The 56,604-nt window shown below is 74.4% G+C and carries 50 protein-coding genes and 1 pseudogene (2 of these 51 running past the window's edge); 15 read left to right on the top strand and 36 right to left on the bottom strand.

What is annotated here, in order from left to right; genetic code table 11:
* The 15 genes and pseudogenes from cobT to argC form a co-directional block, all read right to left on the bottom strand.
* Window positions 1-2,498, bottom strand: the 5' portion of a protein-coding gene (gene cobT, locus BLU95_RS30455; protein ID WP_093862804.1) for a nicotinate-nucleotide--dimethylbenzimidazole phosphoribosyltransferase. Its footprint begins 1,345 nt before the window's first position; the window shows 2,498 of its 3,843 coding nt (coding positions 1-2,498); its start codon is at window positions 2,496-2,498; its stop codon lies beyond the left edge, outside the window.
* Window positions 2,499-3,159: 661 nt separating this feature from the next.
* Complete coding sequence (cbiE, locus tag BLU95_RS30450; RefSeq protein WP_093862803.1) at window positions 3,160-4,479, bottom strand: precorrin-6y C5,15-methyltransferase (decarboxylating) subunit CbiE; 1,320 nt, start codon at window positions 4,477-4,479, stop codon at window positions 3,160-3,162.
* A gap of 508 nt (window positions 4,480-4,987) precedes the next feature.
* A pseudogene (locus tag BLU95_RS44450) lies at window positions 4,988-5,500 on the bottom strand (GNAT family N-acetyltransferase); the annotation flags it as partial.
* 236 nt (window positions 5,501-5,736) lie between these two features.
* On the bottom strand, window positions 5,737-6,564 hold the full coding sequence (locus BLU95_RS30440; protein ID WP_093862801.1) for a MetQ/NlpA family ABC transporter substrate-binding protein: 828 nt from the start codon (window positions 6,562-6,564) through the stop codon (window positions 5,737-5,739).
* Window positions 6,565-6,677: 113 nt separating this feature from the next.
* Window positions 6,678-7,397: a methionine ABC transporter permease gene (locus BLU95_RS30435; protein ID WP_093862800.1), complete on the bottom strand. Its 720-nt coding sequence runs from the start codon at window positions 7,395-7,397 to the stop codon at window positions 6,678-6,680.
* Complete coding sequence (locus BLU95_RS30430) at window positions 7,394-8,419, bottom strand: methionine ABC transporter ATP-binding protein (protein WP_093862799.1); 1,026 nt, start codon at window positions 8,417-8,419, stop codon at window positions 7,394-7,396. The genes BLU95_RS30435 and BLU95_RS30430 overlap by 4 nt, the downstream gene beginning before the upstream one ends.
* Window positions 8,420-8,974: 555 nt before the next feature.
* Entirely contained in the window at window positions 8,975-9,475 is a 501-nt protein-coding gene (locus tag BLU95_RS30425) for a GNAT family N-acetyltransferase (RefSeq protein ID WP_093862798.1), read from the bottom strand.
* A 367-nt stretch (window positions 9,476-9,842) separates the two neighbouring features.
* Window positions 9,843-10,100: a hypothetical protein gene (locus tag BLU95_RS30420; RefSeq protein ID WP_053646730.1), complete on the bottom strand. Its 258-nt coding sequence runs from the start codon at window positions 10,098-10,100 to the stop codon at window positions 9,843-9,845.
* 114 nt (window positions 10,101-10,214) lie between these two features.
* Window positions 10,215-11,648, bottom strand: a complete 1,434-nt coding sequence (argH, locus tag BLU95_RS30415) for an argininosuccinate lyase (RefSeq protein ID WP_093862797.1) — start codon at window positions 11,646-11,648, stop codon at window positions 10,215-10,217.
* Between the two features lie 91 nt (window positions 11,649-11,739).
* Window positions 11,740-12,933 (bottom strand): argininosuccinate synthase, encoded by a 1,194-nt coding sequence (locus BLU95_RS30410; RefSeq protein WP_053646726.1) that lies wholly within the window; start codon window positions 12,931-12,933, stop codon window positions 11,740-11,742.
* A gap of 161 nt (window positions 12,934-13,094) precedes the next feature.
* Window positions 13,095-13,643, bottom strand: a complete 549-nt coding sequence (locus BLU95_RS30405) for an arginine repressor (protein WP_093862796.1) — start codon at window positions 13,641-13,643, stop codon at window positions 13,095-13,097.
* A 17-nt stretch (window positions 13,644-13,660) separates the two neighbouring features.
* Window positions 13,661-14,869 (bottom strand): acetylornithine transaminase, encoded by a 1,209-nt coding sequence (locus tag BLU95_RS30400; protein WP_093862795.1) that lies wholly within the window; start codon window positions 14,867-14,869, stop codon window positions 13,661-13,663.
* Window positions 14,866-15,741, bottom strand: a complete 876-nt coding sequence (argB, locus tag BLU95_RS30395; RefSeq protein ID WP_093865240.1) for an acetylglutamate kinase — start codon at window positions 15,739-15,741, stop codon at window positions 14,866-14,868. Before argB ends, BLU95_RS30400 begins: the two co-directional genes overlap by 4 nt.
* A gap of 119 nt (window positions 15,742-15,860) precedes the next feature.
* Window positions 15,861-17,015 (bottom strand): bifunctional glutamate N-acetyltransferase/amino-acid acetyltransferase ArgJ, encoded by a 1,155-nt coding sequence (gene argJ / locus BLU95_RS30390; RefSeq protein ID WP_093865239.1) that lies wholly within the window; start codon window positions 17,013-17,015, stop codon window positions 15,861-15,863.
* A 14-nt stretch (window positions 17,016-17,029) separates the two neighbouring features.
* Entirely contained in the window at window positions 17,030-18,058 is a 1,029-nt protein-coding gene (gene argC, locus BLU95_RS30385) for an N-acetyl-gamma-glutamyl-phosphate reductase (RefSeq protein ID WP_093862794.1), read from the bottom strand.
* Window positions 18,059-18,080: 22 nt separating this feature from the next.
* On the opposite strand from argC, the gene BLU95_RS30380 reads away from it, so the two are divergent.
* Window positions 18,081-18,845 (top strand): DUF2071 domain-containing protein, encoded by a 765-nt coding sequence (locus tag BLU95_RS30380; protein ID WP_093862793.1) that lies wholly within the window; start codon window positions 18,081-18,083, stop codon window positions 18,843-18,845.
* Here the strand turns inward: BLU95_RS30380 and BLU95_RS30375 are convergent.
* Window positions 18,835-20,085, bottom strand: a complete 1,251-nt coding sequence (locus BLU95_RS30375) for a methyltransferase (RefSeq protein ID WP_093862792.1) — start codon at window positions 20,083-20,085, stop codon at window positions 18,835-18,837. The genes BLU95_RS30380 and BLU95_RS30375 overlap by 11 nt on opposite strands.
* Before the next feature lie 105 nt (window positions 20,086-20,190).
* Between BLU95_RS30375 and BLU95_RS30370 the strand changes: the two genes are divergently transcribed.
* Both BLU95_RS30370 and BLU95_RS30365 read left to right on the top strand, forming a co-directional pair.
* On the top strand, window positions 20,191-20,595 hold the full coding sequence (locus tag BLU95_RS30370; RefSeq protein WP_093862791.1) for a VOC family protein: 405 nt from the start codon (window positions 20,191-20,193) through the stop codon (window positions 20,593-20,595).
* 83 nt (window positions 20,596-20,678) lie between these two features.
* Complete coding sequence (locus tag BLU95_RS30365) at window positions 20,679-21,053, top strand: RNA-binding S4 domain-containing protein (RefSeq protein ID WP_093862790.1); 375 nt, start codon at window positions 20,679-20,681, stop codon at window positions 21,051-21,053.
* On the opposite strand, the gene BLU95_RS30360 is transcribed toward BLU95_RS30365, so the two are convergent.
* Both BLU95_RS30360 and BLU95_RS30355 read right to left on the bottom strand, forming a co-directional pair.
* Window positions 21,050-21,604 carry an HD domain-containing protein gene (locus BLU95_RS30360; protein ID WP_173862165.1) on the bottom strand — a complete coding sequence of 185 codons (555 nt, stop codon included), beginning with the start codon at window positions 21,602-21,604 and terminating at the stop codon, window positions 21,050-21,052. The two genes, BLU95_RS30365 and BLU95_RS30360, sit on opposite strands and share 4 nt — an antisense overlap.
* A 32-nt stretch (window positions 21,605-21,636) precedes the next feature.
* The gene (locus BLU95_RS30355; RefSeq protein ID WP_093862789.1) at window positions 21,637-22,518 is read right to left on the bottom strand and encodes an SAM-dependent methyltransferase; all 882 of its coding nucleotides are present in this window, start codon (window positions 22,516-22,518) and stop codon (window positions 21,637-21,639) included.
* 284 nt (window positions 22,519-22,802) lie between these two features.
* Between BLU95_RS30355 and BLU95_RS30350 the strand changes: the two genes are divergently transcribed.
* Both BLU95_RS30350 and BLU95_RS30345 read left to right on the top strand, forming a co-directional pair.
* Window positions 22,803-23,714 (top strand): polysaccharide deacetylase family protein, encoded by a 912-nt coding sequence (locus BLU95_RS30350; RefSeq protein ID WP_093862788.1) that lies wholly within the window; start codon window positions 22,803-22,805, stop codon window positions 23,712-23,714.
* A gap of 88 nt (window positions 23,715-23,802) precedes the next feature.
* Window positions 23,803-24,828, top strand: coding sequence for a ketopantoate reductase family protein (locus BLU95_RS30345; protein WP_093862787.1), 1,026 nt, complete (start codon window positions 23,803-23,805; stop codon window positions 24,826-24,828).
* A 113-nt stretch (window positions 24,829-24,941) separates the two neighbouring features.
* Here BLU95_RS30345 and BLU95_RS30340 read toward each other — a convergent pair whose 3' ends face one another.
* Entirely contained in the window at window positions 24,942-25,760 is an 819-nt protein-coding gene (locus BLU95_RS30340) for an SDR family NAD(P)-dependent oxidoreductase (protein ID WP_093862786.1), read from the bottom strand.
* Between the two features lie 430 nt (window positions 25,761-26,190).
* Between BLU95_RS30340 and BLU95_RS30335 the strand changes: the two genes are divergently transcribed.
* The gene (locus BLU95_RS30335) at window positions 26,191-27,060 is read left to right on the top strand and encodes a 3-hydroxybutyryl-CoA dehydrogenase (protein ID WP_093862785.1); all 870 of its coding nucleotides are present in this window, start codon (window positions 26,191-26,193) and stop codon (window positions 27,058-27,060) included.
* Between the two features lie 479 nt (window positions 27,061-27,539).
* On the opposite strand, the gene BLU95_RS30330 is transcribed toward BLU95_RS30335, so the two are convergent.
* The 9 genes from BLU95_RS30330 to infC form a co-directional block, all read right to left on the bottom strand.
* Window positions 27,540-28,271, bottom strand: a complete 732-nt coding sequence (locus BLU95_RS30330) for a DUF7873 family protein (protein ID WP_093862784.1) — start codon at window positions 28,269-28,271, stop codon at window positions 27,540-27,542.
* Window positions 28,272-28,446: 175 nt separating this feature from the next.
* A complete protein-coding gene (locus BLU95_RS30325) occupies window positions 28,447-29,286 on the bottom strand; it encodes a chitosanase (RefSeq protein ID WP_093862783.1) in 840 nt (279 codons plus the stop codon).
* 200 nt (window positions 29,287-29,486) lie between these two features.
* Entirely contained in the window at window positions 29,487-31,988 is a 2,502-nt protein-coding gene (gene pheT / locus BLU95_RS30320; RefSeq protein ID WP_093862782.1) for a phenylalanine--tRNA ligase subunit beta, read from the bottom strand.
* Window positions 31,988-33,109: a phenylalanine--tRNA ligase subunit alpha gene (gene pheS / locus BLU95_RS30315; RefSeq protein WP_093862781.1), complete on the bottom strand. Its 1,122-nt coding sequence runs from the start codon at window positions 33,107-33,109 to the stop codon at window positions 31,988-31,990. Before pheS ends, pheT begins: the two co-directional genes overlap by 1 nt.
* 279 nt (window positions 33,110-33,388) lie before the next feature.
* Window positions 33,389-34,492: a sensor histidine kinase gene (locus tag BLU95_RS30310; protein ID WP_093862780.1), complete on the bottom strand. Its 1,104-nt coding sequence runs from the start codon at window positions 34,490-34,492 to the stop codon at window positions 33,389-33,391.
* A gap of 255 nt (window positions 34,493-34,747) precedes the next feature.
* Window positions 34,748-35,617 carry a TrmH family RNA methyltransferase gene (locus BLU95_RS30305; protein ID WP_093862779.1) on the bottom strand — a complete coding sequence of 290 codons (870 nt, stop codon included), beginning with the start codon at window positions 35,615-35,617 and terminating at the stop codon, window positions 34,748-34,750.
* A 98-nt stretch (window positions 35,618-35,715) separates the two neighbouring features.
* The gene (gene rplT / locus BLU95_RS30300) at window positions 35,716-36,111 is read right to left on the bottom strand and encodes a 50S ribosomal protein L20 (RefSeq protein WP_030395970.1); all 396 of its coding nucleotides are present in this window, start codon (window positions 36,109-36,111) and stop codon (window positions 35,716-35,718) included.
* A 109-nt stretch (window positions 36,112-36,220) separates the two neighbouring features.
* Window positions 36,221-36,415: a 50S ribosomal protein L35 gene (gene rpmI / locus BLU95_RS30295; protein ID WP_030055648.1), complete on the bottom strand. Its 195-nt coding sequence runs from the start codon at window positions 36,413-36,415 to the stop codon at window positions 36,221-36,223.
* Window positions 36,416-36,552: 137 nt separating this feature from the next.
* A complete protein-coding gene (gene infC, locus BLU95_RS30290) occupies window positions 36,553-37,308 on the bottom strand; it encodes a translation initiation factor IF-3 (protein ID WP_093862778.1) in 756 nt (251 codons plus the stop codon).
* A gap of 463 nt (window positions 37,309-37,771) precedes the next feature.
* On the opposite strand from infC, the gene BLU95_RS30285 reads away from it, so the two are divergent.
* The gene (locus tag BLU95_RS30285; RefSeq protein ID WP_093862777.1) at window positions 37,772-38,149 is read left to right on the top strand and encodes a DUF1844 domain-containing protein; all 378 of its coding nucleotides are present in this window, start codon (window positions 37,772-37,774) and stop codon (window positions 38,147-38,149) included.
* A gap of 64 nt (window positions 38,150-38,213) precedes the next feature.
* Here BLU95_RS30285 and BLU95_RS30280 read toward each other — a convergent pair whose 3' ends face one another.
* Window positions 38,214-38,987: an SseB family protein gene (locus BLU95_RS30280; RefSeq protein ID WP_093862776.1), complete on the bottom strand. Its 774-nt coding sequence runs from the start codon at window positions 38,985-38,987 to the stop codon at window positions 38,214-38,216.
* Window positions 38,988-39,146: 159 nt separating this feature from the next.
* On the opposite strand from BLU95_RS30280, the gene BLU95_RS30275 reads away from it, so the two are divergent.
* From BLU95_RS30275 to BLU95_RS30265, 3 genes are all read left to right on the top strand, one after another.
* Complete coding sequence (locus tag BLU95_RS30275) at window positions 39,147-40,403, top strand: amino acid deaminase/aldolase (protein WP_093862775.1); 1,257 nt, start codon at window positions 39,147-39,149, stop codon at window positions 40,401-40,403.
* A gap of 78 nt (window positions 40,404-40,481) precedes the next feature.
* Complete coding sequence (locus tag BLU95_RS30270; protein ID WP_093862774.1) at window positions 40,482-40,910, top strand: hypothetical protein; 429 nt, start codon at window positions 40,482-40,484, stop codon at window positions 40,908-40,910.
* Window positions 40,911-41,203: 293 nt separating this feature from the next.
* Window positions 41,204-42,127 (top strand): lytic polysaccharide monooxygenase auxiliary activity family 9 protein, encoded by a 924-nt coding sequence (locus BLU95_RS30265; protein ID WP_093862773.1) that lies wholly within the window; start codon window positions 41,204-41,206, stop codon window positions 42,125-42,127.
* 181 nt (window positions 42,128-42,308) lie between these two features.
* Here the strand turns inward: BLU95_RS30265 and BLU95_RS30260 are convergent, their stop codons facing one another.
* From BLU95_RS30260 to BLU95_RS30245, 4 genes are all read right to left on the bottom strand, one after another.
* On the bottom strand, window positions 42,309-43,490 hold the full coding sequence (locus BLU95_RS30260; protein ID WP_093862772.1) for a DUF2510 domain-containing protein: 1,182 nt from the start codon (window positions 43,488-43,490) through the stop codon (window positions 42,309-42,311).
* A gap of 173 nt (window positions 43,491-43,663) precedes the next feature.
* Window positions 43,664-44,506 (bottom strand): SDR family oxidoreductase, encoded by an 843-nt coding sequence (locus tag BLU95_RS30255; protein WP_093862771.1) that lies wholly within the window; start codon window positions 44,504-44,506, stop codon window positions 43,664-43,666.
* A 9-nt stretch (window positions 44,507-44,515) separates the two neighbouring features.
* Window positions 44,516-45,916 (bottom strand): aldehyde dehydrogenase family protein, encoded by a 1,401-nt coding sequence (locus BLU95_RS30250; RefSeq protein ID WP_502689751.1) that lies wholly within the window; start codon window positions 45,914-45,916, stop codon window positions 44,516-44,518.
* The gene (locus BLU95_RS30245; protein WP_093862770.1) at window positions 45,913-47,319 is read right to left on the bottom strand and encodes a glutamine synthetase family protein; all 1,407 of its coding nucleotides are present in this window, start codon (window positions 47,317-47,319) and stop codon (window positions 45,913-45,915) included. Before BLU95_RS30245 ends, BLU95_RS30250 begins: the two co-directional genes overlap by 4 nt.
* 162 nt (window positions 47,320-47,481) lie before the next feature.
* On the opposite strand from BLU95_RS30245, the gene BLU95_RS30240 reads away from it, so the two are divergent.
* The gene (locus tag BLU95_RS30240) at window positions 47,482-48,219 is read left to right on the top strand and encodes a gamma-glutamyl-gamma-aminobutyrate hydrolase family protein (RefSeq protein WP_093862769.1); all 738 of its coding nucleotides are present in this window, start codon (window positions 47,482-47,484) and stop codon (window positions 48,217-48,219) included.
* Here BLU95_RS30240 and BLU95_RS30235 read toward each other — a convergent pair.
* Window positions 48,101-49,267, bottom strand: coding sequence for a GDSL-type esterase/lipase family protein (locus tag BLU95_RS30235; RefSeq protein WP_093862768.1), 1,167 nt, complete (start codon window positions 49,265-49,267; stop codon window positions 48,101-48,103). The two genes, BLU95_RS30240 and BLU95_RS30235, sit on opposite strands and share 119 nt — an antisense overlap.
* 234 nt (window positions 49,268-49,501) lie before the next feature.
* Window positions 49,502-50,728: a chromate efflux transporter gene (gene chrA, locus BLU95_RS30230; protein WP_093862767.1), complete on the bottom strand. Its 1,227-nt coding sequence runs from the start codon at window positions 50,726-50,728 to the stop codon at window positions 49,502-49,504.
* A 183-nt stretch (window positions 50,729-50,911) separates the two neighbouring features.
* Between chrA and BLU95_RS30225 the strand changes: the two genes are divergently transcribed.
* From BLU95_RS30225 to BLU95_RS30210, 4 genes are all read left to right on the top strand, one after another.
* Window positions 50,912-51,952 (top strand): cation diffusion facilitator family transporter, encoded by a 1,041-nt coding sequence (locus BLU95_RS30225; protein ID WP_093862766.1) that lies wholly within the window; start codon window positions 50,912-50,914, stop codon window positions 51,950-51,952.
* 44 nt (window positions 51,953-51,996) lie between these two features.
* Complete coding sequence (locus BLU95_RS30220) at window positions 51,997-52,929, top strand: 5'-3' exonuclease (protein WP_093862765.1); 933 nt, start codon at window positions 51,997-51,999, stop codon at window positions 52,927-52,929.
* 137 nt (window positions 52,930-53,066) lie between these two features.
* Window positions 53,067-53,840, top strand: coding sequence for a hypothetical protein (locus BLU95_RS30215; protein ID WP_093862764.1), 774 nt, complete (start codon window positions 53,067-53,069; stop codon window positions 53,838-53,840).
* Complete coding sequence (locus BLU95_RS30210) at window positions 53,837-54,181, top strand: winged helix-turn-helix domain-containing protein (protein ID WP_093862763.1); 345 nt, start codon at window positions 53,837-53,839, stop codon at window positions 54,179-54,181. Before BLU95_RS30215 ends, BLU95_RS30210 begins: the two co-directional genes overlap by 4 nt.
* 857 nt (window positions 54,182-55,038) lie before the next feature.
* Here the strand turns inward: BLU95_RS30210 and BLU95_RS30205 are convergent.
* A protein-coding gene (locus tag BLU95_RS30205) for a DEAD/DEAH box helicase (protein ID WP_093862762.1) crosses the window boundary here: on the bottom strand, window positions 55,039-56,604 show its 3' portion. Its footprint extends 1,290 nt past the window's final position; the window shows 1,566 of its 2,856 coding nt (coding positions 1,291-2,856); its start codon lies beyond the right edge, outside the window — the gene reads right to left on this strand; its stop codon occupies window positions 55,039-55,041.

Raw genomic sequence — 56,604 nt, 5'->3', positions numbered from 1 at the left:
GCCGAGTAGGGGGCCATCTGCGGCTGGGTGTGCCGGCCCAGGGTGTGCCGGCCGCCACGGGTGCGGTCGGCGGTGACGACGATGTTGACGGGCGTCTCGAGGATCGCCTCGATCTTGATTTCCTTGAACTGCTTCGCGCGGCCCTTGGGGAGCGTGTCGGCGAAGGTCTCGCGCTGGCGCTCGGCCAGTTCGTGCATCCTGCGGCGGGTCTTGGCGGACCGGATGACCACGAAGTCCCAGGGCTGCGAGTAACCGACGCTGGGGGCGGTGTGGGCGGCCTCCAGGACGCGGATCAGCACCTCGTGCGGGATCGGGTCGGGGCGGAAGCCGTTGCGGATGTCGCGGCGCTCGCGGATGACCTGGTGGACGGCCTCGCGGCCGACCTCGTCGTAGCCGGGCGCGGCGGGGCCGCGCGGCTCCTCGGGCTCGGCGGGCTCCTCGGGCTCCGCGGGCTCCCCGGTGCCGGTGGACTCCTCGGTGCCGGCGGGCTGCGTGGCCGCGGCGGTCGGCTCGGCGTCGACGGGTGCCTCGGCGACGGGTGCGCCGGCGGTGGGGACCTCGACCGCTTCGGCGGGGTCGGCCGGGGCCTCGGCGGGGTCGGCCGGGGCCTCGGCGGCCTCGGCCGTGTCGGCGGGCCCGGTGCCCTCGGCCGGAGTGGCGGGCTCGGCGACGGCGGTCGGCCCGGCCGGGGTGCCGTCCTCGGCGTGCGGGGCCGGGGCGGCCCCGGCTGCCTCGGCTGCGTCGGTGGCGGGCAGTTCGGCGGTCACGGCGTCCGTCGGAACGACGTGCTGCTCGACCTCGGGCTGCTCCCCGGCGGGGGCCTCGGCCGACTCGGCGGAGGCGGCGGAGGCGGCGGACACCGGCTCGGCCGGAACCTCCGCCGGGGCGGCGACGGGCTGGCCGGAGGGCATCTCACCGGTACCCGCGGCGGTCTCGGCGGACACCTCCGGGGCCTGGACCCCGGCGTCGGCGGCGGCCTCGGCGGCGGTCGGGTCGGGCGCGGCCACCGGCTCGACGGGCGCCCCGCCCTCGGGCCCGGCGGCCTCCGCCGCAGGCTCGGGCTGCTCGGCCGGGGCCGGCTCGACGGCGACGGGCGCGGCAGGCTCTACGGCCTCGGGCCCGGTCTGCGCGGTGGGCTCGGCCGACTCGGCCGGGTCGGCGACGGGCGCTATGGGGGCGGACTGCTGAGCCTCCGTCCCGACGGCGGCCGGGGCGGAGTGCTCCACCAGCGGTTCGGCGACGGGCTCGGCGACCGGCTCGACCTGCGGGAGGCCGTGCGGGGTCGGCGCGGCGAGGAAGGCGGAGATGCGGCGCGGCTGACCGCCTCCGGTCTGCGCATCGGCGGCGGCCTCGGCCTCGGCGGCGGGAACCTCCGCCACGGGAACCTCGGCGGCGGGACCCTCGACCGGGGCCCCGGCAGCGACGGCGACCGGTTCGACGGCCGGTTCGACGGTGGCCGGCTCGGCGTTCCCGGGTGCCTCGGCGATGTCGGCGGCGGCCTCGACGGGCGCCTCGACGACCGCCTCGGCCACGACCGGCGCCTCGACGGGAACGACGGCGGGCGGCACGACGGAAGGCTGCGGGACGGCGGCCTCGACCGGCTGCGGCACGGGCTCGGGCTGGACGGCGACGGGCACGGCCGCCGGCTCGGGCTGGACCGCGGCCGGCACCACCGGGATGCCGTGCGCGGGCGTGCTGCCGGTCGACGGGCCCCGGTCGGCCAGCGAGCGGACCGGGACCTGGCCGGTCATCAGGGACGGGTCCGGGATCGGCGGCCCGGCGTGCAGCGGCCGGCGCGGCGACTGAACGGCCGTCACCGGCTCGGGTCCCTGCTGCTGGGCCGGCACGGACTGGGCACCGGGCACGGTCTGGACGCCGGGGGCGGCCTGCGGCGCGAAGCCGTGGGGGGCGCCGGCCGGGTCGGCGGCGAGCACGGGCGGCTCCAGCGGCGGCCAGGACGGCTCGACGGGGGTGCCGGGCGGGGTCTGCTGGTCGGCGGCCGGGTCGGCGACGGGCGCCGTCGGCTCGCCCCAGGAGCCCTGCGGACCGGGCATCAGCAGGACGTCGTCCTCGTCGTCGAGGCCGTCCGGCTGGTCGACGAAGTGGAAGGTGGGTCGCGGGGCGGCGGCCCAGGCGTCACCCGCGGCGCCGGGCGCGCCGGCTGCGGGCACGGCGAATCCGGGCGCGCCGAGCGGGGCACCGGGAGTACCCGGAGCCGGGACGCCCTGCGCGGGCACGGGCTGCACGGGCACGGCCTGCGCCGGCACACCGTGGGCCGGCACGCCGTGCGCGGGTACGCCCTGCGGCGGGAGGACGGCGGCGCCGGGCGGGACCGCACCGGGAACGCCGGCCCCGGGCACCCCGGGGAGGGTGCCGTCCAGCGCGACGCCGTGCGCGGGTGCGACAGCCGCGACGCCCTCCGGGCCGCCGAACCGGTCGGGCCCGGCGAGCAGGTGCTCCGGCAGTCCCTCGTTCGGGACGTGGCCGCCATCGGTCATGTCAAAGCTCCTTCCAGGCCGCTGCCGCGCCCTCGGCGACACGATCACCGACCGCAGCGCCCATCCGCACGGGCCGGGCCTGCACCGGCCCGCCCCTCAATCACACACGGCCGCCGCGCCGAGGCGCTGCGGCCGAAATCCTTCCGGCGCGCTGCGGCACCCCGGCCCGCGCGCCACCCGGGTGGGGCGGCGCGTCATCTGAGACAACGACAAGCCGGGGCAACCGGCACGACCGCACCGGACCCTACGGCATTCTCCAGGTCCGGCGGGCGGCCCGTCGAATTGCCCACACTCCGAACCCCGTCGGTCTGCGCCATGTCAGAAGGCATCGGACCCGACCGGATCGGGCGGGCTGTCGGACACCGCAGCCGTCCCGGACGCCACACTACCGGCCCGGGGACGCCGCCTCCCGAATCGGTGTCCGGATGCGACCTGGATCACCGTCCGGCCGGGCCGCGCACCGGGTCCGGGCGGAGCGGGCGGGCCCGGGGGCGGGCCGGGAGGGCGTGGCCGGGGACCGTGCGGGGAGGATGCGGCGGGCGGACGCGGCGGGGACGCGGCGGGGACGCGGCGGGGACGCGGCCGGGACGCGGCGAGCGGTCCGGGGGCGCGGATCGGCACCGGCTCCCACCGGGACCACCACCCGGCGCCACCGGGGCCTTCACGGTTTCTGCGCACCCCAGAGCAGGAAGGTGCCCGGGTCGCCCATGCCGAGGCGCAGACCGGGTCCGTCGGCGGCGGCCCCGGTCGGCGGGAGCAGCGGCGCGGACTGGAGCAGTGCGCCGTCGGCGCGGTAGCCCGCGGCGGCGATGACGCGGCGGACCTCCTCGGCCTCGGCGAGGGTGCGGGCGACGGCGACGATCCGTTCGGGGCGGCGGGAGAGCACGGCGCGCACGGCTTCCGGGCCGCCGGTCTCGACGACGGCGGCGTCGGGTTCGGGGAGTTCGCCGAGGACGTCGGGGCCCCGGCCGTGGACGATCTCGACCTCGACGCCGTAGCGGCGGGCGTTGACGGCGAGCCGGGCGCAGGCGGAGCGGTCGGCCTCGACGGCGACGACGGCCGCTCCGAAGCGGGCGGCGTCGACGGCGAGCGCGCCGCTCCCGGCGCCGACGGTCCAGACGAGGTCGCCGGGGCGGGCACCCAGGCGGGCGAGCACGAGCGCGCGGACGTGCGCCGGGAGCGTGTCGGTCGCGCCGGGTGCGCCGGGGTCCGCGGGGGCGCCGGGCGGGGTGGGGGTGCGGCCGGTGCCGGTGTAGGTGTCGGTGGGCAGGGCCCAGCCGCGGTCCGGTCCGGGGTAACCGACGGGGCGTCCGGCGAGCCAGCCCGCGGCCTCGCCGGCGGCGCCGTTCGCGGGTCCGCCGCCGGGGCCGCCGGCGCTGCTGCCGCCGATGACGAGGACGACGCTGGGGTCGCGCCAGATGTGGTCGGCGACGCGGTCGGAGGTGAGGACGGTGACGTCCTCGTCGGGGGTGCCGAGGGCTTCGCAGACGACGAAGGTGCGGTGGACGCCGCGGAGCATGAGGGCGAGTTCGGCGGGGCCGGCGCCGGGTGCGGTGAGGACGGCGACCTTGGGGTGGGCGCGGCAGAGGTTGGCGGCGCGGCGCAGGCGGCCGCCGTGCGCGCTCGCGACCTGGGCGTCCTCCCAGGGCATGCCGGCGCGGGCGAAGGCGGCGGCGACGGAGGAGACGGCGGGGAGGACTTCGAGTTCGAGGCCGTACTCGGGGCGGCGCAGGGTGCGGACGACGCCGAAGAAGCCGGGGTCGCCCTCGGCGATGACGACGGCGGCGCCGCGGTGTTCGGCGATCCGGCGGGCGGCGAGCTGGATGCTGCCGAGGGCGATGCGTTCGGCGGCGGGCGGCACCGGGAGGGCCTTGAGCTGGTAGGGGGCGCCGGCCACCAGGGTGGCTGCGGCGAGGGCCGCGGCGGCGGCCTCGGTGAGCGGTGTGCCGTCCCACCCGATGACCGTGATCCGGTCAGCCATCTGTGGCTGTTCTCCTCGCCGTCCGTGCGCCGACAGGCGGCGCCGGTGTGCGGCGCCGGTGGAGAGGTTACCGGGTGTGATCCCCTCGGCGCGGACATCTCGTACACATGTCCGTGCCGAGCGGCCCGGAAGGGCAGCCCCTCGGTCGCGCGGGCCGGTCGCGCGTCAGTCGCGCGGGCCGGTGGCGCGGGGCCGGTGGCGCGGGTCAGTCGCGCAGCACGTAGCGGTCGCCGCCGGCCCAGGCGGGGGCGGCGGTCTCGGGGGTCTCCATGTCCTCGGGGAGCAGGCTCCACAGGATGAGGTCGCTGCGGCTCTCACCGACGGCCGGACGGTCCGGGTCCCGGCGGTCGTACCCGGCAGGGTCGTGGCCCGAGGGGTCGCGCTCCGAGGGGTCGTAGCCCGAGGGGTCGCGGTCCGGGCGGCCGTGGGCCCGGCGGTCCCCCGCCCCGCCGGGGGCGCGGTCACCGGACGCGCCGGGCGCGGCGGACCCGCCGAACGCGGCGGACTCTCCCGACTCGCCGCGCACTATCCAGGCGCTGCGCAGAACACCCTCGCTGATGCCGCCGATCTTCTGGGCGACCTGCTGGGCTGCGGTGTTCCCGGCGGCGGTGCGCAGTTCGAGGCGGAGGAAGCCCCGGTCCTCGAACAGCCACTGGGCGACGCCGAGGACGGCCTCGGGGGCGTAGCCCTCGCCGCGGGCCCAGGCGGCGGTGACGAAGGAGATCTCGGTGGAGCGCAGCCGCCAGTCGGTGTGCCGGAGCTCGACCAGGCCGACCAGGCGCTGGGTGAGGTGTTCGGTGACGGCGAGCACGATGCCCCGGCCGGTGGCGCGGTGGGCGGGCGCGAGGGTGCGGGCCAGGTCGAGGGCGTGGGCCTCGGTGAAGGGGTGCGGGTGGTCGGTCCAGGCCAGGACGAGTTCGTCGGCCATCATGGCGGCCAGGCCGGGGGCGTCGTCCTCCGCAAGCGGGCGCAGCAGCAGCCGTTCGGTGCTGATGGCGGTCTCGGGGAAGCTCGCTGCCATGCCGTCTCTCCTCGCCGGGTCGTGGACACACCGTACGCCTCGCCGCTGCCGGGTGGTCACGCGGTGCGGGGACCGGACGACGGTACGTCAGAAATGGGCCTGTCGGACCGTCACTGGTGCATACTGCCCGACCGGGCCCCCGCGCGGTTGCGGCGGGGGCCCGGTCGGTGGTCCGGCGGGACGGGTCAGGAGGGGCGGGTCGGGCGGGTCGGCTCCGGGGACCGGAACGCCGGGGATCAGAACGCCGGGACGACGGAGCCCTGGAAGGTGTCGTCGATGAACTTCTTGACCTCGGCGGAGTGCAGCAGCTCGGCGAGCTTCTTCACCCGCGGGTCGTTCTCCTTGCCCTTCTTGACGGCGAGGATGTTGGCGTAGGGGTTGCCCTCGGCCTTCTCCAGCACGATCGCGTCGGTGGCGGGCTTGAGGCCGGAGTCGAGCGCGTAGTTGCCGTTGATGACGGCGGCGTCGACGTCGGCGATGGAGCGGGGCAGCTGGGCGGCCTCCAGCTCCTTCCACTTGAAGTTCTTCGGGTTGCCGGTGACGTCGGCGGGGGTGGCGGCGGTGCCGGCCCCGTCCTTGAGGGTGATGAGCTTGTTGTCGGCGAGCAGCTTGAGCGCGCGGCCCTCGTTGGTGGCGTCGTTGGGCAGGCCGATGGTGGCGCCGTCCGGCAGGTCGGCGATCGCCTTGACCTTCTTGGAGTAGACGCCCAGCGGCTCCAGGTGCACGGCCTCGACGGAGACGATGTCGGTGCCGCGCTTCTTGTTGAAGTCCTCCAGGTACGGCACGTGCTGGAAGTAGTTGGCGTCGGCCGAGCCGTCCTGCACCGCCGTGTTGGGGGTCACGTAGTCGGTGACCTCCTTGACGTTGAGCTTGAGGCCGGCCTTGTCCGCGAGGTTGTCCTTGACGTACTTGAGGATCTGGCCGTGCGGGGTCGGGCTGGCGACGACGGTGAGCGGCGCGTTCGGGTCCGAGGAGGCCGAGTCGCCGTTGCTGCCGCAGGCGGCCAGGGAGAGGGCGATGCCGGCGGTGGCGAGGACGCTGGTGAACTTCAGGGAGTTGCGCACGAAAAGTGCCTTTCTGCGTATTGCGGGGAGCCGCGTCCGAGGATCGGACGAGGAAGTCGGGGAGGCGTGACCGCCTGCGGGGCCTGCGGGAGGAGGCGCCGGGGCGCCGGGGTCTAGGAGGCGACGAAGTCGGTGTCGGCGCGGGGGCGCAGCAGCCTGGTCCGGCCGCCGCCGCGGCCGCGGTTGGCGAGCCGTCGCACGGCGTAGTCGCCGGCCAGCTGGATCACGGTGACGATGATCGCGATCTCGGCGACGATGACCCACATGAAGGCGGTCTCGAAGCGGAGGTAGCCGTAGCGGTAGGCGAGGTCGCCGAGGCCGCCGCCGCCGACGGTGCCGGCCATCGCGGAGTAGCCGATGAGGGCGATGACGGTGGTGGTGACGGAGGCGACGATGCCGGGGAGGGCTTCGGGGACGAGCGTCTTGCGGACCAGGGTCCAGGTGCTGCCGCCCATCGCCTGGACGGCTTCGACGAGGCCGCGGTCGACCTCGCGGACGTTGGTCTCCACGAGCCGGGCGAAGAAGGGGATGGCGCCGACGGTCAGCGGGACGGTGGCGGCCTGCCAGCCGAGGGAGTTGCCGACGAGCCAGCGGGTGAACGAGAACAGCGCGATCATCAGGATGATGAACGGCAGTGAGCGGGCGAGGTTCACGACCGCGCCGAGCACCTTGTTCACGGGCTGGTTCTGGAGGGCGCCGCCCTTGGCGGTGAGGACGAGCAGCACGCCGAGCGGGAGTCCGAGGACGACGGTGCAGACGGTCGACACTCCGACCATCTGGAGGGTCTCCCAGGTGGCGGGCCACATCAGTTCCTGCATCTGGTCCCAGGTCATGCCGCCGCTCCGTTCACCGTTTCGATCACGTCCACCTGGAGGCCCTGTTCGCGCAGGAAGCCGATGGGCACGACGTTGTCGTGCCGGGAGCCGGGCAGTTCGACGCGCATCCGGCCGACCATGCGACCGGCGATGGTCTCGACGGCGGCACCGAGGATGTTGATGTCGATCTGGTAGGTGCGGGCGAGCTGGGAGACGAAGGGCTGGGCCGGGGCGTCGCCCTGGAAGGTGATCTCCAGCACGGTGGCGCCGGGGTGTCCGGTACCGAACTCGCTGAGCGGGAAGAGTTCGCGGGCGAGTTCGGAGCCGGGCCGGGCGAGCAGGTCGGTGAGCGCGCCGGACTCGACCACCCGGCCGCCGCGCATCAGGGCGGCGGAGTCGCAGACGGACTTGATGACGTCCATCTCGTGGGTGATGAGCAGGACGGTGAGGCCGAGCTGTTCGTTGAGGTCGCGCAGCAGCTTCAGGATGGAGCGCGTGGTCTCGGGGTCGAGCGCGGAGGTGGCCTCGTCGGAGAGCAGTACCTTGGGGTCGCCGGCGAGGGCGCGGGCGATGCCGACGCGCTGCTTCTGGCCGCCGGAGAGCTGGCCGGGGTAGCTGCGGGCCTTGTCGGTGAGGCCGACGAGGTCGAGCAGTTCGGCGGCCTTGCGGCGGCGCTGGGCGCGGTCCAGCCCGATGATCTCCAGCGGGAGTTCGACGTTCTGCTGGACGGTGCGGGAGGACAGCAGGTTGAAGTGCTGGAAGACCATGCCGATGCGACGGCGGGCTTCGCGGAGGTCCTTGCCGGCGCGGTTCTCGCCACCGGCGAGGGCGGTGAGTTCGACGCCGTCCACGGTGACGGTGCCGGAGCTGGGGCGCTCCAGCATGTTGACGCAGCGGATGAGGGTGGACTTGCCGGCGCCGCTGGTGCCGACGACTCCGTAGACCTCGCCGGGGCGGACGTGGAGGTCGACGCCGGCGAGGGCGGTCACCTCGCGGCCGCGGGATCGGTAGACCTTGGTGAGGTCCGTGGTGGTGATCACAGCTGCTTCCGTGGGTCGGGGGCGGGCGTGCGGAGGTCGCACCGCCGTGCGGTCGGCGACGGGAACGGCGTCGCGCCGGGGGGATCCGGACCTGCCACCCCTTGATCGTCGCCGCTGGGCGGCCGGGCCGCGCGACGGCGTGGCCCTTACGAGTCAGCGGGCCGCCGGCGGGTGTGCGGGCAGGCCGAAGAAGGGGGATGCGGCAGGAAGGGCGCGTCCGCACGGACGGGAACGACGCCGGGGTTCTCGCTTCGGGGCGCGAGGGGAGGCACTCTCAGCGGGTGCCGGGGGCGGTGGCCCTCAGCGGTGACACATTCGACGGCACATGGCGCTCTCACCTGCCGGCGGGGTGCCGGTGGGGGTCCATTTCGTCGTCGCAGTCATGTGAGCCAGTAAATCAGATGGTTCGAGGAGGTCCCAATTATTTCGCAGCGGCGTCCGCAATGCGGACATTCACGGCGGTGAGCTGCGCAAACGCCGGCCGGCGCCGCCGTCGGGAGTCCGAATGACGGCGGCGCCGGTTCGACGGGGCCCGCGCGGGGCGGGCCGGGGGCTTCAGGCGGTGGCGGCGAGCGGGGCCGCGGCGGACTTCTCCAGGTGCACCAAAGTGATCCGGCCGTCGATCTGCTCGACGGTGGTCTGGCGGTAGCCCTGACGGGCGTAGAGGCGCAGGTTGCCGAGGCTGCGGTGGCCGGTGAAGAGGCGGTAGGAGCTCACCGCGCCGTCCGCGGCCAGGCGGCGCTCCAGGGCCTCCAGCAGCCGGCCGCCCAGGCCGTGGCGCTGCATCCGGGGGTGGACGACCAGACGCCCTATCCGGCCGACACCGTCGGGGCCGAGGTGGCCGCGGACGGTGCCGACGATCTCGTCGCCGAGGCGGGCGACGAGCACGTGCTGTTCGGTCAGCTCTTCGCGCAGGCTCTCCAGGGTCTGGGTCAGCGGCTCGAGGGCCCAGTCCCCGTAGAGCTCGGCCTCGCTCTGGTAGCCGAGGTACTGGAGCTTGAGGATCTGCTCCGCGTCGTCCGTCCCGGCGGTCGAAATGATCACGCTCATGCCCATGTGCGGGGGCCTCCCCATCGTTGTGCCCGGCGCGCGAGAGGTGAGGGTGTCGCACCGGTTGGCTGCCGGAGGGTGTCCCGGCCGGGGATCCGCCCAGACCGGGGGTGGCGCACGAACGCACCGGCCCGCACGGCCCTGGTGGGGCCGCGTCGGCGGCGGCGCGCTCACGGTCAGTATCCGAGCGGGCGCGCCACCGTCAAGAGCCGCGTTCGCCAGCGCCTTACCCGGGTGTCAGCTGATCTCAACCTCGTGGCCGCCGGACGTGGCGAGGGTCACGCCCGGCGGGACGGGGCCGGGGCGCACCGCCGCGGCCGCTCGGGCATGGCGTTCGGGCGTGGTGTCCAGGCGTAGCGCTCGGGCGTGGCGCTCAGGCGTAGCGCTCGGCGTGCAGCAGCACGCGCAGGCAGGCCAGGCAGCGGGCGCGGGTCGGTCCGATGGAGCCGCGCGGCATGCCGAGGCGGTGGGAGAGCTCGCGGTAGGTCGGCGGCGGGTCCTCGGCGAGGGCGGCGACCAGTTGCGGGCAGCGGCCGGGCAGGGCGGCGACGGCCTCCCGGACGCGGCGGCGGCGCAGCTCGGCGAGGACCTCGTCCTCGGCGGAGGGGACGGAGGGGAGGGCGGTGCACATACCGTTCTTGACCGGACGGGGGCCGTCCCGGTTACGGGTGACCGGTCGCATACGGACGGGAGGGGCGCGGCGGGTGGCCCGTCGCGCCCCTCCCGGTGGTGGCCGGTGGGGCCGTCAGCCCGTCACCCACTCCTGCTGGGCGGCGAGGTCGGCCTTGATCTCGCCGAGCTGGACGGCGACGGCGCTGGGCGCGGTGCCGCCGCGGCCGTTGCGGGAGGCGATGGCGCCGTGGACGTTGAGGACCGACCGCACCTCGGGGGTGAGGTGCCCGGAGATGGCGGCGAACTGCTCGTCGGTGAGGTCGGCTAGTTCGATGCCGTGCGCCTCGCACTCCTTGACGCAGGCTCCGGCGACCTCGTGCGCGACCCGGAACGGCACGCCCTGCTTGACCAGCCATTCGGCGATGTCGGTGGCGAGGGAGAAGCCGGCCGGGGCGAGTTCCTCGAGCCGCTCGCGGTGGACGGTGAGGGTGGCCATCATGCCGGTGAAGGCGGGCAGCAGGACCTCGAGGGTGTCGCAGGAGTCGAAGACCGGCTCCTTGTCCTCCTGGAGGTCGCGGTTGTAGGCGAGCGGGAGGGCCTTGAGGGTGGCGAGCAGACCGGTGAGGTTGCCGATGAGCCGGCCGGACTTGCCGCGGGCGAGTTCGGCGATGTCGGGGTTCTTCTTCTGCGGCATGATCGACGAGCCGGTGGAGAAGGCGTCGTGCAGCGTGATGAAGCCGAACTCCTTGGTGTTCCAGATGATCACCTCCTCCGCGATCCGGGACAGGTTGATCCCGATCATCGCGGTGACGAAGGCGAATTCGGCGACGAAGTCGCGCGAGGCGGTGCCGTCGACGGAGTTGCCGACCGAGCCGCCCTCGAAGCCGAGGTCGGCGGCGACGGCCTCCGGGTCGAGGCCGAGCGAGGAGCCGGCCAGCGCCCCGGAGCCGTACGGGGAGACGGCGGTGCGGGCGTCCCACTGGCGCAGCCGCTCGGCGTCCCGGCCGAGGGCCTGCACGTGCGCGAGGACGTGGTGGGCGAAGAGCACGGGCTGGGCGTGCTGGAGGTGGGTGCGGCCCGGCATCGCGGTGTCCGGGTGGGCCTCGGCAAGGCCGACCAGGGCGTGCTGGAGGTCGAGCAGCAGTCCGCCGATGGTCTTCGCGTGGTCCCGCAGGTACATCCGGAAGAGGGTGGCGATCTGGTCGTTGCGGGAGCGTCCGGCCCGCAGCTTGCCGCCGAGGTCGGGGCCGAGGCGCTCCAGCAGGCCGCGTTCCAGGGCGGTGTGGACGTCCTCGTCGGCGACGGTGCCGGTGAAGGTGCCGGCCTCGACGTCGGCGAGCAGCCGGTCGAGTCCGTCGTGCATGGCGGCGAGTTCGTCGGCGGTGAGCAGGCCGGCCTTGTGCAGGACGCGCGCGTGGGCCTTGGAGCCGGCGATGTCGTAGGGGGCGAGGCGCCAGTCGAAGTGCACCGAGGCGGAGAGCCGGGCCAGGGCCTCGGAGGGGCCGTCGGCGAAGCGGGCGCCCCAGAGGCGGACGTCGCCACCGGTGGCGGTCTGGTCGGCGGACATCACTGGCTCCTTGCGAACGTGCGGGAAGGGGGGGTCGGGGGTGGTCCCGGCCGGCCCCGCGGGAGCGGGGCGCGGCCGGGTCCGGGGCGGCTCAGCCCAGGTCGCGCCGGGCGGCGATCTTCGAGGAGAGGCCGAAGATCTCGATGAAGCCCTTGGACATCGACTGGTCGAAGGTGTCGCCGGTGTCGTAGGTGGCGAGGTTGAAGTCGTACAGCGACTGGTCGGACTTGCGGCCGTTGACGACGGCCCGGCCGCCGTGCAGGACGATCCGGATGTCGCCGGAGACGTGCTGGTTGGCCTCGTTCACGAACCCGTCGAGGGCGCGCTTGAGCGGGGAGAACCACAGGCCGTCGTAGACCAGTTCGGCCCAGCGCTGCTCGACCTGCCGCTTGTAGCGGGCGAGTTCGCGCTCGACGGTGACGTTCTCCAGCGCCTGGTGGGCGGTGATCAGGGCGATCGCGCCGGGGGCCTCGTAGATCTCCCGGGACTTGATGCCGACGAGGCGGTCCTCGACCATGTCGAGCCGGCCGACGCCCTGGGCGCCGGCGCGCTTGTTGAGCTCCTCGATCGCCTGGAGGACGGTGACCTTGCGGCCGTCGATCGCGACCGGGACGCCGGCGTCGAAGGTGATGACCACCTCGTCGGCCTCGCGGGCGGTGGCGGGGTTCTGGGTGTACTCGTAGACGTCCTCGATCGGGGCGTTCCAGATGTCCTCGAGGAAGCCGGTCTCGACGGCCCGGCCGAAGACGTTCTGGTCGATCGAGTACGGGGACTTCTTGGTGGTGGCGATCGGCAGGCCCTTGGCCTCGGCGAAGGCGATCGCCTTGTCCCGGGTCATCGCGTAGTCGCGGACCGGGGCGATGCACTTGAGGCCCGGGGCCAGCGAGTTGATGCCGACCTCGAAGCGGACCTGGTCGTTGCCCTTGCCGGTGCAGCCGTGGGCGACGGTGGTGGCGCCGTGCTTCTGGGCGGCGGCCACCAGGTGCTTGACGATGACCGGCCGGGAGAGGGCGGACACCAGCGGGTACTGGCCCTGGTAGAGGGCGTTGGCCTTGACGGCCGGGAGGCAGTACTCGTCGGCGAACTCGTCGCGGGCGTCGGCGACCTCGGCCTCGACGGCGCCGCAGTCCAGGGCCCGCTGGCGGATGACGTCCAGGTCCTCGCCGCCCTGGCCGACGTCGACGGCGACGGCGATGACCTCGGCGCCGGTCTCCTCGGCGATCCAGCCGATGCAGACGGACGTGTCCAGACCGCCCGAGTAGGCGAGTACGACGCGCTCGGTCACGGCTTTCTCCTTCACAACTGTGCGAACAGGCTTACGGCGATAGGCATAAGTATGCACTACTCCGTATGAAACTCAAAACCCGGGGCGGGGCCGGTTCCGGATACGCCTGCGGGCCCGGTCGAAACCGGGCCCGCGGGTGGTGCGGTGACTGCGCGGCGGGGCTACTGCACCTTGGCCTGGGCGAGCTGCATGAGGTGGTCGGCGAGGGCCTGGCCGCCGGCCGGGTCGCGGCTGATCAGCAGCACCGTGTCGTCGCCGGCGATGGTGCCGATGATCTCGAACACCTCGGCCTGGTCGATCGCCGAGGCCAGGAACTGCGCCGCGCCGGGCGGGGTGCGCAGCACCACCAGGTTGCCGGAGGCGGTCGCGGAGACCATCAGCTCGCCGGCCAGCCGGGCCATCCGGCCCTCGGTGGCGGACTCCCCCATCGGCGCGCGCGGGGTGCGGTCGCCGCCCTCGGCCGGGACGGCGTAGATGAGCGCGCCGTCCCGGTTGCGGATCTTCACCGCGCCCAGCTCGTCCAGGTCCCGGGAGAGGGTGGCCTGGGTGACCACCAGTCCGTCGTCGGCGAGCAGCTTGGCGAGCTGGCTCTGGGAGCGCACGGGCTGGCGGGTGAGCAGGTCCACGATCCGCCGGTGGCGCGCGGTGCGGGTCTGCGGGACCTGCGGCGTCGGGCCGGCGGCGGGCTGGCCGGAGTGGGGAACGGTCATGTGATGATTCTCCCGGACTACGCTCGGTCCGCACTGTCCGGGGCGTCCGCCCGCGCCGCCCGCAGGACGTCCGGCAGCGCGGCGAGGAAGGCGTCCGCCTCCTGCTCGGTGAGCACCAGCGGCGGAGCCAGCCGCACCGCGTCCGGCACCGCGGCGTTCACCAGGAAGCCGGCCTCCTGGAGCCCCGCCTGCACCTTCGCGGAGACGGGGGCGGTGAGCACGATGCCGAGCAGCAGTCCGGCGCCGCGCACGTGCGAGACCAGCGGGTCGTCGATCGCCTCCACGCCGTGCCGCAGCCGCTCGCCGATCTTGCGGGCGTGCTCCAGCAGTCCGTCGGCCTCGATGGTGTCCAGCACCGCGAGCGCGGCCGCCGCGACCACCGGGTTGCCGCCGAAGGTGGTGCCGTGCTGGCCCGGGGTGAGCAGGTCGGCGGCCTCGCCGAAGGCGAGCACGGCCCCGATCGGCAGTCCGCCGCCGAGCGCCTTGGCGAGCGTGACGACGTCCGGCTCGACCCCGTCGAAGGCCTGGTGGGCGAACCAGTGGCCGGTGCGGCCGACGCCGGTCTGGATCTCGTCGAGGACGAGCAGGGTGCCGGTGGCACGGGTGATCTCGCGGGCGGCCCGCAGATAGCCGTCGGGCAGCGGGACGGCGCCGTTCTCGCCCTGGACCGGCTCCAGGAAGACGGCGGCGGTGTCGGTGGTGACGGCGGCGCGCAGCGCCTCCACGTCGCCGAACGGGACGTGGGTGACGTCACCGGGCAGCGGGCGGAACGGCTCCTGCTTGGCGGGCTGGCCGGTGAGCGCGAGGGCGCCCATGGTGCGGCCGTGGAAGGCGCCCTCCAGGGCGACCAGGTGGGTGCGGCCGGTCCGGCGGGAGATCTTGAAGGCGGCCTCGTTGGCCTCGGCGCCGGAGTTGCAGAAGAACACCCGCCCGGGGCGCCCGTCGAGCTCCAGCAGCCGTTCGGCGAGGGCGACGGTGGGCTCGGCCAGGAACAGGTTGGAGATGTGGCCGAGGGTGGCGATCTGCCGGCTCACGGCCTCGACCACGGCCGGGTGGGCGGTGCCGAGGGCGTTGACCGCGATGCCGCCGAGCAGGTCGGTGTAGGCCTTGCCGTCGGCGTCCCAGAGGGTGCTGCCCTCGCCGCGGACCAGCGGGATCCGCGGGGTGCCGTAGTTGTCGGTGAGGGCGTGCTGCCACCGCTCGGTCAGCTGGGCGTTGGAAGTCATGCGAGTCCCCCGGTCACGGTCGGTTCGTCGTCGGGCACGACCATGGTGCCGATGCCCTCGTCGGTGAAGATCTCCAGCAGCAGGCTGTGCGGCACCCGGCCGTCCAGCACGCGGGCGGTGCCGACGCCCGAGCGGACGGCGTTCAGGCAGCCCTCCATCTTGGGCACCATGCCGGAGGCGAGGCCCGGCAGCAGCTCCTCGAGCTCGCCGGCGTCCAGCTGGCTGATCACGTCGTCCGAGTTCGGCCAGTCCTTGTAGAGGCCCTCGACGTCGGTGAGCACGACGAGCATCTCGGCGCCCAGGGCGACCGCGAGCGCGGCCGCGGCGGTGTCGGCGTTGATGTTGTAGACGTGCCCGTCGGTGCCGCGGGCGATCGAGGACACCACCGGGATCCGGCCGTCGGCGATCAGCGCCTTCACCGCGCCCGCCTCGACGTTGACGATGTCGCCGACCAGGCCGATGTCGACCGGCTCGCCGTCGACGACCGCGTAGCGCTTGACCGCGGTCATGGTGTGGGCGTCCTCGCCGGTCATGCCGACCGCGAACGGGCCGTGCTCGTTGAGCAGGCCGACCAGCTCGCGCTGCACCTGGCCGGAGAGCACCATCCGGACCACGTCCATGGTCTCCGGGGTGGTGACCCGCAGGCCGTTGGTGAACGAGGACTCCAGGCCGAGCCGGTCGAGCTGGGCGCTGATCTGCGGACCGCCGCCGTGCACCACGACGGGGTGGAGCCCGGCGAAGCGCAGGAAGACGACGTCCGCGGCGAAGGCGGCCTTGAGCTCGTCGTCGACCATGGCGTTGCCGCCGAACTTGATCACGACGGTCTTGCCGTGGAAGCGCTCCAGCCACGGCAGCGCCTCGACGAGCGTCATGGCCTTGGGCAACGCGGTGTTGTTCCGGGCCTGTTCGCCCTTGGGTGCGATCTTCACGGTTCTGGTCCCCCGGCTCGGGTGGCGGCGGTCGGACGGTCGGCCGGCGGGCCGGCCCGCCGTCAGGTGGAGTAGGCGCTGTTCTCGTGCACGTAGTCGGCGGTGAGGTCGTTGGTCCACAGGGTGGCGGCGGCCCCGCCGGCGTTGAGGTTCGCGGTGATCACGACCTCGCGCCCGGTCATGTCGACCAGGTCCCGGTCCTCCCCCACGCTGCCGTCGCGGCACACCCAGACGCCGTTGATCGCGACGTCCAGCCGGTCCGGGTCGAAGGCGGCGTCGGTGGTGCCGATCGCGGCCAGCACCCGGCCCCAGTTGGGGTCCTCACCGTGGATGGCGCACTTGAGCAGGTTGTTGCGGCCGATCACCCGGGCGACGCCGACGGCCTCGTCCTCGGTGGCGGCGCCGGTGACGTCGATCCGGATGTCCTTGCTCGCGCCCTCGGCGTCGCCGATCAGCTGCCGGGCGAGGTCGGCGCAGACCGCGCGCACCGCCTCGTCGAACTCGGCCGGCTCCGGGGCGGTGCCGCTGGCGCCGGAGGCGAGCAGCAGCACGGTGTCGTTGGTCGACATGCAGCCGTCGGAGTCGATCCGGTCGAAGGTGGTGCGGGTGGCGGCGCGCAGCGCGGTGTCCAGGGTGCCCGCGTCGGCGTCGGCGTCGGTGGTGAGCACGACCAGCATGGTGGCGAGGCCCGGGGCGAGCATGCCGGCGCCCTTGGCCATGCCGCCGACCGTCCAGCCCGCCGGGCTGGTGACCTGCGCGGTCTTGTGGACGGTGTCGGTGGTCTTGATGGCGATCGCGGCGGCCTCGCCGCCGGCCGTGTCGAGCGCCGCGGCGGCGGTGGCGACACCGGGCAGCAGGATGTCCATCGGCAGCCGGACGCCGATCAGGCCGGTGGAGGCGACGGCGACCTCGCCGGCGCTCAGCCCCAGCTCCTCGGCGACCTTCTCGGCGGTGGCGTGGGTGTCCTGGAAGCCCAGCGGACCGGTGCAGGCGTTGGCGCCGCCGGAGTTGAGGACGACGGCGGAGACGGTGCCGCCCTTGAGGACCTGCTCGGACCAGAGCACGGGGGCGGCCTTGACCCGGTTGGAGGTGAAGACGCCGGCCGCGGCGAGCGAGGGGCCGTCGTTGACGACCAGGGCGAGGTCCGGGGTGCCGGAGGCCTTGATCCCGGCGGTGACACCGGCGGCCCGGAAGCCCCGGGCGGCGGTCACGCCGATGTTCTGGTGGTCGGTCACGGTGCGACTCCGTTCACGGGAAGGCCGAGCTCCTCGGGCAGACCGAGGGCGATGTTCATGCTCTGCACCGCGCCGCCGGCGGTGCCCTTGACCAGGTTGTCGATCGCGCTGATCGCCACGATCCGCCCGGCCGCCGCGTCCAGGGCGACCTGCACCAGCGCGGTGTTGGCGCCGTAGACGCTGCTGGTCTGCGGCCACTGCCCGGCGGGGAGCAGGTGGACGAACGGCTCGTCCGCGTACGCCTCGGCGTAGGCGGCGCGCAGTTCCTCGGCGCCCACCCCCGGCCGGGCCTTCGCGGAGCAGGTGGCGAGGATGCCGCGCGGCATCGGGACCAGGGTGGGGGTGAAGGAGACGCTGACCGGCTCGCCCGCGAGCGGGGTGAGGTTCTGGGCCATCTCCGGGGTGTGCCGGTGGACGCCGCCGACGCCGTAGGCGCTGACGCTGCCCATCACCTCGCTGCCGAGCAAGTGGGTCTTGGCGGCCTTGCCGGCGCCGGAGGTGCCGGAGGCGGCGACCACCACCGCCTCGGGCTCGGCGAGGCCGGCCGCGTAGGCGGGGAAGAGCGCCAGCGAGACTGCCGTCGGGTAGCAGCCGGGGACGGCGATCCGGTTGCTGCCCTTGAGCGCGTCGCGGTGACCGGGCAGCTCGGGCAGGCCGTAGGGCCAGGTGCCGGCGTGCACGGAGCCGTAGAACTGCTCCCAGTCGGAGGCGGCCCGGAGCCGGAAGTCGGCGCCGCAGTCGACGACCAGGACGTTCTCGCCGAGCGACTCGGCCACGGCGGCGGACTGCCCGTGCGGCAGGGCCAGGAAGACCACGTCGTGGTCGGCCAGCACCTCGGGGGTGGTGGGCTCGAGGATCCGGCCGGCCAGGGCCGGCAGGTGCGGCTGGAGCAGTCCCAGCGCGGTGCCCGCGTTGGAGCCGCCGGTCAGCGCCCCGATCTCGACCTCCGGGTGGCCGAGCAGCAGGCGCAGCACCTCACCGCCCGCGTACCCGCTCGCGCCGGCGACGGCGACTCGCAATGCCATGGCGTTCCTCCTTCGTCGAGGCATGAATATACGCAGTACCGAACATTCATGCAAGGAGCACCGGGGGCCGGAACAGGACCCGGGAACAGGCCCGGTCCGACCCGGCCCGGCCTGGTCCCCCGAGGCGGCCGCCCGGCTGCTCCCCGCCCCGCTGCGTCCGCAGCTGGTGCGCGGCCACGCCGTCGCCGGCCTCTGCCCGCTGCGGCTCGGCCGGGTCCGCCCGGCCTGGGCTCCCGCGCCGTTCGGGCTGCGCAGCGAGAACGCCGCCCACCGGATCGCCGTCGAGTGGGACGGGCCGGACGGCGTCGAGAACGGCGTCTACATCCCGCGCCGCGACACCGGCTCCCGGCTCAACGCCTGGGCCGGCGGCCGGATCTTCCCCGGCGAGCACGGCCGCGCCGACTTCACGGTGGACGAGAGCGCCGACCGGCTGCGGGTCGCCTTCGCGACCCGGGACGGCGGCCTCCGGGCCGAGGTCGCCGTCGAGCTCGCCGCGGAACTGCCCGCGAGCCGGCTGTTCGACGGTCTGGCCGAGGCCTCCGCCTTCTTCCGGTGCGGCTCCCGGGGTTTCTCCCCGACCCGGGACGGCGGCGTGCGGCTGGACGGCATGGAACTGCACACCGACGCCTGGCGGCTGGAGGCCTGCCGGGTGGAGTCCGCCGTCTCGTCCTTCTTCGACGACCCGGAGCGCTTCCCACCGGGGAGCGCCGAGCTGGACTGCGCGCTGGTCATGCGGGACGTGCCGGTGGCCTGGGCCCCGCTGACGGCGGCGGCCGTCAGCGCTTGACGGCCTTCAGCACCACGAACTTCGGATTGCCCGCGACCGTCCGGCAGTTGCCGAACAGCCGGCGGAGCTTGACGTGGTAGTCGAGGTGGCGGTTGCCGACCACCCAGAGCTCGCCGCCGGGGCGCAGCGCCCGCTTGGCGCCGGTGAACATCCGCCAGGCGGTGGCGTCGGTGGTGGCCTGGTGGGAGTGGAACGGCGGGTTGTTGAGGACGAGGTCCACCGAGCCGGCCGGCACGTCCGCGTCGGCGAGCGCGTCGGCGGTGCGGAACTCCGCCCGGGCGTCCGGGCCGAGGTTGGCGCGGAAGGTCTCCTCGGCGGAGGCCACCGCCTGGTGCGACTCGTCGACGAAGAGCAGTTCGGCCCCGGGGGCGGCCAGCGCGGCGGCGGTGCCCACCACGCCGTTGCCGCAGCCGAGGTCGACCACCCGGGCGCCCGGGGCGGCGGTCGGCAGGTGGGCGAGCAGGAAGCGGGTGCCGATGTCCAGGCGGTCGGCGCAGAAGGTGCCGGCGTGGTTGGTGACGGTGCGGCCCGAGACGGCCCCGATGTCGCCGGGCAGGGCGTAGCGGTGCGGCCAGGGGTTGGGGCCGGGGTCGAGCGCCCGGTCCGGGGTGCAGAGGATCAGCCGGGCCTTGCGGACCGCGAGCGAGGTGCGGGTCGGGCCGACGATCCGTTCGAAGAGCCGCAGGGTGGAGGTGTGGATCTCGGTGACCATGCCGGTGCCGAGCACGACCGTGTCCGGGTGGAGCGCCGGGGCGAGCCGGTGCAGCTGGTCCTCGAGCAGGGCGAGGCTCTTGGGGACCCGCACCAGCAGGACGTCGATCCGCTCCGGCGGGGTGTCGCGCGTGGTCAGCAGCCGGGTCGCGGCGGGGTCGGCGCCGGCCCGGGCGAGGTTGGCGAGGGTGGCGCGCTGGGCGAGGTGCGAGTCGCTGACCTGGGTGACGGCGGCGGGCGGGCCGTCGGCGGCAACCTCGGCGGCCGGCACCGTGGCGAGCGCGGTGGTGAGGGCGGTGGTGAGCGCCCCCCAGCGGTCGCCGAGCACGGTGACGGCGCGGCCGGCCAGTGCGGTGGCCCGGCCGTCGGCCGAGTCGGCCTCGCCGGCCAGGTGCCGCAGCAGGTACTCGTCGGCGGCGTCCCAGGCGCGCAGCCGCTCGCGCGGATCCTCCGGGAAGCGGGTGAGGACGAGCTCGCCCCAGGGAGTCGGGAAAGGGGTCGGGGCGGCCGGTTCGGCGAGGCGGTTCATCGTGGCCCAGGCTAGCCGACCGCCCGACCGCCCGTGCCGGGCGCGGGCCGGGGCCGCGGCCGATACTGGAAGGGCCCGAGGGATCCCGAGGGAAGGCACGAGGCCATGGACTGGAAGCTGGAAGTGGTGGTGGTCCCGGTCGCGGACGTCGACCGGGCCAAGACCTTCTACGAGGAGCAGGCCGGTTTCACCGTCGACCACGACACCCGGATCCGGGACGGCCTGCGGGTGGTGCAGCTGACGCCGCCCGGCTCCAGTTGCTCGATCGTGCTGGGCACCGGCCTGACCGACGCACCGGCGGGCTCGGTGAAGGGGCTCCAGCTCGCGGTGCCGGACATCGAGCGCGCCTACCAGGAGCTGCTGGCCCGCGGTGTCGAGGTGAGCCCGGTGCAGCACTTCGAGGCCGGGAACCGGGTGGACGGCCGCGGCGGGGTGTGGAACTCCTTCGTCTTCTTCAACGACCCGGACGGCAACGGCTGGGCCGTCCAGGAGGCCCCCGGCCGCCGCTGAGCGCCGGCCCCCGCCGAGCACCCGTCCCCGCTGAGCGCCTTTCCCCGCACCGGCCCCCGCACGCCGGGGCCTAAGCTCGACGGATGGTCGAGAACGAGGGAAACGTCCGGGTGGACAGCTGGATCTGGTCGGTGCGGCTGGCGAAGACCCGGTCGGCCGCCGCGGCGGCCTGCAAGGCCGGGCACGTGCGGGTGAACGGCGAACGGGCCAAGCCGGCGCAGGCGGTGAAGCCGGGCGACGAGGTCCGGGTGCGCCAGGAGGGGTGGGAGCGGGTCGTCGTGGTGCGCAAGCTCGTCCGCAAACGGGTCGGCGCCGAGGTCGCGGCCGACTGCCTGGTGGACAACAGCCCGCCGCGCCCGGCCCGGGAGTTCGTCGCCGCCCCCGGCCTGCGCGACCGCGGCGCCGGCCGCCCCACCAAGCGCGACCGCCGCGAGATGGACGGCCTGCGCGGCCGCTAGCGGTTGTCCTGCACCGGGTGGGCGGCCTGGACGGCGAGGCGGCGCGGGGCGTCGGCGCCGATCCCGGTGAGCAGGTCGTCGAGCACCAGGAAGACCTCCCACGGCGCACGGCCGCTCGCGACCGCCAGCAGGTCGGTCACCCGGTCCTCCAGGTCGCGGACCCGGCTGTCCTTCCACACCTTGTCGGCGAGGCTCACCAACAGGTCCTCGACGGTGGTGCCGGGCTCGCCCCAGCTGCCGTGGGTGCGGGCGAAGCGGGCCGGCCGCTCCGGCGCCCCGCGGGCGCGCAGCAGCTCGTACCCGGCCCGCTCGTGCAGCGAGCCGGGTACCGAGAGCTCCTCGCGGTGGACGGCCTTGCCGATGTCGTGGGTGGCGGCGCCGAACAGCACCGCTTCCCGGTCCACCCGCAGGCCCAGGGCGGCGCAGCCGTCGAGGAGCGTCCCGGCGACCTCGTGGACCAGTCCGAGGTGGGCGACCAGCCGGGGCGGGGCCGCGACCGCCGCGAGCAGTCCGGCGACGGCCGGCGGGACCGGCGGGGTGTCGACGTGCACGGGTCCGCGCGCTTCCGCCGCCTGACCGCCGCTCAGTTCTTGACCGCGACACCCGCGTAGGCGGAGACGTCCTGCCAGCCGGCCGGGAGGTCGGCGGTGGGCACGTGGCCGGCGACGGGGCGCCAGAGCGGGAGCTGGACCAGACCGGGGCCGACGAACTCGAAGTCGCCGAAGAAGGGTTCGACGGCCGCGCGGGGGCGCAGCACCAGCGGGGCGCTGGCGCTGCGGTAGATCCGGGTGCCCTCGGCGGCGCTCTCGCGGGAGGCGAAGTCGGGGCTGCCGTGGGAGAGGATCAGCACGCTGCCGGGGGCGAGCGCGTCGCGCAGGGTACGGACGATCCGCTCGGCGCCGTCCTCGTCGCGGACGAAGTGCAGGACGGCGACCAGCATCAGGGCGACCGGCTCGCCGAGGTCGACGGCGCCGCGCAGGGCGGGGTGGTCGAGGATCGCCCCGGGCTCGCGCAGGTCCGCCTCGATGACGGAGGTGTGGCCGGCCGGGTGACCGGCGAGCAGGGCGCGGGCGTGGGTGGCCACGATCGGGTCGTTGTCGATGTAGACGACCCGGGCGTCGGGCGCGACCCGCTGCGCGACCTCGCTGGTGGAACCGACGGCCGGGATGCCGGTGCCGATGTCGACGAACTGCCGGATGCCCCGGCCGGCCGCGAACTCCACGGCCCGGCCGAGGAACTCGCGGTTGGTGCGGGCCAGCAGCGGCAGCGCCGGGTAGGCCGCGATGGCGGCCTCGGCGGCCTTGCGGTCGGCCTCGAAGTTGTCCTTGCCGCCCAGGTAGTAGTCGTACATCCGGGCGGTGTGCGGGACTCCGGTGTCGAGTTCCGTCGGCGGCCGCCAGTCCTCGGCGCGCGCCCATTCCCATGCGTCCACGACGTCGGCCGCCGTGCTCGTGTCCTCGGTCATCTTCCGCCCCCTGGTGTCCGCCGCGTGTCCGCCGCGTGCTGTGCGCCGGAGCGTCCGCTGCCGGACGTCCCGGGCCCCCGTCGCTCCGTGCGGCGGGCGGCGGCCGCCGAGCGGCCCCCACCGCACGGTGCGCCGTGATCGTAACCGACGACATGCCGCCGATACAGCGGTAGTTCAGGTTTCCGCAGCATCCGAACGATGCCGCGCGGGGCGGTGGGCGCCGGTCCGCGCCGGGCGCGCCGGGCGTTCGCCGCCGGGGGGCAGCGTCTCTATGCTGGCTGCCGATGACTGTCGACCGGCGCACCGTTCTGCGCACCACCGTCAAGCTGGCCGCTCTCGCCTCGGCCGGCGGGCTGCTCACCGCCTGCGGCGACACCGGCCGCCGCCGGGCCGATCCGGGGTCGTTCGCCGTGCGCCCGGGCCAGGTGGACCCCTCCGGCACCGTGGACCCGGCCTGGCCGGCCGGCGAGGGTCCCGCCTCGCCCACGCCCGCCGCGTCCGCCCCGCCGGCCGACGGGCCCGCTCCGGCCGCCGCCCGGGCGGCGGCCGCCACCGCGCCGCCCGTCCCGCCGGTGCTGCCGCCACTGGCGCCCGGTACACCGGTCGAGGTGGCGTACGGGCCCCGCGGCGGCCGCAACGTCGCGCTGACCTTCCACGGCAGCGGCGATCCGGCGCTGGCCACGGCGCTGCTGGAGACCGCCGAGAAGCGCGGCGTCGGCCTCACCGTGATGGTGGTCGGCAGCTGGCTGGACCAGCAGCCGCAGATGGCCCGGCGGATCCTGGACGGCGGCCACGAGCTGGGCAACCACACCCAGAACCACCAGAACATCTCGGCGCTGCCGCCGGACCGGGCGCGCGAGGAGATCGCCCAGTGCGCGGAGCGGCTGCAGCGGCTGACCGGCTCGATCGGCCGCTGGTTCCGCCCGTCCGCCGCCCAGTACGCGACGCCGATGGTGCGGGAGCAGGCCCGGGCGGTCGGCTACGAGCACGTGCTCGCCTTCGACGTGGACCCGCGCGACTACGCCGACCCGACCGCCGCCGAACTCCAGCGGCGGGTGCTCGGCTCGGTGCGCGGCGGCTCGGTGGTGGCCCTGCACCTGGGGCACCGCTGCACGGTGGACGCCCTGCCCGGCATCCTCGACGGCCTCACGAAGGCCGGTCTGACCCCCGTGACCGCCAGCCGCCTCTGCGCCTGATCCCTCCCGGCGGGCCCCGCCCGGGCGGGGCGTCCGGGCGGCCCGTCCGGCCCCGCGAGGGCTTGCGGGCGCGTGGGATGCTTCCGGCATGCGGTACATCATCATCGGGGCGGGTGCGGTGGGCGGCACGATCGGTGCCCGGCTGCACGAGGGTGGACACGAGGTGGTCCTGGTGGCGCGCGGCGCGCACCTGGAGGCGCTGCGCGCGGACGGACTGCGGTTCGGGACGCCGCGGGGCACCCGGACGCTGCGGATCCCGGCGGTCGGCGGGCCGACGGAGCTGAAGCTGCGGCCGGAGGACGTGCTGGTGCTCGCCGTGAAGTCGCAGGACACCGCCGCCGTGCTGGCCGAGTGGGCGCCGCGCCCGGTGGCGGGCGGCGGGACGGCCGCCGAGCGGCTTCCGCTGGTGTGCGCGCAGAACGGCGTGGAGAACGAGCGGGTCGCGCTGCGGCTGTTCCGCGAGGTGCTGGCGGTGTTCGTGTGGATGCCCTCGACCCATGTGGCGCCGGGCCGGGTGAGCGCCAACGGCACCCCGGTGAGCGGGATCCTGCGGCTCGGCGGGTACCCGTCCGGCAGCGGGGGCGGGCGGACCGCCGCGATCGCCGCCGACCTCGGCGGGTCGGGGTTCAGCGCGCCGGTGGACGCGGACGTGGCGCGCTGGAAGTACACCAAGCTGCTCGGCAACCTCGGCAACGCGCTGGACGCGGTGGCCGGGCGGGGTCCGTACGGCGGGGGGTCGGCGGACGGCCGGCTGGAGGCGCTCTACCGGCGGGTGACCGCCGAGGGCGCGGCCGTGCTGGCCGCCGCCGGCATCCCCCACGGCGATCCGGACGAGCTGGCGCGCATCTGCGGGAAGGAGCTGCGGCTGGAGCCGGTGGAGGGCGAGGAGCGGACCGGGTCCTCGTCCTGGCAGAGCCTGGCGCGCGGGACGGGGTCGATCGAGGCGGACCACCTGAACGGCGAGATCGTCCTGCTGGCGCGGCTGCACGGGGCGGCGGCGCCGCTGAACGAGGGGCTCCAGCGGCTGGCCGGGGAGTTCGCCCGGACCGGGCGGGCGCCGGGTTCGCTCACGCCGGGGGAACTGGACGAGCTGGCGGCGCTCGCCGGCCTCTGAGCGCCCCTCGCGTACTCCGTCCCGCCCGCGCGCAGTGACACCCGTACGCCTGTGCCCCGTCGCACCCGCACCCCGTCGCGCCCGCACCCCGTCGCGCCCGCCCGGGCACCCGGTCAGCCCATCGGGTCGTCCGGCCCGTAGGCACGCAGCCGCAGCGTCCGGGCGTCCGCCGCGCGGATCTCCTCCGCGCGGCGGACCAACTCCTCCAGGTTGTCCCGCCCGGCGTGGATGAACCGTCCGTGCAGCGCGTCGAAGCGCCCCCGCGCGGCGTCCACGACGACGGCGACCACGTACGGGACGGAGCCCCAGGCCTTCATGTCCCGGAACATCGGCATCCCGGCGGTCATGTCGGTGGCGACGGCGCCGGGGCTGATGTCCAGGACGACGACCTCGTGCTCGGCGAGCGAGTCGGCCAGGTTGTCGGAGAGCCGGAGCAGCGCGGCCTTGGAGGTGGCGTACGCGGTGTACCGGCCCTCGGGGCGCAGCGCGAAACCGGAGTTGAGGTTGACGACGCGGCCGCGACGGCGGTCGACCATGCCGGGCAGGACGCAGCGCAGCAGGTTGTAGGGGCCACGCAGGTTGACCTCGACGACCTGCCACCACTGGTTGACGTCGCTCTCCCAGAGCGGGACCTCGACCGGGTCGGTCCGGCCGGCGTTGTTGACCAGCAGGTCGATCGGGCCGAGGTCGCGTTCGACGACGCGGACGGCCTCGCGGACCGAGCCCGGGCGGGTGACGTCGGCGGTGACGGCGACGCCGCGCGAGCCGTGCCGGACGCATTCCTTGAGGGTGTCGGTGAGGGTCCCGTGGGTGCGGCCGACCAGGCCGACGGCCATGCCCTCGGCGGCGAGGCCGACCGCGATCTCCCGGCCGATGCCGCGGCCGGCACCGGTGACCAGGGCGACCTGTCCCGTGAGCGATCCCGTCGGCATGCCCCTGCTCCTTCGCGTGTCCCCGGCCACCCGCTGTCCGGCCCGCATTCTGTCCCCCGGCGCGCGGGGGCGGTACCCGGGCGGGCGCGCGACGCGGGCGGGCCCACCCGTTCGGCGCAGGCGCGGCACCGGGAGCGCCACCGGGAGCGGAACGGGACGGGACGGGCGGCGGAAGTGGGCGGGACGGGCAGCGGACGGGGACGGGAGCGGGCACCGGACGGGAAGGGACGCCGGGGACGCGGTCGGGACGACCTGGGGGCGGGGACCGGCCGTTCCGCCCGGGGAGGGGATGACCTACTCGCCGGTAGGGAGTAGTAACGTCGTCGGGACGGTGCACCGGTCCGCACATACCGGTGCCCCCGAACCGCCGAACAGCAGCTGCTGGGCCACTGTCGCTGGGCGACCCCCAGCACCACCGAAGGGCAACTGAGTGAGTGACATCGCGCGCGTCGGAGTGATCGGCTGCGGCCTGATGGGGTCGGGCATCGCGGAGGTGTTCGCCCGGGCGGGGCTGGACGTCCTGGTCGCCGAGGCCAGCGGGGAGGCGCTGGAGTTCGGGCGCACCCGGCTGACCAACTCACTGGAGACCGCGGTCAAGCGCGGCAAGCTGACGGAGGAGCAGAAGGACGAGGCGCTGGGCCGGCTGTCCTTCACCGTCGACCTGGCGGACTTCGCGGACCGCGACCTGGTGGTCGAGGCGGTCGCCGAGCGCGAGGACATCAAGGTGAAGATCTTCGAGACGCTGGACCGCGTCGTCGAGCGCCGGGACGCGATCCTCGCCTCCAACACCTCCTCGATCCCGATCGTGAAGCTGGCCGCCGCCACCTCCCGTCCGGAGCAGGTGATCGGCCTGCACTTCTTCAACCCGGCGCCGGTGCAGAAGCTGGTCGAGGTGATCCCGACCCTGACCACCTCGTCGGCGACCACCGACCGGGCCGAGACCTTCGCCGTCGAGGTGCTGCACAAGGCCCCGATCCGCGCCCGGGACCGGGCCGGCTTCGTGGTCAACGCGCTGCTGGTGCCGTACCTGCTGTCGGCGGTGCGGATGTTCGAGACCGGTGTGGCCACCGCCTCCGACATCGACAAGGGCATGGAGGCCGGCTGCGCCCACCCGATGGGCCCGCTGCGGCTGTGCGACCTGATCGGCCTGGACACCATCGTCTCCATCGCCGAGTCGATGTACGACGAGTACAAGGAGCCGCTGTACGCCGCTCCGCCGCTGCTGTCCCGGATGGTCGACGCGGGCCTGCTGGGCCGCAAGTCGGGCCGGGGCTTCTACGACTACACCGCGACCGCCTGACGGCCGGTCCGCCCGGGAGCGGGTACGCCTGACGGCCTGCCCCTTCCCGACAGCCGGTCCGACAGCCGGTCCGACGACCGACCGGCCGCGGACGTGACGGGGCCCGGGAGCGGTATCCAGCTCCCGGGCCCCTGGTGTGCCACCCAGTTGCTCTGCACCGGCACGTTTAAGGGTGTGGGTCAGTTTTACAACGTTGCTCTGCCATTGAAGCTACCGCGCCACGGAGAGGCGCAGACGGGAGTCGAACCCGCAACCCACGCTGTAGCACACACCCGGTCGATCCGGCGCTCGGCGGCGAATGCTGATTCTTGAGCGAGAGTCTGAGTCTTACGGGGCGCCTCTGCCATTTGGGCCACTCCGGCAGGTGGTGCCGGAGGAGGGAATCGAACCCCCACCATTTCCCCGGTATCAGCTTCAACGTCAGTATCAGCTTGCGCTCTTCGCGCCACCCCCGGTCTCACCCGGGGGCGATCATGGGGCTACCCGAACAGGTAGCCGAACACCGCGTCGCCCACCCTGCGGTCGTCGACCTCGGCCCCGTTGGCCTCCTCGCGGGCGAACTGCACGGCCTGCTGGAGCTTCTCGACCCGCTCGACGAGTTCGTTGACCCGCCGGGCCGGGAGCGCCCCGGAGAACTTCACGGTCGTCCAGTAGCCGATCGCGATGTCCTCGTAGTACACCTCGACCTGGGCCGGGTGCTTGTCGGTCGCCTCGGCCTTGACGTGGTTGCGCGGCACCTTCCTGGTCCGGTTGGTGCGCACCGCCTCGGTCTTCCAGGAGTCCGTGGACGGGTCGTGGCTCCAGGCCTCGGCGGCGTCCAGCACGGGCAGCTTGCGGACGAAGGTCCGCAGGTCGGTGAGCTGCTTCTCGAGGAAGAGCAGGTAGGTGACCGGCGCGTCGGCGACCAGCGTGCGGCCGTCCACCACCACGTCCGCGCGGGCGGTGGTGTTGGCCCAGTCCTTGGTCGCGACGACGTCGAACAGCCTGGTCAGGGTGGTGGCCGTGGCCCGCAGGACGTCCTCGGCCTTGACCTGGACCCGGGTGGACTCCGGGGGGAGCTGCTCGCCCTCCTCGTCCTTGGGCTGGTACGTCCGGGAGATGCCGGCCAGCAACGGCGCCTTCTGCAGGTCCTGGTGGGACTGCGTCAGCTCCTGGAAGGACTTCGACTTGACGCCCTTTTCGACGGCGATGATCTGGTTCAGCTTTGCCACGTCGGGGACGCTACCAGCGCACGTGTTCGGGCGTCATCCGAATTACCGCTCCCCGCCGACCCGTTCGACCCCGCCGGGACGTTCGCCCCCGCCGACCCGTTCGGCCCCACCGGCACACCGGTGGCGGGAGGCCCGGCCGCCGCCGCACCTCCCGCCACCACCCCCCGGCGGCCCGTCAGCTGTTGATGGTGTAGCTGTCGCCGTAGACCTTCCACTTCAGCGGGGGGTTGAGGTCGAAGTTCTTGGCGTTGAGGAAGACCGTCTGCTCGGTGTCCACCCGGCTGGTGTCCGAGTGGGCCTCCTCCTTCAGCATCACGGTCTTGCGGGCCGCCAGGAAGGCCTTCAGGTAGGTGGCCTCGTCGCCGCCCTGGGCGGGGGTCTTCGCCTTCTTCATGGCGGCCTTGCGGATGCCGCCGAAGCTGTCCGTGCTGTCGCCGGGGCCGTGCATGACGATCGCGTCGTAGTAGGCGAACTGGCCGAGCGCGCGCAGGCCGTCGGCCTTGGCCTGGTTGACCGCGGGGTTGAAGTAGACGCGGTCGCGCTCGTCGTTCTGGGCCTGCTGGAAGACGCTGTCCTTGGCGGCCGTGGCCCAGTCCTTCTCGAAGGCGGAGCCGAGGCCGGAGTGCGACTCGGTGCCGTTGACCTTGCGCAGCGCCGGCAGGTACTTGGCGAGGATGTTGCCCGGCTTGAGGTCGGTGTAGTGCTCGACCAGGTCGAGCATGTCACCGGTGCCCGAACAGAAGCCGATGATGCCGGCGGTGTAGCCGCGGCCGTCCTTGATGTCCTCGATGTACTTGTACTGGGACTTCCAGTCGAGGGAGGAGTTCTCGGCGCTGGACACCAGCTGCATCGCGATGTCCTTCTTGTGCGGGTCGTCCAGGCCGACGGCCGCGAGCCGGGTGGCGGCGGCGGGGGCCGGGGCGGCGTGGACGGTGCCGGCGGCGGCGACACTGGCCGGGACGGCGACCAGCAGGGCGGCGAGAGCGAGCCTGGCGGTGGGGTGCTTCAGTCGCATGAGGGGGGCTCCGTTTTCCCGGTCCGGGGCATGGGGGTCTCCGGACGCACGAGGAGAGTTAGGAAAGTTTCCTAACTAGATTGAAGCGTTCACGCCCGCCACCGCGCAAGGGCCTGGCGCCATCTTTGCGGGCCCGGTCATGCGAAAGGCCCCGACCGGTGGTCCGGTCGGGGCCCTCGTACCGCTGGGTGGACGGGCCGTCAGGCCCCGCGCAGCACCGCGCCGGTGCGGGCGACGGCCTCGGCGACGGCCGCCTCGCGGGCGGCGCTCGCCTCGTCGGCGGTCAGCGTCCGGTCCGCGGCGCGGAACCGCAGCGCGTACGCCAGCGACTTGCGGCCCTCGCCGACCTGCTCGCCGGTGAAGACGTCGAACAGCCGGATCGCCTCCAGCAGCTCGCCGGCCCCGGACCGCAGCGCGGCCTCGACCTCGGCGGCCGGCACGGCCGCGTCGACGATCAGCGCGACGTCCTGGGTGGCCACCGGGAAGCCGGAGACCGGCGGGCCGTCGACCCGCACGGCGCCGTCGGCGGACAGCAGGTCCAGGTCGAGCTCCATCGCGGCGGTGCGCTCCGGCAGACCCAGCGCCTTGACGGCGCGCGGGTGCAGCTCGCCGGCGTGGCCGACCACCCGGTCGGTGCCCGCCACGACCAGCTCGGCGCAGCGGCCCGGGTGCCAGGGCAGCAGCTGCCCGCGGCGCACCTCCAGCTCGACGCCGGCGGCCCGGGCCACCGCGCGGGCGGCCTCGATCGCGTCGGCCCAGCCGGCCGCGGAGCCCTTGCCCCACCAGCCGGACGGCAGCCGCTCACCGGCCAGCGCCACCGCGACCCGGCGCGGCTGGTGCGGCAGCGCGGCGTCCAGCGCGGCCAGCTCCTCGGCGCTGGGACGGCGGTCGACGGCCGGGCGCGGGGCGACCGACAGTTCGTCCTTCGGCAGGAACACCGTCCCCGTCTCGAAGATCGCCAGATCGGTGTTGCCGCGGCCGATGTTGCGGCGCAGCGCCCCGAGCAGGCCCGGCAGCAGCGTGGTGCGCAGCCCCGGCTCCTCGTCGTTGAGCGGGTTGACCAGCGTCACCGTCCGGCGGCGGCGGTCGTCCGGCTCGAGGCCGAGCGCGTCGAAGGACGCCTCGCCGACGAACGGGTAGTTGTTGACCTCGACGTAGCCGGCGCCGGCCAGGGCCACGCCCACGCGGCGGTGCGTGCGCTGCGCCTCGGTCAGGCCCTTGCCCGGCGGCACGGTGGGCATCCGGGCGGGGACGTTGTCGTACCCCTCCAGCCGGATGACCTCCTCCGCGAGGTCGTACGGGTCGGTGAGGTCGGGGCGCCAGGTCGGCGGGGTGACCTCCAGGACGTCGGCGCCGGAGACCGAGCAGCCGATCTCCTGCAGCCGCCGGGTGACGGTCTCGCGGCCGTACCCGGTGCCGGCGACCCGGTCGGGCAGGTCGGCGGCGATGGTGATGGTGCGCACCGGGTGCGGGGCGGCGATGTCGGTGACACCGGCCTCGGCGGTGCCGCCGGCGATCAGCACCAGCAGGTCGACGGCGCGCTGCGCGGCGGCGCGGGCGGCCTCCGGGTCGACGCCGCGCTCGAAGCGCTTGGACGCCTCGGAGGGCAGCTTGTGCCGCTTGGCGCCGCGGGCGATGGCGACCGGGTCGAAGTGCGCCGCCTCGATGATCACCTCGGTGGTGCCCGGGCCGGCGGCCGGGTCGAGGATCTCGGTGGAGGCGCCGCCCATGACGCCGGCCAGGCCGATCGGGCCGCTGTTGTCGCAGATCAGCAGGTCCTCGGCGGACAGCGTGCGCTTGACGCCGTCCAGCGTGGTCAGACTCTCGCCCGGCTCGGCCCGGCGGACCGTGATCGGGCCGTCCACCCGCTGCTTGTCGTAGGCGTGCAGCGGCTGGCCGACCTCGAGCATCACGTAGTTGGTGATGTCGACGGCGAGCGAGATCGGGCGGATGCCCGCCTTCTGCAGCCGGCGCTGGAGCCAGATCGGGGACTTGGCGGCCGGGTCGATGCCGACCACGGTGCGGGCCACGAAGCGGTCGCAGCCGGCCGGGTCGTTGACCTTCACCAGGTAGCCGAAGGAGTTGGCCGGCGGCACGTCGAGCAGCGCCGGGTCGGCCAGCGGCAGCCCGTAGGCGGCGGCGGCCTCGCGGGCCACGCCGCGCACGGACAGGCAGTAGCCGCGGTCCGGGGTGACGGCGATGTCGAGCACCTCGTCGACCAGCTGGAGCAGCTCGATCGCGTCGGTGCCGGGCTCGTACTCGGGCGGCAGCACGATGATGCCGTCGTGGTCGTCGCCCATGCCCAGCTCGCGGGCGGAGCAGATCATGCCGGCCGAGGTGTGGCCGTAGGTCTGGCGGGCGGCGATCGGGAACGGGCCGGGCAGCACGGCGCCCGGGAGGACGACCACGACCTTGTCGCCGACGGCGAAGTTGGTCGCGCCGCAGACGATCTCCTGCGGGTCGCCGGTGCCGTTGGCCTCGCCGACGTTGACCCAGCAGTGCCGGATCGGCTTCTTGAAGCCGGTCAGCTCCTCGATGGAGAGCACCTCGCCGACCACCAGCGGGCCCTTGAGGTCGCCGCCGAGCTGCTCGACGGTCTCGACCTCCAGGCCGGCCCGGACCAGGCGCTCGGCCACGTCGCGGCCGGTCTCGCCGGCCGGCAGGTCGACGTACTCGCGCAGCCAGGAAAGCGGGACGCGCATCAGATCTCCATCCCGAACGGGAGGGTGAAGCGCACGTCACCCTCGACCATGTCGCGCATGTCGGCGACGTTGTGACGGTTCATCAGGATCCGCTCCAGGCCCAGGCCGAACGCGAACCCGCTGTAGCGGTCGGGGTCGACACCGCAGGCGACCAGCACCCGCGGGTTGACGACGCCGCAGCCGCCGAGCTCGATCCAGCCCTCGGAGCCGCAGGTGCGGCAGGGCCGGTCCGGGTTGCCGACCGACTCGCCGCGGCACACGAAGCACTGCAGGTCGATCTCGGCGCTCGGCTCGGTGAACGGGAAGTACGAGGGACGCCAGCGCAGTTCCAGGCCGTCGCCGATCAGGGTCGAGACCAGCTGCTCGATGGTGCCCTTGAGGTCGGCGAAGGTGATGCCCTCGTCCACGGCAAGGCCCTCGACCTGCCGGAACACCGGGGTGTGGGTGGCGTCCAGCTCGTCGGTGCGGTAGACCCGGCCGGGGCAGACCACGTAGACGGGGGGCTCGCGGTCGAGCAGGGTGCGGGCCTGGACCGGGGAGGTCTGGGTGCGCAGCACCACGCCGGAGTCGGCGGAGCCGTCCGGCGCCTGCACGAAGAAGGTGTCCTGCATGGAGCGGGCCGGGTGGTCCGGGCCCAGGTTGAGGGCGTCGAAGTTCAGCCACTCGGCCTCGACCTCGGGGCCCTCGGCGACCTGGTAGCCCATCGCGACGAAGGTGTCCTCGATGCGCTCGGCCAGCGTGGTCAGCGGGTGGCGGGCGCCGCGCGGGGTGCGGTCGTAGGGCAGGGTGACGTCCACCGCCTCCTCGACCAGCACCCGCGCGTCGCGCTCGGCCTCCAGTTCGCCCTGCCGCTTGGCGAGGGCCTGGTTGACGGCGCCCCGCGCCTGGCCGATCAGCTTGCCGGCGGCGGCCTTGGCGTGCGGGGGCAGGGCGCCGATCTCGCGGTTGGCGAGGGAGAGCGCGGAACGGTCGCCGGTGTGGGCGACCTTGGCCTGCTTCAGCTCGTCGAGGCTGGTGGCGGCGGCGAACGCGGCGAGCGCCTCGTCCCGGGCCGCCTCCACCACCTCGGGCTTGAGGGCCTCGACCTCTACCGGGTCGTACGACTTGTTGGGTGCCGACATCTCTATCTTCCCGTGCTCCTGCTCGTCCGTGCTCAGGTAAGGGGGCTCGTGCGCCCTCCGGGCCCGCCGACGGGCAGGAGGGGGCCACCGCGTCACGCCCGGCGTGGCCGGGGCACGGGCAGCCGGTCTCCGAACGGGGGAGGTGGGTTGTCCGCGGCACAGCCGCGCAGGGCGTTCCACAACGCCAAAGGTCGAGTGTAGTCGCAGCGCGTAGCGCGACCGCCGTCAAGCCCGCCCGTGGACCGACCGCGCCCCGCTGGGCAGGGCGCCGCTGCTCGTTCAGAGCATGAAGTCGGGGATCCCGGCGGGCAGGACGAATCGGAACCGGGCGCCGCCACCGGGCGCGCGGTCCACCCGGATCGAGCCGCCGTGGGCCTCGACGATGCCCTTGACGATGTAGAGGCCGAGACCGGTTCCGCCGCGCCTGGAGCCGCGCCAGAAGCGGGTGAAGACGCGTGGGACCGCCTCTTCGGGGATCCCGCTTCCTTCGTCGCTCACGGTGACCGCTGTGCCTTCCACGATGCGGGGCGGGGTGCCGGGGCGCTCCCAGACGGGGGCCTCGACGACCTCCTTGGCCGGTGCCACCTCGATGGTGACAGTCCCCTCGCCATGGCGCACCGCATTTTCCAGCAGGTTGGCGAGCACCTGGTCGACCTTGTCCGGGTCGGCCCACAGCACCGTCAGCGGCTCGCCGATCCGGATGTCGAAGCGGTCCTCGGGAATGCCGGTGGCGACCTTGCGCTCGACGTGCCGGCGGACGGCCGCGGCCAGGTCCACCACCTGCTTGCGCAGTTCGAGCCGGCCGGCGTCGATCCGGGAGATGTCCAGCAGCTCGGCGATCAGCCGGGTGACCCGGTCGGCGTCCGCGTCCACGGTCTCCAGCATCAGCCGCTTCTGCCCGTCGGTGAACCGCTCCCACTTGGCGAGCAGGGTCGCCGTGAAGCCCTTGACACTGGTGAGCGGCGAGCGCAGCTCGTGCGCGACGGTGGCGATCAGTTCGGCGTGGCTGCGCTCGGTGCGGCGGCGGGCCTCGGTGCCGCGCAGGGCGATCACCAGCTTCTCCACCGGTCCCTTGGGGCGGGCCCGCACGTAGCGGGCGGAGACCAGCACCTCGCGGCCGCCGGGCAGCAGCAGATTGCGCTCCGGCTGGCTGGTGCGGACGGCGAGGCCGCCGTACGGGTCGGTCAGCTGCCACCAGCGGCGGCCGTCGAGGTCCTCCAGCGGGAGGACGTCCTCCAGTCCGCTGCCGAGGGCGGCCCCCGGGTGGATGCCGGTCAGCCGGGCGGCGGCGCGGTTGAAGCAGACCACCCGGCCCAACGCGTCGGCGACCACCAGGCCGTCCGGCAGGTCGTCCGGGTCGAGCTCTGGCCCGCTGCCGACCATGGGTGTCCTCCCCGATTACCCACCGTGTCTTTCCCCCCACCGAGGCAGACCCTAGCGCCTCCCAGCCTCGGGTAATAGGGCCCACGACGAGTTCCCGGCGCGGTCGGCACGACGGCGCGCGGCGCCCGTTCCCGGGCGCTCGCCGGGGGACCGCCCGGGGCGGCCGGACGGGGCGCGGTGCCCGGGCGGGCGGGAGGACCGCCGGCGGCCGGGCGGGGCCGGACGGCGGGCGCCGCCGCGAGCGGACCGCGGGCGCTACCGGACGGCCGCGCGGCACCCGCCGGGCGAGCGCTGGGCGCGGGCCGAGGCGTACAGGCAGACCGCGGCGGCGGTGGCCAGGTTGAGGCTCTCGGCGTGCCCGTGGATCGGGACGCGCACGACCTCGTCGGTGAGCGCGCGGGTCTCCTCCGGGAGCCCCCACGCCTCGTTGCCGAACACCCATGCGCCGGGCGCGCCCAGGGTGCCCTCGTCGAGCTCCCGGTCGAGGTCGCGCTCCCCCGCGCCGTCGGCCGCGAGCACCCGCACGCCGGCCTCGCGCAGCCGCCCGATCGCCTCCTCGACCGGTACGCCGACGGCCACCGGGAGGTGGAACAGGCTGCCGACCGAGGCCCGGACGGCCTTCGGGTTGTAGAGGTCCACGGAGGCGTCGGTGAGCACCACGGCGTCGGCCCCGGCCGCGTCGGCGGTGCGCAGCACGGTGCCGGCGTTCCCGGGGTCGCGGACGTGGGCGAGCACGGCGACCAGCTTCGGCCGGGCGGCCAGCACGTCGGCGAACGGGGTGTCGATGAAGCGGCAGAGGGCGACGATGCCCTGCGGGGTCACGGTGTCGCAGATCCCGGCGATCACCTCGTCGGTGGCGGTGAGCACCGGCAGCCCCTCGGCCAGCGCGGCCTCGACGATCCCCGCGTGCCGTTCGGCGGCCTCGACCGTGGCGTACACCTCGACCACGGCGTGCTCGCCCGAACCCGGCAGCCGCCCGTACGCGACGGCCTCGCGCACGGCCTGCGGGCCCTCGACGAGGAAGCGGCGCTCCTTGCCGCGCTGGCTGCGCTTGGCGAGCCTCCGGGCGGCGATGACGCGCGGCGAGCGCAGGGAGGTGAGCAGGGGCGTGTCGGTGCTCGGCATGGTCTCGTCTCTGTACTGGCGTCTGTGCGGTAACGCAAAACCGGACCCGCAGGATCGAGCCTGCGGGTCCGGTCAGCTCAACACAACTGATCCGAGGATCAGGCGGCGTCGGCGGCGGCCTTCGGGGCGTTGACGTCGGCCGGCAGCGCCTTCTGGGCGACCTCGACGAGCGCGGCGAACGCACCCGGGTCGTTGACGGCCAGGTCGGCCAGCATCTTGCGGTCGATCTCGACGCTGGCGGCCTTCAGGCCCTGCACGAAGCGGTTGTAGGTGATGCCGTTGGCACGGGCCGCAGCGTTGATGCGCTGGATCCACAGCTGACGGAAGTCGCCCTTGCGCTTCTTGCGGTCGTTGAAGTTGTAGACCAGCGAGTGGGTGACCTGCTCCTTGGCCTTGCGGTACAGGCGCGAGCGCTGGCCGCGGTAGCCGCTGGCGCGCTCCAGGATGACCCGGCGCTTCTTGTGGGCGTTCACTGCCCGCTTGACGCGTGCCACTTGATTACTCCTTGGGTAGGACCACGGACTACTTCACGTGGTCCGTCATTCGAATGGGTCGGGAAGGATCAGCTGCCCCGCACACGGCTGGCGCCGGGCGGGAGGGCGATCACTTGCCGAGAAGCTTCTTGATCTTCTTGGCGTCGGCGGGGGCCAGCTCGACCGTCCCGGCCAGCTTGCGGGTCAGCGTCGAGGGCTTGTGCTCCAGGAGGTGGCGGCGGCCGGCGCGCTCGCGCAGCACCTTGCCAGAGCCACTGATCTTGAAGCGCTTGCTGGCGCCACTGTGCGTCTTCTGCTTCGGCATGTCGCCGTATCTCCTCGTCGGTCCGTCCACGCCCGCGCGGTGTGCGCCGCGCGGGCGTGAAGGATGGATCTGTGGTGACCGGGCGGGACGCCCCGTCACCCTGGTGGCCGGTCTCCCGGGCCGCTGACCGGGGAAGGTCAGGCGCCCTGGGAGGCCTCGGCCGGCTGCTCGACCGGAGCGGCGGCCTCGGGGGCCTCCGTCTCGGCGGCGGCGTCCTGGGCCTCGGCGAGGTCCTCGGCGACGTCCTCGGACTCCAGGACCTCGTCCTGGGCCTCGAGGAGCTCCTCGGAGTCCGCGGCGGCGTCGGAACCGGGGGTCCGGCCCTGACGCTCGGCCTTGCGGGCGTCGGCGAGGGCGCGGGCCTCGGCCATCGCCTCGGTCTTCTTCTTGTGCGGGCCGAGGACCATGATCATGTTTCGGCCGTCCTGCTTCGGCGACGACTCGACGAAGCCCAGGTCCTGGACGTCGTCGGCGAGCCGCTGGAGCAGACGGAAGCCCAGCTCGGGGCGGGACTGCTCACGACCACGGAACATGATCGTGATCTTGACCTTGTCGCCCTGCTTGAGGAACCGAACGACGTGACCCTTCTTGGTGTCGTAGTCGTGCGGATCGATCTTCGGCCGGAGCTTCATCTCCTTGATGACCGTGTGCGCCTGGTTCTTGCGCGCCTCACGGGCCTTCATGGCCGACTCGTACTTGAACTTGCCGTAGTCCATGAGCTTGCACACCGGCGGCCGGGCGGTCGCCGCGACCTCGACCAGGTCGAGGTCGTACTCCTGCGCGAGCTCCAGCGCCTTGGCAAGCGGCACGATGCCGACCTGCTCGCCGCTGGGACCGACGAGTCGCACCTCGGGGACGCGAATCCGGTCGTTGATGCGGGGCTCGGTGCTGATGGGGCCTCCTCGGTTGCACCTTCTGCGATGCGGCCGTCGGACGGCGGTCGCACGTAGTGGACTCGACCACTGGGCGGGGCTTCATTCGTGCTGCGCTGTGGATCCCTGCGCCCACACCGCGACACGAAAAAAGCCCCGCTCGGTACAAGCGGGGCTCCACACAACCGGGGGCGACACCCGGCGAGGGGTGCTGCGGCGACTGTCGGCGCTGGGCGCCCGTCGCGGACCGGACCCGTCGACCGCGAGGCCGCTCGGGTGGGAGACTGTCGTGGTTGCCCTCTCGGGCCTCCTGGGTGGAGCCTCCTCTTGCTGGCCGGGCTTCCCTGAGGACGCCTGGCCGGTCAGTCTCGAAGCATACAGCCCCGGGGGATCGAACGCCATTCCGCCCCCGCCCGGCCCGGCTTGTACGCTCCCTCTGTACGGACACCCTGTACGGACACCGGCACGACGGAACGAGCCCCCCTTGAGCAGCGAGCCCACCCAGAACCCCGCCGCGGACGACGAGGCGATCGGCTTCGACGACCTCACCCGGGACATCGCCGAGGTCCCGGCCGTCGAGGTGATCACCACCGTCGCGGTGCACCTGATGAGCGCCGCGGCCGTCAAGTGCGGTCTCGCCGAGGGCGGCGACAAGGACAAGGACCTCGACGAGGCCCGCAAGCTCATCACCGCGCTGGCCGGTCTGGTCACCGCCGGCGCCCCGGAGATCAGCAACTTCCACGCGGCACCGCTGCGGGACGGCCTGCGCTCGCTGCAGCTGGCCTTCCGCGAGGCCTCGCTCGTCCCGGACGCCCCGGGCTCGGGCCCGGGCGAGAAGTTCACCGGGCCGGTCTACTCCTGAACCCAGGACGCAGCCACGACGGCGGGGAGCATCGTCACGTGACGATGCTCCCCGCCGTCCGTCGTCAGCGCCGGTAGAGCGGTTCGCCCGGCAGCCCGGCGCCCGCCGGCAGGACCGCCAGGTCCAGCCCGAGGTCCAGCCGCACCCGCAGAACCGGGTCGGTGGCCACCGCCCGGCCCACCCGCTGCGCGGCCTCCTGCATCCCGGCCCGGTCCAGCTCCGGGTCCAGGACCACCGCGAGCACGCCGTCCGAGTCCTCGGCCGCCGCCAGCACCCCGGCGACCACCTGCGGCTCCGCGGCCAGCAGCGCCCGCACCGCCTCCCGCACCTCGGGGTCGGCGGCCGGCGCCAGGTACGGCCGGTTCTCCGCCAGCGCGCGCAGCCGGGCCCCGGACAGCAGGAACGGCACCGGCCCGGCCGGGTCCAGCAGCAGGGTGTCCGCGCGCTCGGAGAAGGCGACCATGGCGGCCTGCGGCGCGGCCACCGGCGCCGGGCGGGCGTCGGCCCGCCAGCGGGCCAGCGACTCCAGCGAGGTGAAGGCCGGCAGGGCGCGCCGGCCGTCGGCGGCCTCGACCAGCGGGACGGCCATGTCACTGCTCTTGTCGTGCTTGTGCCCGTGCTCGTCCACCTCGACCTCGCCGAGGATCGCCACGATCGGCACCATCAGCCGGGTCGGCGTCAGCGCCGCCAGGACCTGCGGCTCGGCGGCGGGATCCTGCGTCCAGCGGGCGAGCGCGGCGGTCAGCGCCGGGTCCGCGGTGCCGTCGTCGCCGGAGAAGCCGGGGTCGGGGATGCTCTTGCCGGCGAAGGCCGGGTTCGGGAAGTCGTTGCGGTCCACCCGCCGACCCTATGCCACCGTGCGGCCGCCCCGCGCGGACCGAAGGTCCCGTCCGGGCCCTGTCGGAGCCCCTGTCCGGAGCATCCGCCCGGAACCCCGTCCGAAGGTCCCCCGTCCGACCCCTACCCGCGGGTAGGGCGGGTGTGGCACGCTGCGCCCATGGCCACGCCCCAAGCCGCTGCCCGCACCGCGTCCACCCGCCCGGCCGCCGCCCCGCCGGCCCCCTCCCCCGCGGCCGACCGCGCCCGGTACGACCGGGCCACCGCCCATCTGGACGGCCCGGTGGCCGTGGTCGACCTGGCCGCCTTCGACGCCAACGCCGCCGACCTGGTGCGCCGGGCCGGGGGCAAGCCGGTCCGGGTGGCCAGCAAGTCGGTGCGCTGCCGCGCCCTGCTGGAACGGGCACTGGCCGTGGAGGGCTTCGCCGGGGTGATGGGCTTCACCCTCGCCGAGTCGCTCTGGCTGGCCCGTACCGGTCTGCGCGACATCCTGCTCGCCTACCCCTCGAGCGACCGCGCCGGTTTCGCCGAGCTGACCGCCGACCCGGAGCTCGCCGCCGCCGTCACCGTGGTCCTGGACGACCCGGCCCAGCTGGACCTGGTCGACGCGGCCCGGGGCGGCTCCGCCGAGGTGCGGGTCTGCCTGGAGCTGGACACCGCGCTGCACCTGCTCGGCGGCCGGGTCCGGGTCGGCGCCCGCCGCTCGCCGCTGCGCACCCCCGGGGACGTGGCCGCCTTCGCCGAGCTGGTGCAGCGCCGCCGGGGCTTCCGGGTGGTCGGACTGATGGCCTACGAGGGACACGTCGCCGGGGTGGGCGACGCGGTGCCCGGGCGGCCGGTGCGCTCCGGGCTGATCCGGCTGATGCAGGCCCGGGCCCGGACCGAGCTGGCCGAGCGGCGGGCCGCGACGGTCCGACTGGTGCGCCGGGTGGCCGAGCTGGAGTTCGTCAACGGCGGCGGCACCGGCAGCGTCGAGTCGACGGTGGCCGAGGCCGCGGTGACCGAGGTGGCGGCCGGCTCCGGGCTGTACCAACCGCGGCTGTTCGACAACTACCGCTCGTTCCGGGGCCGGCCGGCCGCGCTGTTCGGCCAGCCGGTGGTCCGTCGGCCCGGGCTCGGCGTGGTGACGGTGCTGGGCGGCGGCTACCCGGCGTCCGGCGCGGCCGGTCCGGACCGCTCCCCCGTGCCGTACCTGCCGGCCGGGCTGCGCTACGACCCGATGGAGGGGGCGGGCGAGGTGCAGACGCCGCTGCTCGGCGCGGCCGCGGACGATCTGCTGATCGGCGACCGGGTCTGGTTCCGGCACGCCAAGGCGGGGGAACTCTGCGAGCGCTTCCCGGAGTTGCACCTGATCGAGGGCGACCGGGTGGTGCGCACCGTGCCCACCTACCGGGGCGAGGGGCACACCTTCCTCTGAGCCGCGCGCTCCCTCCCCCTCGGCGGCCGCGGTTCCACTACCGTGGACGGGGGCACCGGACCGACGGAGGGGGAGGCCGTGGAGGCCGAGATCGCGCAGCTGGTGACGACGGGGGCCACCACGGTGGTCGGGCTGATGGCCACCGAGGCGTGGACGCAGCTGCGGTCCCGCCTCGCGGGGCTGCTGGGGCGCGGGCGGGACGCCGAGGAGGTGTCGGCGGAGCTGGAGGAGATCCGGGTCGAGGTGGTCCGGGCGGACGGCGACGCCGAACTGGTCGGCGACCAGGCCGCCGAGCTGCGCAACCGGATCCGCCGGGCGCTGCGGCAGGACCCGCAGGCGGCGGCGGAGCTGGCGGCCCTGCTGCGGGAGTTCGCGCCGCGGCAGCAGCCGGGCCTCACCGTGCACAACGAGATCCGCGGCGGGACGTTCAACGAGTCCGTCGTCCAGGCGGGGCGGGCCGACCGGATCACCTACAACTACCAGTCCCCGCCGCCCGGGAGGGACTGACCCCGCCCGGGTCGCCGGGAGTCCCGGGAGCCCCGGCGGCCCCGGGAACCTTGGCCGGACCTTAAGAAGGCCCGATGGGATGCCTAACCACGGCTCCCCGTCGGGCCTTTGCGCTGCTCGGCGGGCTACATTCCGTCAAAAAGTGGCCCACAGCGCGCTATTGCCAGCTGGTCTAGTCCAATCATACGCTCAGCCCAGGGACCGGACCGCCGGGTCGAACGGCCCCTCGGGCAGACGTGCCCGGCACTCCCCCACAACCTCGGCCCGGTACACGGTCAAGGAGTCCCCACCCCATGTCCATGAAGCGCACCGCCCTGTCCGTCGGCGTCATCGGCGCCGCGTTCCTCTCCGTCTCGGCGGCCGGCATCGGCACGGCCGGCGCCCACGGCACCGTGACCAACCCGGTCAGCCGGATCGCGGCCTGCTACGCCGAGGGTCCGGAGACCCCCAAGTCACAGATCTGCAAGGACCTCGTCGCACTGAGCGGCACCCAGCCGCTGTACGACTGGAACGAGGTCAACCTCGCCAACGCCGCAGGCAACCACCAGGCGCTGATCCCGGACGGCAAGCTCTGCTCCGCCGGCCGCGACAAGTACAAGGCCCTGGACCTGCCGCGCGCCGACTGGCCCGCCACCGCGGTCACCGCCGGCAAGATCGACTTCAAGTTCCGGGTCACCGCCCCGCACCAGGGCAACCAGACCATCTACATCACCAAGCAGAGCTGGAACCCCACCCAGCCGCTGAAGTGGTCCGACCTCGACCCGGTGACGGTCGCCCAGGTGCCGACCCTGCGCACCTCGGACAACGGCTACTACAACTACAGCGGCACCCTGCCGCAGCGCACCGGCCGTCAGCTGCTCTACATGGTGTGGCAGCGCACCGACAGCCCCGAGGCGTTCTACAGCTGCTCGGACATCGACTTCGGCAAGGGCACCTCGCTCACCGAGGCGGTCTCCGCGCTCACCGCCCAGGCCCCGGCCGCGCCGAGCGAGGCGCAGATCGCCGCCGGCCAGTCCAAGTCCACCGTGGCCCACCACGGACACGGCGGCAACGCCGAGGAGCCGGCCGGCAAGGTCGTCGCGGCCGACAGCGCCGCGGTCGGCGGCGGTTCGGCCACCGGGCCGCTGCTGCTCACCGGTGCCGCCGCGATCGGACTCGGCTGGGCCGCCATGGTGCTCCGGCGCCGTCGGGTCGAGGCTGTTCGACACGACGGCTGACCGCCGGAAGCCGGGGCGGCGCCGTCCTCGGACCCCCGTTCGGCGCCTGCCCCGGCCGATCCACCCGTTGCAGTACGGCGGCGGCCCGCCCGGAGTGTTCCGGGCGGGCCGCCGCCGTGCGTGAGCCGAACCGTGCGGACCGCGCCCCGGGGCCCGGTCGGGTCCCGGGGCGACTGCCGCGTCAGGTGTTGGAGGTGCCGGTACCGCCGCCGTCCTGGCCGCCGGGGAAGCCCGGGATCGCGGGCAGCTTGCCGCTGTAGTCGTTGATGCCCTTGAGGATGGTGTCCATCACCGAGACGTCCGGCGCCTTGTCGGCGATGTCGAAGCCGAAGTGCACCGAGACCAGCGACTTGCCGTCGGCGGACGGGAAGACCACCGTCTGCACGTAGCCGTCGTTGCCCTTGGCGGCGTCCACCTTCCAGCGGACCAGGTAGCCGTCGCGGCCGTCCACCTTGACCGCCTCGGACTTGAGCTCCTGGTGCGAGAGGACCTCGTTGTAGGAGTCCTTGACGGCCTTGTCGATGTCGGCCTTGGCCGCCGCCTGGACGTCGGTGCCGCTGCCGTCGATCCGGCCGGTGTTGGCACCGCCCAGCGAGCAGCTGCCGCCGCCCTCGCAGTCGTAGGAGCCGATGGTGATCAGGGCGAAGCCGTCGCGGGTGGTGCCGCCCTCCCAGCCCGAGGGGATGGACAGGACCAGCCGGTTCACGGCGTCGACGGCCTGGGTGCTGTTGGCGCCGTTGCCGCGGCCGCCGTTGCCGTTGCCCTGGCCGCCGTTGCCGTTCCCGTTGCCCCGGCCGCCGTTGCCCTGGCCACCGCCGTTGCCGTTGCCGTTACCGCCGTTACCGCCGTTACCGTTGTTGCCGCCGTTGCCGCCCGGGTCGCCGAAGTCCGGCAGACCGCGCCACGGGCCGCCGTTGCCGTTGCCGTTGCCGCCCGGCGGAACGGCCTGGCGCGCGTTGTGGTGCCGGTCGCCGTGGTCGTCCATCGCCAGATAGGTGATGCCCGAACCGACGCCCAGGCCCAGCACGGCCGCCACGGTGGCCGCGATCACGAGCTTGGACGGCTTGCGGCGCCGCTTCGGCGGCGGGGGCGGCGGCGAACCGTAGGCGGCGCCGAAGGGCGGCGGCTCCGGGAAGCGGACCGACGGTCCGCTGTCCAGCACCTCCCCCTCCAGCACCCGGGTCTCGGCGGTCTCCTCCGGCCCCGGAGCGCCGGCCGCCGGGGCCTCCGGCGGCGGCGCGTCCGAGGGTGCGGGCCGGGTGCTGGCCGTCCAGCCCTTGCCGTCCCACCAGCGCTGGGGTCGCGGGTCGCTGGTGATGTCCTTCGGGTCCGGGTACCACCCGGCGGGGATCTGCTCACTCACGACAGAGAATCTAAAGGCAGCCGGATAAGCGCGAAATCAGCTGGACCCCGAATTCCGGCCCTTTTCGATGAAATTACCGTGAGAAGGCGGCAGCGGCCCCTCCGAGAGCCCGGACCGTGTCTTTCCGATCACACCCCGGGCCGCACCGTGCTCGCACTCCGGGCGGCACCCGGTCACTCCCCGGGGCCGTGCGGCGGCGCCGCACCGGCGCCGGAGATCCCGCCGTCCACCAGGAGCTCGCCGGCCGTCATGAACGAGGAGTCGTCGCTGGCCAGGAAGGCGACCGCGGCCGCGATCTCCTCCGGCCGGGCGAAGCGGCCGAGCGGGACCCGCGCCAGCCGGCGGGCCGCCCGCTCCGGGTCCGCCGCGACCAGCTCGCGCAGCAGCGGGGTGTCCACCGGCCCCGGGGAGAGCGCGTTCACCCGGATCCCCTCCCGGGCGAACTGCACGCCCAGCTCGCGCGACATCGCGAGCACTCCGCCCCGGGACGCGGCGGCGGAGATCCGCGAGGCCGCCGAGCCCGACCGGGCCACGAAGCCCGCGGCGTTGACGATCGAACCGCGCCCGTGCCGGCGCATGTACGGCAGCACGGCCAGACAGCACAGGCGGACCGAGGTCAGGTCGGCCTCCTGGACCCCGCGCCAGGCGTCCGGCCCGGCGGTCAGGACCGCGTCGTCCTCCGGCAGCGGGGTGTCCGTGTTGTTGAAGGCGACGTCCACACTGCCGAAGGTCTCGTAGGCCTCGTCGAAGAGCGCCTCGACCATCGCCGGGTCGGTCACGTCGGTGTGCACGAACAGGCCGCCGACCGCTTCGGCGGCCGCCCTGCCGGCGGTCTCGTCGAGGTCGGCGCAGACCACCCGGGCGCCCTCGGCGGCGAGCCGGCGGGCCGAGGCCGGGCCGATCCCGCTGCCCGCACCCGTGATCACGGCCGTACGCCCGACCAGCCGGCGGCAGACCGGCTCGCCGGCCTCCCCGGACTCGTGGGGGTGGTGCGGCCGGGGGGCGTTCCGGGTCACTGGCGGCTCCTACGCGTCGGTGCGGATGAATACGTTCTTGGTCTCGGTGAAGTGCGCCAGCGCCTCCGGCCCCAGCTCGCGGCCGACCCCGGACTCCCCGAAACCGCCGAACGGCGTCCAGTACCGCACCGAGGAGTGCGAGTTGACCGAGAGGTTCCCGGCCGCGACGCCGCGCGCCAGCCGCAGCGCCCGGCCCAGGTCGCGGGTCCAGATCGAGCCGGACAGGCCGTACCTGGTCGCGTTGGCCAGCCGCAGCGCGTCCGCCTCGTCCTCGAACGGGAGCACCACCGCGACCGGGCCGAAGATCTCCTCGGTGACCGCCGGGACGTCCGGCCGGGCCGGCGCCAGCACCGTCGGCGGGAACCAGAAGCCGGGGCCGTCCGGGACGGTGCCGCGGGCCAGCACCGGCAGGTCGGGCGTCACGTACGAGGCCACCCGCCGTACCTGCGCGGCCGAGATCAGCGGGCCGAGCGTGGTCCGCGGATCGGCCGGGTCGCCGGTGCGGACCGTCTCCACGGCCGGCAGCAACAGGGCCAGGAAGTCCTCCAGGACCTCCCGCTGGACCAGGATCCGGCTGCGGGCGCAGCAGTCCTGCCCGCTGTTGTCGAGGAAGGACATCGGGTCGGCGGCGCCCGCGAGGTCGGCGTCGGCGAAGACGATGTTGGGGCTCTTGCCGCCGAGTTCGAGGGTCACCCGCTTGGCCCGGGCCGCGCAGCGGGCGGCGACCTCCTTGCCGACCAGGGTGGAGCCGGTGAAGACGATCTTCCGCACGTCCGGGTGGTCCACCAGCGCCCGGCCGGTCACCGGCCCGGAGCCCGGCACCACCTGGAACAGGCACTCGGGCAGTCCGGCGGCGAGGGCGAGTTCGGCGAGCCGCAGCGCGGTGAGCGGGGTCGCCTCGGCGGGCTTGAGCAGGACCGCGTTGCCCGCCGCGAGGGCCGGTGCGAAGCCCCAGGCGGCGATCGGCATCGGGAGGTTCCACGGCGCGATCACCCCGACCACGCCGACCGGTTCGCGGAAGGTGACGTCCAGCCCGCCGGCCACCGGGATCTGCCGCCCGGTCAGCCGCTCCACTCCCCCGGCCGCGTACTCCAGCAGGTCGCGGACGTTGCCGGCCTCCCAGGTGGCGTTGCCGATGGTGTGGCCGGCCTCGGTGACCTCCAGGGAGGCGAGTTCGGGGACGTGCACGTCCACCTGGTCGGCGAAGCGCCGCAGCAGCCGGGCCCGTTCGCCGGGTGCCAGGGCGGCCCAGCCGCGCTGGGCCGCGACGGCGCGCCGCACCGCGGCGTCGAGCCGGACGGGCGTGGTGTCGGGCAGCGTGGCGAGGACCTCGCCGGTGGCGGGGTTGCGGACGGTGCAGGCGGGGGGCGCCGCGCCGGTGAGGGTGGTGGTCGTGTCGATGGTGCTCACATCCGCTCGAAGGACCGGTAGCGCTCCCAGTCGGTGATCGCTCCGTCGTAGGCGTCCTGCTCGACCCGGGCCATGTGGAGGTAGTGCTCGACCACGTCGTCCCCGAAGGCGGTGCGGGCCAGTTCGCTGGCGCCCCACAGGTCGGCGGCCTCGCGCAGCGAGCCGGGCACCCGGGCGTAGTCCTCGACGGCGTAGGCGTTGCCCAGGCAGGGGGCGGGCGGCTCCAGCTTCTGCTGGATGCCGTGCAGACCGGCGGCGATCATGCCGGCCACCGCCAGGTAGGGGTTGACGTCCCCGCCGGGCACCCGGTTCTCCATCCGCAGGCCCGCGCCGTGCCCCACCACCCGGTAGGCGCACGTCCGGTTGTCCCGGCCCCAGGCGACCGCGGTCGGCGCGAACGAGCCCGGGCGGTAGCGCTTGTAGGAGTTGATGTTGGGCGCGTACAGCAGGGTGAACTCGCGCAGCGCGAGCAGCTGCCCGGCCAGGAAGTGCCGCATGGTGTCGGTCATCCGGCCGTCGGCGGCGGCGAACGCCGGGGCGCCCACCGCGTCCCGCAGCGACAGGTGGATGTGGCAGCTGTTGCCCTCGCGCTGGTCGTACTTGGCCATGAAGGTGAGTGCGCAGCCGAGTTGGGCGGCGATCTCCTTGGCGCCGGTCTTGTAGACGCTGTGCTGGTCGCAGGTGGTGAGCGCGTCGGCGTAGCGGAAGGCGATCTCGTGCTGGCCGAGGTTGCACTCGCCCTTGGCGGACTCGACCACCAGGCCCGCGCCGGCCATCTCGGTGCGGATCCGGGAGAGCAGCGGCTCGACCCTGGCGGTGCCCAGCAGCGAGTAGTCGACGTTGTAGAGGTTGGCCGGGGTCAGCCCGCGGTAGCCACCCTGCCAGGCCTGTTCGTAGGTGTCGCGGAACACCAGGAACTCCAGCTCGGTGCCGATGTCGGCGGCCAGGCCGTACTCGGCGAGCCGGGCGATCTGGCGGCGCAGCAGCTGGCGGGGGGCGGCGGCCACCGGGTGGCCGCCGCGTCCGGCGAGGTCGGCGGTGACCTGCGCGGTGCCGGGCTGCCAGGGGGTCAGGCGGAGGGTCGACAGGTCGGGGCGCATGGCGAAGTCGCCGTAGCCGGTCTCCCAGGAGGAGAGCGCGTAGCCGTCCACCGTGTTGAGTTCGATGTCCACGGCCAGCAGGTACTCGCAGGCGTCGGCACCGTGCTCGGCCACCTCGTCGAGGAAGAAACCGGCGGCGAAGCGCTTGCCCTGGAGCCGGCCCTGCATGTCGGTGAAGGCCAGGGCGACGGTGTGCACCTCGCCCGCGTCGACCAGCGCGCGCAGCTCGTCGAGGGTGAGCGGGGCGCGCCGTCGGGGGGTGCCGGGCCCGGCGGCCCCGGGTGCGGTGGTGCGGTCGGACATGGTGGAGGCCCTCCTCCTGTTCCTCGATCACGCAGCGAGACGGCGCGGTCACAGCGAACCGTACGGCCTGGCGCTGACAGCACGGAAGAGGGCGGACGGGTGTGGCGCGCCGAGGTGCGAGGTTGACGGGTGACCGGGCGGGACGGGAGGAGAATGCGCGCCATGGATCGCAGGCCTATTGTCGGCGTCAGCACCTATCTGGTGGACGCGAGTTGGAGCGACTGGCGCGACCGCCGGGTGGCCCTGGTGCCCGAGCGGTACACCGCCTACGTACAGAATGCGGGCGGGATCGCGGTGCTGCTGCCGCCCGACGCCCCCGAGCGCGCGCCGGAGGTGCTCGCCCGGCTGGACGCACTGGTCGTCGCGGGCGGACCGGACATCGACCCCGCCTACTACGGGCAGCCGCCGCATCCGCTGACCGATCTGGACACGGTCGAGCGGGACGTCTGGGAGTCGGCGCTGCTGCGGGCGGCGCTGGCGGCCGGGATGCCGCTGCTGGGGATCTGCCGGGGCATGCAGGTGCTCAACGTGGTGTGCGGGGGCACGCTGATCCAGCACCTGCCGGACGTGGTGGCGGTGGACGTGCACGCGGGCTCGCCCGGCCGGTACGGCACGCACGTGGTGCGGCCGGTACCGGGGACGCTGCTGGGCGGACTGCTGCCGGAGCCGGAGCTGACCGTGCCGACCTTCCACCACCAGGCGGTGGACCGGCTGGGGACCGGGCTGCGGGTGTGCGCGCACGCGCCGGACGGGACGGTGGAGGCGGTGGAGGGGCCGGGGTTCACGCTCGGGGTGCAGTGGCATCCGGAGCAGGGTGAGGACCTGCGGGTGATGCGGGCACTGGTGCGGGCCGCGACGGCGGCGCGGTCGTTGCAGCTGGAGCCGGTGGAGGTGGGGTAGCCGTCCGGTCGGGACGGCGTGGCCGGAGGCCGCCGGGACCGGGCGCCGCGTCGGTGACGGTGGCGACCGCGGCGTCGGTGACGGTGGCGGCAGCGGTGGCGGCAGCGGTGACGGTGACGGTGGCGGCGTCGGCAGCGGTGTCGGCTCCCGCCCCGACCTCCTCGCTCGCCCCCGCCCTCCTCGCCCCCGCCGCCGCCACCGCTCCCGAGCCCGGCCCTTGTTCCCGGAGCGTTCCGGCGGCGGTGAGGAGGGCGGGCAGCATCCGGGCGGCGTACTCGGCGTACTCGGCGGAACCGGGCCCGCCGGCGGGGCCGACCGGGGTCCCGGTGCGTTCGGCGGCGCGGATCTGGCGCCGGGCGAGGCGGCGGGCGCGGGGCGCGCCGAGCAACCGGGCCGGGGCGCGGAGGCCGGGTGCGGGGCCGGGGTCGGGGCAGGGCGCCACGACCGGGTGCCAGCCGGTGTCGCGGAGCCGCCGGAGCACCAGGACGAAGCGGCGGGCGGCGCGGCCGACCGGGAGCGGGAGCAGGGCGTCGGCGCCGCCCACGGCCACTACCGCGATGCCGGGCCTGAGCCGGGAGGCCAGGGCGAGCTGGTGCCGCAGGGCGTCCGTGGTGGCGCCGGGCCGGGCCAGGACCCGGAGGTCGACGGGCCGGTCCAGGTGCTCGCCGAGGGAGCGGGCGAGACGGGCGCCGAGGGTCCCGCCCGGCGGGACGGCTCCGGGGCCGAGGGCGAGCGAGTCGCCGAGCAGCAGCAGGGTGAGCGGCCGGGGGTCGGCGGGCCGGTCCGGGCCGTAGCGGCCGTCGACGGCCGGGGGCGACCGGTCGGCGGACGACCGGCGCATCAGCAGCCGGGCGCACAGGCGGACGACGAGCGCGGGCGGACGGAGGTCGCCGCCGGCCGGGACGGGACGCTCCCGGACCGGGCTTCGGGGCGACCCCGGGGGCCGTGCCGGTCGGCAGTCCGCACAGTTCTGACTGTTCGTCATCCGCCCTTCGGTGAGCGCGAGTTCCGCGAGGCGGTGGACGGACCGGGCCGTGGTGATCTTCACGGGCGTCGATCGTGGTGCAGGCGCTCGGGGGCGCGCAAACCGGGCTCACCCGCCCGGGTGAGCGCTCCCGTCCCCGGTTCACGCCGGTCCGGACGTTCGGCACGGCCGGGGCCGGGGGCGGCTCGGACCATCGGCCGCGCAGGCCGTTGCCCACTCGGGCCGTCGGCAGCGCGGGCCGTTGCCCACTCGGGCCGTCGGCAGCGCGGGCCGTCCGCGGTGCAAACCGTCGGCCGCTCAGGCCGGCGGCAGTCCGGCGGCCACGGCGAGCACCCCGGCCGCGCCGGCGGCCAGCAGGGCGAGCACCACGCCCCGCCGGGCGAGCACCAGCCAGAGCAGCGCCCCCGCCAGCACGCCCCACTGCCAGCCGTACCCGAGCGAGGCGGCCAGCGGCAGCGCGGAGCCGGCGATGGCGCCGGTCACGGCCGGTCCGGCGCCGGTGAGGAAGTCCCGCACCCGCCGGTCGGCCCGGAGCCGGTCGAAGTGACGGCCGCCGAGGAGCACGAAGAGGAAGGACGGCGCGAACGCGACCGCCGCCGCGAGCAGGCCGCCGCCGAGCCCGGCCGCCGCGTAGCCGACCGCCGCGACGGTGTGCACCACCGGCCCCGGGGTGACCTGGCCGAGGGCTACGGCGTTGAGGAACTGTCCGTCGGTCATCCAGTGGTAGCGGTTGACCGCGTCGTCCCGCATCAGCGGGATGATCACGAACCCTCCCCCGTAGGAGAGCGCGCCCACCTTGAACGCCACCCAGGCCACCGCCCCGAGCCCGCCGAGCCCGCCGAGGGCGAGCGGCCCGGTGGCGAGCGGCAGCCCGGACCGGGCGCCCGGTCCGCCGAGTCCGCCCGGTCCGCCCGGTCCGCCGGGTTCCCGGTCGCCCCTTCCGCCCCGGACGGCGATCTCGGCCAGTCCGGCGGCGATCAGCACCAGGACCAGCCAGGGCCCGGTCAGCACCGCCGCCACCGCCCCGGCCAGCGCGTACCCGGCCCAGCGGGCACGGGCGGCCCCGGTCCGGCCGATCCGGCCGAGGCTCGCCGGGACCAGCGAGGTGGCCGCCTGCACCGCGACCGCCGGTACCGCCGCCCCGGCGCCGGCCGCCGCGCCGAGCACCCAGAGCGGCGGGTCGCCGGCCAGGAACAGCGCCGCCAGCGCGAGGATCAGCACCAGCCCGGGCCCGACGAAGCAGACCCCGCCGACCAGCGCGCCGGGCGCGCCGCGCAGCCGCCACGCGGTCAGGACGGCCAGCTGGGTGGAGGCCGGACCGGGCAGCAGATTGGTCGCCGCGATGCCGTCCTCGAACTCCTCGGGGGTCAGCCACCGCCGCCGCTCCACGCAGAGCCGGCGCAGCAGCAGGATGTGCGCGGGCGGCCCGCCGAAGCCGGTGATCCCGATCCGGCCCCACTCGCGGGCGATCGTGCCGAGGCCGACCACCCGTTCGGCCCCTCCGCTGCGCCCGTCCGGCCCCATGCGCTTCTCCCCTGGTCAACGACGGCGGGACGATACCCCACGAGGGTTACGACGCGGCAATGACAACGGTCTCCAATGCAGCCTTTGGATCTTCGTTCGATGTGCGGTTCACTTCGGGTGCGGGGCGGTCACGGACACCGCCCCTTACCCCCACGCGTTCATGGGCTCCAGGAGAGGACTTCGATGGCCGGCCACGAGCACTCCCAGCATGATCATGAGCATGACCACCAGCACGGCGGCCGGGGCGGCCACGGCGGCCATTCGCACGGCGTGGCCGCCGACGCCGACCGCCGGTGGCTGCTGAGCGCACTCGCGCTGATCGTGGTGTTCATGGCCGGCGAGGTGGTGGTCGGCTTCGCCGCCCAGTCGCTGGCGCTGATCTCGGACGCCGCCCACATGCTCACCGACGCCGCCTCGATCGTGCTGGCGCTGATCGCCATGCGGCTCTCCGCCCGCCCCGCGCGCGGCGGCTACACCTACGGGCTCAAGCGCGCCGAGATCCTCTCCGCCCAGGCCAACGGGGTCACACTGCTGCTGCTGTCGGCCTGGCTCGGCTACGAGGCGATCAGCCGGCTGCTCGAACCGCCGGAGGTGACCGGTTCGCTGGTCCTGATCACCGCACTGGTCGGGATCGTGGTCAACGTGGCCGCCACCTGGTGCATGTCCAAGGCCAACCGCAGCTCGCTGAACGTCGAGGGCGCCTTCCAGCACGTCCTGACCGACCTGTACGCGTTCATCGCCACCGCCGTGGCCGGTCTGATCGTGGTGACCACCGGCTTCGCCCGGGCCGACTCGATCGCCTCGCTGATCGTGGTCGCGCTGATGCTGAAGGCGGGCATCGGCCTGGTCCGCGACTCCGGACGGATCTTCCTGGAGGCCGCGCCCGCGGGGATCGACCCGGACGCGGTGGCCGACCGGCTGGTCGACCAGCCCCTGGTCGAGGAGATCCACGACCTGCACATCTGGGAGATCACCTCGGGGCAGCCGGCCCTCTCCGCGCACATCCTGGTCACCCCGGGCGGCGACTGCCACGCCGTGCGGCGCGAACTCCAGGGCCGGCTGGCCGGCGAGTACGGGATCACCCACAGCACCCTCCAGGTCGACCACGTCGGCGAGGACGAGGCCGGCGCGCTGCTGCAGATCACCACCGCGGGCGAACTCGCCGCCGAACACTGCGCCGACGCCCACGGCCCGGTCCACCGCGCCGGCCCGCACAAGCACTAGGGGTTGGCCGGGCCGGTGGGGCCTCGCTGTCCGCCGGGTGCGGCATGATCGAAGGCGTGACCGCACCCCGCCTGATGCTGCTCGACTCCGCCAGCCTGTACTTCCGGGCCTACTTCGGCGTACCGGACACCCTGCGCTCGCCGCAGGGTGAGCCGGTCAACGCCGTCCGGGGCCTGCTGGACTTCATCGCCCGGCTGGTCCACGACCACCGGCCCGACCAACTGGTCGCCTGCATGGACGCCGCCTGGCGGCCGCAGTGGCGGGTGGACCTCATCCCCTCCTACAAGACCCACCGGGTCGCCGAGGCCGCCGAGGACGGCGCGGAGGAGGTGCCGGACACCCTCGCCCCGCAGGTCCCGGTGATCGAGCAGGTGCTGGACGCGCTCGGCATCGCCCGGATCGGCTCCGCCGACTACGAGGCGGACGACGTGATCGGCACCCTGACCGCGCGCGCCACCGGGCCGGTGCAGATCGTCACCGGCGACCGCGACCTGTTCCAGCTGGTCGACGACGCCCGGGGGATCACCGTGCTCTATCCCGTCAAGGGCATGGGCAACCTCCAGGTCACCGACGACGCGCTGCTCCGGGAGAAGTACGGCGTGGGCGGCGCCCAGTACGCCGACCTGGCCGCCCTGCGCGGCGACCCGAGCGACGGCCTGCCCGGCGTCAAGGGCATCGGCGAGAAGACGGCGGCCCAGCTGATCCACGAGTACGGCGACCTCGCTGGCATCCGCGCCGCCGCCCAGGACATCGGCTCCGCGCTCACCCCGGCCCGGCGCCGCAACATCCTGGAGGCGGCGGCCTACCTGGACGTGGCGCCGACCGTGGTCCGGGTCGCCACCGACGCCCCGCTGCCCGACTTCGACCCGACCCTCCCCCGCGAGCCCCTCGACCCGATGACCCTGGAGGACCTCGCCGCCCGCTGGGGCCTCGGCACCTCCCTGGACCGCGTCCTGGAGACCCTCGCCACCCGCTGATCCCCGCCCCTTCCCCGCCTCCGGGCCCGTCGCACCCCGCGACGGGCCCTTTGCTTTGCCGCCCCATGAACTCTTGACTGCAATCTACTTTGCAATGCAAAGTCTAGCCACTGACACAACGTCACCAGGGGTGGACCATGGACACACTGCACCGGGACGACCCGGCCGCACTGCTCGCCGCCACGAAGGGCCTGCGCGCCCGGGCCCGGACCCAGCTAGGAGGCGCGGGCGTCCCGCTGCTCGGCCTCGGACTGCTGGCCCTGGCCGCCGTCCCGATCGCGCGGGAGGCGTACAACTTCGGCGCCACCGGTCGGACCATCACCTCGTACCCGGCCTTCGCCTACGCGGAGTACACCGGCCTCTGCGTGCAGCACGGCGCACCCGACAGCCCTTGCGTGACCAGCGATTTCGACGGTGCGATCCTGCGCCTCCTGGCCTGGGGGATCTGGTTCGCACTGCTCCCGCTGGCCTGGTTCGTACTGGCCCGCTGGTACCGGCGGCGCGGCGAGGCCCGCGGCATCGTCCCGCATCGCAGCGCCTGGCTCGGTGCCACGGCCGCGGCCACCGTCGTGGTCACCGCCGTTGTGCTCACGTTGGCCTTCGCCCAACGGGTGCCGTTCTCACTCTCCGTTCTCGGGAACGACTACGCCTCGCCCTGGTACGTGCTCGGCATCGGCCTGCTGATCCTCGGCTTGACCGAGCGCAGCCCGCTTGTGGCCGCCACGGGCCTCGTCCACGCCGTGCTGCTCACCGTCTTCCTCGGCGCGTCCGGGGACGGCAGCCGGCTTCCGTGGCTCGACGACCCCCGGTCGAAGGCCCTGCTGCTCGCCGCCGTGCTGCTGGCCCCCGGCCTGGCCCAGTGGGCCGCCGAGCGTCGCACGTCCGCCGCATCCCGTACGGTCGGCCCATGAGCGTCACGGACGACACCGAGGAACAGCACCCGACCCTGGCCCTGGACGACACCGTCCACCAGCGGGTCCGGCTCGGGGTGCTGGCGATCGCCCGCGAGGCGGAGAGTGTCGATTTCGCCTTCCTCAAGCAGGAGCTGGGGCTCACCGACGGCAACCTCTCCCGGCACCTGAAGGTCCTGGAGGACTCCGGACTGGTCGCCGTGAACAAGGGCTACGCCGGCCGCCGCCCCCGCACCTGGGTCACCCTCACCACCGCCGGCACCCAGGCCCTCGACCGCGAACTGCGCGCCCTGCGCGAACTGGTCCGCCGCCTCGACGCCGCCAGCCGCCCTCCTGCATAGGAAGTCGGCCGGTCCGACTTCCGTCGCGCGGGCCCAACCTGAAGTGATCATGGTGCGCCGACGGGGGACGTACCGGCCGGCCGCGTACCGACAGGGGGCGGGGCGGATGCTGGAAACCTACGAACGGGCGGCCCGGGAGGCCGGGTTCGCGCTCGACGACCCACAGCGCGCCGCCGCCGACCGCCTCGCCCGCCCCGGCGCCGAGATCGACCGCACCCTCAGCCGCCCGCAAACTCCTCGACGACGCCTGACCGTACGCGAGGTACCGGCCCTGATCCGAGGCCGGCGGGCTGCCCTCGCCCAGCTCGGGCGAGGGCACCCGACCATGTGTCAGCCCGCCTCGCGCAAACCGGAACGGCGATCGCACTCGGCGATGTTGAGTGTCTCGGAGTGGGAAGTCGGCCCGGCCGACTTCCCACTCCTCCCCCGTTGGTGGGCTTCGAGGCTCGCCACCGCATCGCCGTAGGAGGCTCCGGGAATTGGGGTGGCCTCGCTCGGATCGAGCGAGGCCACCCCAAAAAGCAGGTTGATACTCGGAAGGTCGTCCGACACCCGTCCGGCCGGGCACCGAGGGCCGGGTCTGGCGTGTGCGGTGGCTCCTTGCGTGTACGCAAGGAGCCACCGGGAGGAGAGCAATGGACCCCCACAACTCCGAAGTGTCGGGTGGAGGCGGTGGCCACGGAGGAGGAAGTCGGACCGGCCGACCTCCTGCTCCGCGATGGGCTCGCTGCCGGTGACTGCCCGGCCAGCGGCGAGGCGCAGCCGAAGCCGCCAGGGCGAAAACGGAGACGGAAGCACGATGCCCGGGCTTCGAGAGGAGTCTCGAAGCCCGGGCATCCCTGGAGCGCTGGTCGGCGCTAGCCCACCGAGGAGTACGCGATGATCCCCCGGCGCAGGCCGTCGACGGCCTTGCGGGCCGTCCTGCGCAGCTCGGCGTCCTCGCCGGCGGCGTCCTGGATCTGGCCGAGCACGTCGATCAGCTGCTTCGTCCAGCGGACGAAGTCACCGGCCGGCATGTCGGCGTCGCGCAGCACCTGGTCCAGCGAGTGGCCGAGGGCCCAGCGGTAGGCGGCCCAGGCGAAGCCGAGGTCGGGCTCGCGCTGGCCGACACCCTCGGCGGTGTTGATCCGGTGCTGCTCCTCCAGCGCGTCCAGGTGGCCCCAGATGCGGACCATCTCGCCGAGCGCCGTCTTCGCCGCGCCCTCCGGGACCCGGGGGGCGGTGGCGTCGTCGGACTGGCGGGACTCGTAGACCAGCGCCGAGGCGCAGGCCGCGAGTTCGGCGGCGGCGAGGTCGCTCCAGACGCCCTCGCGGATGCACTCGGAGGCGAGCAGGTCGAGTTCGCCGTAGAGCCGGCCGAGCCGCTTGCCGTCGTCCGTGACGGTGTCGCCGCTGAGGTAGCCGAGGTCGGTGAGCAGCCCGCAGACCCGGTCGAAGGTGCGCGCGATGGTGTGGGTGCGGGAACGCATCCGGCGCTCCAGCAGCTCGGTGTCGCGGTGCAGCCGGTGGTAGCGCTCGGACCAGCGGGCGTGGTCCTCTCGCTCGTCGCAGCCGTGGCAGGGGTGCTGGCGCAGGACGGTCCGCAGCCGGGTGATCTCCGGGTCGTCGGCGGCGGCCGCCCGGCCGCGCCGGAACCGCTCGGGCTCCAGGTGGCCGGCCTTGGTGCGCAGCGCCGAGGCGAGGTCGCGCCGGGACTGCGGGCTGCGCGGGTTGAAGGACTTGGGGATGCGCAGCCGGTCGAGGGCGGTGACCGGGTGCGGGAAGTCGATCATCGCGAGCCGCTTGACCTGCCGCTCGGCGGTGAGCACCACCGGGCGCGGCCCGTCCTGGTAGTCGGGGTGGCGCGGGCCGCCGCGCGGCGAGCGGCGGTCCGGCGGCAGGCCCGGGTCGAGGACGAGGGCGAGGCCGGCGAACTTCCCGGTGGGGACGTGGATGACGTCGCCGGGCTTGAGCTGCTCGATGGACTCGACGGCGGCGGCGCGGCGCTGGCTGCTGCCCTCGCGGGCGAGCTCGTTCTCCCGGTCCTTGAGCTGCCGGCGCAGCTCCATGTACTCGTCGAAGTCGCCGAGGTGGCAGGTCATGGACTCGCGGTAGCCCTCCAGCCCCTCCTCGTTGCGCTGGACCTGGCGGGCGATGCCGACCACCGAGCGGTCGGCCTGGAACTGCGCGAAGGACGTCTCCAGGAGTTCCCGCGAACGGTGCCGCCCGAACTGGGAGACCAGGTTGACGGCCATGTTGTAGGACGGCCGGAACGAGGACTTGAGCGGGTAGGTGCGGGTGCCGGCCAGGCCGGCCAGCGCCTCCGGGTCGAGGCCGCGCTGCCACAGCACCACGGCGTGGCCCTCGACGTCGATGCCGCGCCGCCCGGCCCGGCCGGTGAGCTGGGTGTACTCGCCGGGGGTGATGTCGGCGTGGGTCTCGCC

The sequence above is a fragment of the Streptomyces sp. TLI_053 genome (assembly GCF_900105395.1).
Lineage (GTDB): Bacteria > Actinomycetota > Actinomycetes > Streptomycetales > Streptomycetaceae > Kitasatospora.
The sequence above is the reverse complement of the archived record's forward strand: the minus strand, read 5'-3'. Positions and strand labels throughout refer to the sequence as shown.

Coding starts and splice junctions, on each gene's coding strand:
- BLU95_RS30240 (WP_093862769.1), top strand. CDS start 47,482: ATGGATCGCAGGCCTATTGTCGGCGTCAGCACCTATCTGGTGGACGCG.
- BLU95_RS30435 (WP_093862800.1), bottom strand. CDS start 7,397: ATGACCTGGGACCAGATGCAGGAACTGATGTGGCCCGCCACCTGGGAG.
- argH (WP_093862797.1), bottom strand. CDS start 11,648: ATGTCCGCCGACCAGACCGCCACCGGTGGCGACGTCCGCCTCTGGGGC.
- cbiE (WP_093862803.1), bottom strand. CDS start 4,479: ATGGCTGACCGGATCACGGTCATCGGGTGGGACGGCACACCGCTCACC.
- BLU95_RS30340 (WP_093862786.1), bottom strand. CDS start 25,760: ATGCCGACGGGATCGCTCACGGGACAGGTCGCCCTGGTCACCGGTGCC.
- pheS (WP_093862781.1), bottom strand. CDS start 33,109: ATGTCGGCACCCAACAAGTCGTACGACCCGGTAGAGGTCGAGGCCCTC.
- BLU95_RS30365 (WP_093862790.1), top strand. CDS start 20,679: ATGGTCGAGAACGAGGGAAACGTCCGGGTGGACAGCTGGATCTGGTCG.
- BLU95_RS30370 (WP_093862791.1), top strand. CDS start 20,191: ATGGACTGGAAGCTGGAAGTGGTGGTGGTCCCGGTCGCGGACGTCGAC.
- pheT (WP_093862782.1), bottom strand. CDS start 31,988: ATGCGCGTCCCGCTTTCCTGGCTGCGCGAGTACGTCGACCTGCCGGCC.
- BLU95_RS30310 (WP_093862780.1), bottom strand. CDS start 34,492: ATGGTCGGCAGCGGGCCAGAGCTCGACCCGGACGACCTGCCGGACGGC.
- BLU95_RS30305 (WP_093862779.1), bottom strand. CDS start 35,617: ATGCCGAGCACCGACACGCCCCTGCTCACCTCCCTGCGCTCGCCGCGC.
- BLU95_RS30325 (WP_093862783.1), bottom strand. CDS start 29,286: ATGCGACTGAAGCACCCCACCGCCAGGCTCGCTCTCGCCGCCCTGCTG.
- BLU95_RS30220 (WP_093862765.1), top strand. CDS start 51,997: ATGATCGAAGGCGTGACCGCACCCCGCCTGATGCTGCTCGACTCCGCC.
- BLU95_RS30345 (WP_093862787.1), top strand. CDS start 23,803: ATGCGGTACATCATCATCGGGGCGGGTGCGGTGGGCGGCACGATCGGT.
- argC (WP_093862794.1), bottom strand. CDS start 18,058: ATGGCATTGCGAGTCGCCGTCGCCGGCGCGAGCGGGTACGCGGGCGGT.
- BLU95_RS30355 (WP_093862789.1), bottom strand. CDS start 22,518: ATGACCGAGGACACGAGCACGGCGGCCGACGTCGTGGACGCATGGGAA.
- BLU95_RS30425 (WP_093862798.1), bottom strand. CDS start 9,475: ATGGGCATGAGCGTGATCATTTCGACCGCCGGGACGGACGACGCGGAG.
- BLU95_RS30225 (WP_093862766.1), top strand. CDS start 50,912: ATGGCCGGCCACGAGCACTCCCAGCATGATCATGAGCATGACCACCAG.
- BLU95_RS30245 (WP_093862770.1), bottom strand. CDS start 47,319: ATGTCCGACCGCACCACCGCACCCGGGGCCGCCGGGCCCGGCACCCCC.
- BLU95_RS30210 (WP_093862763.1), top strand. CDS start 53,837: ATGAGCGTCACGGACGACACCGAGGAACAGCACCCGACCCTGGCCCTG.
- BLU95_RS30265 (WP_093862773.1), top strand. CDS start 41,204: ATGTCCATGAAGCGCACCGCCCTGTCCGTCGGCGTCATCGGCGCCGCG.
- BLU95_RS30405 (WP_093862796.1), bottom strand. CDS start 13,643: ATGACCGTTCCCCACTCCGGCCAGCCCGCCGCCGGCCCGACGCCGCAG.
- BLU95_RS30275 (WP_093862775.1), top strand. CDS start 39,147: ATGGCCACGCCCCAAGCCGCTGCCCGCACCGCGTCCACCCGCCCGGCC.
- chrA (WP_093862767.1), bottom strand. CDS start 50,728: ATGGGGCCGGACGGGCGCAGCGGAGGGGCCGAACGGGTGGTCGGCCTC.
- BLU95_RS30375 (WP_093862792.1), bottom strand. CDS start 20,085: ATGAACCGCCTCGCCGAACCGGCCGCCCCGACCCCTTTCCCGACTCCC.
- rpmI (WP_030055648.1), bottom strand. CDS start 36,415: ATGCCGAAGCAGAAGACGCACAGTGGCGCCAGCAAGCGCTTCAAGATC.
- BLU95_RS30350 (WP_093862788.1), top strand. CDS start 22,803: ATGACTGTCGACCGGCGCACCGTTCTGCGCACCACCGTCAAGCTGGCC.
- argB (WP_093865240.1), bottom strand. CDS start 15,741: ATGACGCTCGTCGAGGCGCTGCCGTGGCTGGAGCGCTTCCACGGCAAG.
- BLU95_RS30215 (WP_093862764.1), top strand. CDS start 53,067: ATGGACACACTGCACCGGGACGACCCGGCCGCACTGCTCGCCGCCACG.
- BLU95_RS30380 (WP_093862793.1), top strand. CDS start 18,081: ATGAATATACGCAGTACCGAACATTCATGCAAGGAGCACCGGGGGCCG.
- BLU95_RS30420 (WP_053646730.1), bottom strand. CDS start 10,100: ATGTGCACCGCCCTCCCCTCCGTCCCCTCCGCCGAGGACGAGGTCCTC.
- BLU95_RS30400 (WP_093862795.1), bottom strand. CDS start 14,869: ATGACTTCCAACGCCCAGCTGACCGAGCGGTGGCAGCACGCCCTCACC.